This window comes from Acinetobacter sp. CY81 (assembly GCF_059515925.1).
Genome location: NZ_JCAKNC010000007.1, coordinates 57,672 through 115,342, shown reverse-complemented (window position 1 = coordinate 115,342; position 57,671 = coordinate 57,672). Strand labels below are relative to the sequence as shown.

56 protein-coding genes, 1 tRNA gene and 1 pseudogene (1 of these 58 only partly in view) are annotated in these 57,671 nt (G+C 37.3%); 33 read left to right on the top strand and 25 right to left on the bottom strand.

The genetic code is table 11. The features are described 5' to 3' along the window. The 7 genes and pseudogenes from AC5YDM_RS09965 to AC5YDM_RS09935 all read left to right on the top strand — a co-directional run. Positions 1-321: the 3' end of an AAA family ATPase gene (locus tag AC5YDM_RS09965; RefSeq protein WP_496151954.1), read on the top strand. The gene continues 531 nt to the left of window position 1, outside the view; only the last 321 of its 852 coding nucleotides appear in the window; its start codon lies off the left edge, out of view; the stop codon is at positions 319-321. 13 nt (positions 322-334) lie between these two features. Beyond that, a complete protein-coding gene (locus AC5YDM_RS09960) occupies positions 335-1,522 on the top strand; it encodes a vWA domain-containing protein (protein ID WP_496151953.1) in 1,188 nt (395 codons plus the stop codon). A gap of 115 nt (positions 1,523-1,637) precedes the next feature. Further along, positions 1,638-2,846 carry a tryptophan synthase subunit beta gene (trpB, locus tag AC5YDM_RS09955; RefSeq protein WP_496151952.1) on the top strand — a complete coding sequence of 403 codons (1,209 nt, stop codon included), beginning with the start codon at positions 1,638-1,640 and terminating at the stop codon, positions 2,844-2,846. Positions 2,847-3,208: 362 nt separating this feature from the next. Continuing rightward, a pseudogene (locus tag AC5YDM_RS09950) lies at positions 3,209-3,367 on the top strand (NucA/NucB deoxyribonuclease domain-containing protein); the annotation flags it as partial. A gap of 66 nt (positions 3,368-3,433) precedes the next feature. Then, entirely contained in the window at positions 3,434-4,228 is a 795-nt protein-coding gene (locus tag AC5YDM_RS09945) for a molybdopterin-binding domain-containing protein (RefSeq protein WP_496151951.1), read from the top strand. A 279-nt stretch (positions 4,229-4,507) separates the two neighbouring features. After that, a complete protein-coding gene (locus tag AC5YDM_RS09940) occupies positions 4,508-4,852 on the top strand; it encodes a hypothetical protein (RefSeq protein ID WP_496151950.1) in 345 nt (114 codons plus the stop codon). Between the two features lie 213 nt (positions 4,853-5,065). Then, entirely contained in the window at positions 5,066-6,535 is a 1,470-nt protein-coding gene (locus AC5YDM_RS09935) for a molybdopterin-binding domain-containing protein (protein WP_496151949.1), read from the top strand. A 53-nt stretch (positions 6,536-6,588) separates the two neighbouring features. Here AC5YDM_RS09935 and AC5YDM_RS09930 read toward each other — a convergent pair whose 3' ends face one another. The 3 genes from AC5YDM_RS09930 to AC5YDM_RS09920 all read right to left on the bottom strand — a co-directional run bounded on the left by AC5YDM_RS09930 (position 6,589) and on the right by AC5YDM_RS09920 (position 7,999). Then, positions 6,589-7,020, bottom strand: a complete 432-nt coding sequence (locus AC5YDM_RS09930; protein WP_496151948.1) for a CBS domain-containing protein — start codon at positions 7,018-7,020, stop codon at positions 6,589-6,591. 167 nt (positions 7,021-7,187) lie between these two features. Beyond that, on the bottom strand, positions 7,188-7,574 hold the full coding sequence (locus AC5YDM_RS09925) for a DUF2750 domain-containing protein (RefSeq protein ID WP_496151947.1): 387 nt from the start codon (positions 7,572-7,574) through the stop codon (positions 7,188-7,190). A gap of 191 nt (positions 7,575-7,765) precedes the next feature. Next, positions 7,766-7,999, bottom strand: a complete 234-nt coding sequence (locus AC5YDM_RS09920) for a hypothetical protein (RefSeq protein WP_496151946.1) — start codon at positions 7,997-7,999, stop codon at positions 7,766-7,768. A gap of 418 nt (positions 8,000-8,417) precedes the next feature. Here AC5YDM_RS09920 and AC5YDM_RS09915 point away from each other — a divergent pair, with 418 nt between their 5' ends. Both AC5YDM_RS09915 and AC5YDM_RS09910 read left to right on the top strand, forming a co-directional pair. Further along, on the top strand, positions 8,418-8,777 hold the full coding sequence (locus tag AC5YDM_RS09915) for a hypothetical protein (protein WP_496151945.1): 360 nt from the start codon (positions 8,418-8,420) through the stop codon (positions 8,775-8,777). Positions 8,778-9,022: 245 nt separating this feature from the next. Next, entirely contained in the window at positions 9,023-9,346 is a 324-nt protein-coding gene (locus AC5YDM_RS09910; protein ID WP_496151944.1) for a hypothetical protein, read from the top strand. Between the two features lie 95 nt (positions 9,347-9,441). Here the strand turns inward: AC5YDM_RS09910 and AC5YDM_RS09905 are convergent, their stop codons facing one another. Then, complete coding sequence (locus AC5YDM_RS09905) at positions 9,442-10,944, bottom strand: M16 family metallopeptidase (RefSeq protein WP_496151943.1); 1,503 nt, start codon at positions 10,942-10,944, stop codon at positions 9,442-9,444. A 163-nt stretch (positions 10,945-11,107) separates the two neighbouring features. Next, positions 11,108-12,430: a M16 family metallopeptidase gene (locus AC5YDM_RS09900; protein ID WP_496151973.1), complete on the bottom strand. Its 1,323-nt coding sequence runs from the start codon at positions 12,428-12,430 to the stop codon at positions 11,108-11,110. Between the two features lie 257 nt (positions 12,431-12,687). Here AC5YDM_RS09900 and ftsY point away from each other — a divergent pair, with 257 nt between their 5' ends. The 5 genes from ftsY to AC5YDM_RS09875 all read left to right on the top strand — a co-directional run bounded on the left by ftsY (position 12,688) and on the right by AC5YDM_RS09875 (position 17,094). Beyond that, a complete protein-coding gene (gene ftsY / locus AC5YDM_RS09895; RefSeq protein WP_496151972.1) occupies positions 12,688-13,827 on the top strand; it encodes a signal recognition particle-docking protein FtsY in 1,140 nt (379 codons plus the stop codon). 221 nt (positions 13,828-14,048) lie between these two features. After that, positions 14,049-14,738 carry a nitroreductase family protein gene (locus AC5YDM_RS09890; RefSeq protein ID WP_496151942.1) on the top strand — a complete coding sequence of 230 codons (690 nt, stop codon included), beginning with the start codon at positions 14,049-14,051 and terminating at the stop codon, positions 14,736-14,738. 228 nt (positions 14,739-14,966) lie between these two features. After that, positions 14,967-15,560, top strand: a complete 594-nt coding sequence (locus AC5YDM_RS09885) for a nitroreductase family protein (protein WP_496151941.1) — start codon at positions 14,967-14,969, stop codon at positions 15,558-15,560. A 174-nt stretch (positions 15,561-15,734) separates the two neighbouring features. Continuing rightward, on the top strand, positions 15,735-16,451 hold the full coding sequence (locus AC5YDM_RS09880; RefSeq protein ID WP_496151940.1) for a DUF2057 family protein: 717 nt from the start codon (positions 15,735-15,737) through the stop codon (positions 16,449-16,451). A 97-nt stretch (positions 16,452-16,548) separates the two neighbouring features. Further along, on the top strand, positions 16,549-17,094 hold the full coding sequence (locus AC5YDM_RS09875) for a GNAT family N-acetyltransferase (RefSeq protein ID WP_496151939.1): 546 nt from the start codon (positions 16,549-16,551) through the stop codon (positions 17,092-17,094). A gap of 108 nt (positions 17,095-17,202) precedes the next feature. Here AC5YDM_RS09875 and AC5YDM_RS09870 read toward each other — a convergent pair whose 3' ends face one another. The 8 genes from AC5YDM_RS09870 to AC5YDM_RS09835 all read right to left on the bottom strand — a co-directional run bounded on the left by AC5YDM_RS09870 (position 17,203) and on the right by AC5YDM_RS09835 (position 23,172). Then, positions 17,203-17,499 carry a cyd operon YbgE family protein gene (locus AC5YDM_RS09870; protein WP_496151938.1) on the bottom strand — a complete coding sequence of 99 codons (297 nt, stop codon included), beginning with the start codon at positions 17,497-17,499 and terminating at the stop codon, positions 17,203-17,205. A 3-nt stretch (positions 17,500-17,502) separates the two neighbouring features. Next, positions 17,503-17,604 (bottom strand): cytochrome bd-I oxidase subunit CydX, encoded by a 102-nt coding sequence (cydX, locus tag AC5YDM_RS09865; RefSeq protein WP_496126733.1) that lies wholly within the window; start codon positions 17,602-17,604, stop codon positions 17,503-17,505. An 18-nt stretch (positions 17,605-17,622) separates the two neighbouring features. Continuing rightward, positions 17,623-18,768, bottom strand: a complete 1,146-nt coding sequence (cydB, locus tag AC5YDM_RS09860) for a cytochrome d ubiquinol oxidase subunit II (protein WP_496151937.1) — start codon at positions 18,766-18,768, stop codon at positions 17,623-17,625. Beyond that, positions 18,765-20,351 (bottom strand): cytochrome ubiquinol oxidase subunit I, encoded by a 1,587-nt coding sequence (locus AC5YDM_RS09855; RefSeq protein WP_496151936.1) that lies wholly within the window; start codon positions 20,349-20,351, stop codon positions 18,765-18,767. The genes cydB and AC5YDM_RS09855 overlap by 4 nt, the downstream gene beginning before the upstream one ends. Further along, positions 20,351-20,542: a cytochrome oxidase putative small subunit CydP gene (gene cydP / locus AC5YDM_RS09850; RefSeq protein ID WP_496151935.1), complete on the bottom strand. Its 192-nt coding sequence runs from the start codon at positions 20,540-20,542 to the stop codon at positions 20,351-20,353. The genes AC5YDM_RS09855 and cydP overlap by 1 nt, the downstream gene beginning before the upstream one ends. 673 nt (positions 20,543-21,215) lie before the next feature. Next, the gene (locus tag AC5YDM_RS09845; protein ID WP_496151934.1) at positions 21,216-21,830 is read right to left on the bottom strand and encodes an OB-fold-containig protein; all 615 of its coding nucleotides are present in this window, start codon (positions 21,828-21,830) and stop codon (positions 21,216-21,218) included. Between the two features lie 14 nt (positions 21,831-21,844). Next, complete coding sequence (locus AC5YDM_RS09840; protein ID WP_496151971.1) at positions 21,845-22,153, bottom strand: Rieske (2Fe-2S) protein; 309 nt, start codon at positions 22,151-22,153, stop codon at positions 21,845-21,847. Positions 22,154-22,167: 14 nt separating this feature from the next. Then, on the bottom strand, positions 22,168-23,172 hold the full coding sequence (locus AC5YDM_RS09835) for an adenosine kinase (protein WP_496151933.1): 1,005 nt from the start codon (positions 23,170-23,172) through the stop codon (positions 22,168-22,170). A 135-nt stretch (positions 23,173-23,307) separates the two neighbouring features. On the opposite strand from AC5YDM_RS09835, the gene AC5YDM_RS09830 reads away from it, so the two are divergent. The 6 genes from AC5YDM_RS09830 (at position 23,308) to AC5YDM_RS09805 (ending at position 30,333) form a co-directional block, all read left to right on the top strand. Further along, positions 23,308-23,757, top strand: coding sequence for a GNAT family N-acetyltransferase (locus AC5YDM_RS09830; RefSeq protein WP_496151932.1), 450 nt, complete (start codon positions 23,308-23,310; stop codon positions 23,755-23,757). Positions 23,758-23,858: 101 nt separating this feature from the next. Next, positions 23,859-24,653, top strand: a complete 795-nt coding sequence (locus tag AC5YDM_RS09825) for a COG4705 family protein (protein WP_496151931.1) — start codon at positions 23,859-23,861, stop codon at positions 24,651-24,653. 270 nt (positions 24,654-24,923) lie between these two features. Continuing rightward, on the top strand, positions 24,924-27,863 hold the full coding sequence (locus tag AC5YDM_RS09820; protein ID WP_496151930.1) for an insulinase family protein: 2,940 nt from the start codon (positions 24,924-24,926) through the stop codon (positions 27,861-27,863). Between the two features lie 80 nt (positions 27,864-27,943). Continuing rightward, on the top strand, positions 27,944-29,089 hold the full coding sequence (locus AC5YDM_RS09815) for a phospholipase A (RefSeq protein WP_496151929.1): 1,146 nt from the start codon (positions 27,944-27,946) through the stop codon (positions 29,087-29,089). Positions 29,090-29,319: 230 nt separating this feature from the next. After that, on the top strand, positions 29,320-29,580 hold the full coding sequence (locus AC5YDM_RS09810) for a hypothetical protein (protein ID WP_496151928.1): 261 nt from the start codon (positions 29,320-29,322) through the stop codon (positions 29,578-29,580). A 3-nt stretch (positions 29,581-29,583) separates the two neighbouring features. Beyond that, positions 29,584-30,333: an ATPase gene (locus AC5YDM_RS09805; protein WP_496151927.1), complete on the top strand. Its 750-nt coding sequence runs from the start codon at positions 29,584-29,586 to the stop codon at positions 30,331-30,333. Positions 30,334-30,422: 89 nt separating this feature from the next. Here AC5YDM_RS09805 and dsbD read toward each other — a convergent pair whose 3' ends face one another. Further along, positions 30,423-32,288: a protein-disulfide reductase DsbD gene (gene dsbD / locus AC5YDM_RS09800; protein WP_496151926.1), complete on the bottom strand. Its 1,866-nt coding sequence runs from the start codon at positions 32,286-32,288 to the stop codon at positions 30,423-30,425. Between the two features lie 321 nt (positions 32,289-32,609). Between dsbD and AC5YDM_RS09795 the strand changes: the two genes are divergently transcribed. Together AC5YDM_RS09795 and AC5YDM_RS09790 are read left to right on the top strand one after the other, a co-directional pair. Then, positions 32,610-32,686 (top strand) — tRNA-Met (locus AC5YDM_RS09795). Positions 32,687-32,965: 279 nt separating this feature from the next. Next, the gene (locus AC5YDM_RS09790) at positions 32,966-33,193 is read left to right on the top strand and encodes a hypothetical protein (protein WP_496151925.1); all 228 of its coding nucleotides are present in this window, start codon (positions 32,966-32,968) and stop codon (positions 33,191-33,193) included. 86 nt (positions 33,194-33,279) lie between these two features. On the opposite strand, the gene AC5YDM_RS09785 is transcribed toward AC5YDM_RS09790, so the two are convergent. The 8 genes from AC5YDM_RS09785 to AC5YDM_RS09750 form a co-directional block, all read right to left on the bottom strand. Further along, the gene (locus AC5YDM_RS09785; RefSeq protein ID WP_496151924.1) at positions 33,280-34,695 is read right to left on the bottom strand and encodes a short-chain fatty acid transporter; all 1,416 of its coding nucleotides are present in this window, start codon (positions 34,693-34,695) and stop codon (positions 33,280-33,282) included. Positions 34,696-34,894: 199 nt separating this feature from the next. Further along, positions 34,895-35,527, bottom strand: a complete 633-nt coding sequence (locus tag AC5YDM_RS09780) for a CoA transferase subunit B (protein WP_496151923.1) — start codon at positions 35,525-35,527, stop codon at positions 34,895-34,897. 3 nt (positions 35,528-35,530) lie between these two features. Continuing rightward, a complete protein-coding gene (locus tag AC5YDM_RS09775) occupies positions 35,531-36,235 on the bottom strand; it encodes a CoA transferase subunit A (RefSeq protein ID WP_496151922.1) in 705 nt (234 codons plus the stop codon). A gap of 154 nt (positions 36,236-36,389) precedes the next feature. Then, entirely contained in the window at positions 36,390-37,325 is a 936-nt protein-coding gene (locus AC5YDM_RS09770) for a hydroxymethylglutaryl-CoA lyase (RefSeq protein ID WP_496151921.1), read from the bottom strand. Beyond that, positions 37,322-39,328: an acetyl/propionyl/methylcrotonyl-CoA carboxylase subunit alpha gene (locus AC5YDM_RS09765; RefSeq protein WP_496151920.1), complete on the bottom strand. Its 2,007-nt coding sequence runs from the start codon at positions 39,326-39,328 to the stop codon at positions 37,322-37,324. The genes AC5YDM_RS09770 and AC5YDM_RS09765 overlap by 4 nt, the downstream gene beginning before the upstream one ends. 29 nt (positions 39,329-39,357) lie before the next feature. Next, positions 39,358-40,152, bottom strand: a complete 795-nt coding sequence (locus tag AC5YDM_RS09760; protein WP_496151919.1) for an enoyl-CoA hydratase/isomerase family protein — start codon at positions 40,150-40,152, stop codon at positions 39,358-39,360. Positions 40,153-40,188: 36 nt separating this feature from the next. Then, positions 40,189-41,790: a carboxyl transferase domain-containing protein gene (locus AC5YDM_RS09755; protein ID WP_496151918.1), complete on the bottom strand. Its 1,602-nt coding sequence runs from the start codon at positions 41,788-41,790 to the stop codon at positions 40,189-40,191. Positions 41,791-41,876: 86 nt separating this feature from the next. Next, positions 41,877-43,049 (bottom strand): isovaleryl-CoA dehydrogenase, encoded by a 1,173-nt coding sequence (locus AC5YDM_RS09750; protein ID WP_496151917.1) that lies wholly within the window; start codon positions 43,047-43,049, stop codon positions 41,877-41,879. A gap of 146 nt (positions 43,050-43,195) precedes the next feature. On the opposite strand from AC5YDM_RS09750, the gene AC5YDM_RS09745 reads away from it, so the two are divergent. The 10 genes from AC5YDM_RS09745 (at position 43,196) to AC5YDM_RS09700 (ending at position 52,508) form a co-directional block, all read left to right on the top strand. Next, on the top strand, positions 43,196-43,822 hold the full coding sequence (locus tag AC5YDM_RS09745) for a TetR/AcrR family transcriptional regulator (protein WP_496151916.1): 627 nt from the start codon (positions 43,196-43,198) through the stop codon (positions 43,820-43,822). 124 nt (positions 43,823-43,946) lie between these two features. Next, the gene (locus AC5YDM_RS09740) at positions 43,947-45,638 is read left to right on the top strand and encodes an AMP-binding protein (RefSeq protein ID WP_496151915.1); all 1,692 of its coding nucleotides are present in this window, start codon (positions 43,947-43,949) and stop codon (positions 45,636-45,638) included. A 172-nt stretch (positions 45,639-45,810) separates the two neighbouring features. Continuing rightward, positions 45,811-46,389: a hypothetical protein gene (locus tag AC5YDM_RS09735; RefSeq protein ID WP_496151914.1), complete on the top strand. Its 579-nt coding sequence runs from the start codon at positions 45,811-45,813 to the stop codon at positions 46,387-46,389. 74 nt (positions 46,390-46,463) lie between these two features. Further along, entirely contained in the window at positions 46,464-46,805 is a 342-nt protein-coding gene (locus tag AC5YDM_RS09730) for a hypothetical protein (RefSeq protein ID WP_496151913.1), read from the top strand. A 47-nt stretch (positions 46,806-46,852) separates the two neighbouring features. Next, on the top strand, positions 46,853-47,533 hold the full coding sequence (locus tag AC5YDM_RS09725; protein WP_496151912.1) for a class I SAM-dependent methyltransferase: 681 nt from the start codon (positions 46,853-46,855) through the stop codon (positions 47,531-47,533). 164 nt (positions 47,534-47,697) lie between these two features. Beyond that, on the top strand, positions 47,698-48,696 hold the full coding sequence (gene cysK, locus AC5YDM_RS09720; RefSeq protein ID WP_496151911.1) for a cysteine synthase A: 999 nt from the start codon (positions 47,698-47,700) through the stop codon (positions 48,694-48,696). Positions 48,697-48,949: 253 nt separating this feature from the next. Then, a complete protein-coding gene (locus AC5YDM_RS09715) occupies positions 48,950-49,393 on the top strand; it encodes a winged helix-turn-helix transcriptional regulator (RefSeq protein WP_496151910.1) in 444 nt (147 codons plus the stop codon). Positions 49,394-49,506: 113 nt separating this feature from the next. Continuing rightward, entirely contained in the window at positions 49,507-51,063 is a 1,557-nt protein-coding gene (locus AC5YDM_RS09710) for a DUF2306 domain-containing protein (protein ID WP_496151909.1), read from the top strand. Between the two features lie 23 nt (positions 51,064-51,086). Then, positions 51,087-51,980, top strand: coding sequence for an alpha/beta fold hydrolase (locus AC5YDM_RS09705; protein WP_496151908.1), 894 nt, complete (start codon positions 51,087-51,089; stop codon positions 51,978-51,980). Between the two features lie 87 nt (positions 51,981-52,067). Next, entirely contained in the window at positions 52,068-52,508 is a 441-nt protein-coding gene (locus tag AC5YDM_RS09700) for a hotdog fold domain-containing protein (protein ID WP_496151907.1), read from the top strand. A gap of 111 nt (positions 52,509-52,619) precedes the next feature. Here AC5YDM_RS09700 and AC5YDM_RS09695 read toward each other — a convergent pair whose 3' ends face one another. Beyond that, positions 52,620-54,242, bottom strand: coding sequence for a long-chain-fatty-acid--CoA ligase (locus AC5YDM_RS09695; protein ID WP_496151906.1), 1,623 nt, complete (start codon positions 54,240-54,242; stop codon positions 52,620-52,622). A gap of 141 nt (positions 54,243-54,383) precedes the next feature. Continuing rightward, a complete protein-coding gene (locus AC5YDM_RS09690) occupies positions 54,384-55,739 on the bottom strand; it encodes a flavin-containing monooxygenase (RefSeq protein ID WP_496151905.1) in 1,356 nt (451 codons plus the stop codon). A 100-nt stretch (positions 55,740-55,839) separates the two neighbouring features. Here AC5YDM_RS09690 and AC5YDM_RS09685 point away from each other — a divergent pair, with 100 nt between their 5' ends. Then, entirely contained in the window at positions 55,840-56,457 is a 618-nt protein-coding gene (locus AC5YDM_RS09685) for a TetR/AcrR family transcriptional regulator (RefSeq protein ID WP_496151904.1), read from the top strand. A 22-nt stretch (positions 56,458-56,479) separates the two neighbouring features. Here AC5YDM_RS09685 and AC5YDM_RS09680 read toward each other — a convergent pair whose 3' ends face one another. Next, the gene (locus AC5YDM_RS09680) at positions 56,480-57,346 is read right to left on the bottom strand and encodes an alpha/beta hydrolase (protein WP_496151903.1); all 867 of its coding nucleotides are present in this window, start codon (positions 57,344-57,346) and stop codon (positions 56,480-56,482) included. Positions 57,347-57,671 lie beyond the last annotated feature (325 nt).

Below are 57,671 nucleotides of genomic sequence, written 5' to 3'. Positions count from 1 at the left end.
TTCTTCCATTATATTGAATTCCCTGATGAAGCGACTATGCGCGACATCATTGCAGTACATTTTCCACGTATTTCAACTTCTTTAGTGAATGAAGCACTGCAAGTCTTCTTTAAATTACGTCAAGTACCGGGTTTAAAGAAACCACCTTCGACTTCAGAGTTGATAGATTGGCTGAGTCTACTTATGGCTGATGATATGCCCGAAGATGTACTGCGTAATCACGACAAATCGAAATCAATACCACCGCTGTATGGCGCATTGATCAAAAATGAACAAGATGTACAGTTGCTTGAACGCCTTGCATTTATGGCACGACGTTAAAAGGTGACGACCCATGTTCGTAAGATTATTTTATACCTTGCGAAAATACGGAATACCCGTAACGACGCGTGAACTTATTGATTTAAATGAAGCAGTAAGCCAAGGTCTAGTCTTTGCAGATCAAGATGAATTTTATCAACTCGTTAAAACCATCATGGTTAAAGATGAGCGATTCTTTGATAAGTTTGATCGCGCAATAAAAGATTATTTTGAAGGTATTCAGACTTTTGATTTGGATGATCTGCTAGGTAAGTTGAACCAGATTCCTAAAGAGTGGTTGGATCTGGAATTACTCGAGAAACATTTAACGCCTGAACAGCGTGAAGCACTTGAAAAAGCGGGTTCGCTTGAAGAGCTCATGAAAATGCTGGAAGAGCGTTTACGCGAACAGCATAAAAAGCATCAAGGTGGTAATCGTATGATTGGCACTGGAGGAACGTCTCCTTTTGGTGCTTTTGGTGATCATCCTGAAGGAGTGCGTATTGGTGGACCGGGTCGTAAAAAATCTGCAGTTAAAGTATGGGAACAGCGTAAGTACCAAAATTTAGATGATGAACAGATTTTAGGCACACGCCAAATGCAAATGGCATTACGTCGTTTACGTAAATTTGCACGTCAAGGCGCTGATGAAGAGTTAGATATTAATCAAACAATTCGTGAAACAGCCAAACAGGGTATTTTAGATGTTCAAATGGTACCTGAACGCCGTAACCGCATTAAAGTATTGATGTTATTTGATGTTGGTGGCTCTATGGATGCGCATATTGCCCAATGTGAAAAGCTATTTAGTGCTGCTAAGACTGAATTCAAAACACTTGAATATTTTTATTTCCATAACTGTCTGTATGATTATGTTTGGAAAGATAATCATCGCCGTTCCTCTACAAAAATGAATACTCAAGATTTGTTCAACACCTATGGTAAAGATTACCGTGTGATTGTTGTAGGCGATGCGAGTATGGCACCGTATGAACTACGTTCAGCTGGTGGCTCAGTTGAGTATATGAACGAAGAAGCGGGAGAGGTTTGGCTACGACGTTTAAGACAGCATTATGAAAAGACGGCTTGGCTGAATCCAGAAGTGGAAAAATATTGGCATTACACGCAAACCATTAGTTGGATTAAGCAAATATTTGAAGATCATATGTATCCGATGAGCCTTAAAGGGATCGAAGATATGACCAAATATTTATCTCGATAGTGATCTTAAGCCATCGTCAATTCAATTTGAGTGAATGAATACTTAGTAAGTAGTACTAAGTTAGTTTTAAAATTAAGCGTTAAATAAGTGACGTAATTCTGTGTAGGGGATTGGAATGCAACATCAAATCAATGGCATCGCTTTACCAAATGAAGAAGGCTTCTTTGGTGAATATGGTGGTCAGTTTATCCCACCACATTTAAAAGCAGCGATGGATGAAATCAATGTCACATACGAGGAAATTCGCCATACAGCAGAGTTTCAAAATGAATTGGCTGATCTGTTTGCGAATTATGTTGGTCGTCCAAGTCCGCTGTATCATGCAAAACGTTTGTCTGAACAGTTGGGTGGGGCGCAAATTTACTTAAAGCGTGAAGATCTTAATCATACGGGTGCACATAAAATTAACCATTGTTTAGGCGAAGCGTTGCTTGCTAAATATATGGGTAAGAAGAAAGTAATTGCTGAAACTGGTGCAGGTCAGCATGGTGTAGCATTAGCAACCGCTTGTGCATTGGTTGGTATTCCATGTGAAATTCACATGGGTCAAGTGGATATTGAGAAAGAGCATCCGAATGTGGTTAAGATGAAAATCTTAGGTGCAAATTTGATTGCTGTGACACGTGGTACAGCAACTTTAAAAGATGCTGTTGATAGTGCATTCGATGAATATTTGAAAGATCCAGATAGTTTTATTTATGCCATTGGTTCTGTGGTTGGTCCGCATCCATTCCCTAAAATGGTTCGTGACTTCCAAGCGATTATTGGTGATGAAATTAAAGTACAAACCAATGAGCGTTTCGGTACAAACCCAGACTACATTGTTGCTTGTGTAGGTGGTGGGTCGAATGCGATGGGTGCTTTCACAGCATTTTTAAATGAGCCGAATGTAAAATTGGTGGGTGTTGAACCTGCTGGTCTTGGCTTAGATACAGATATGCATTCTGCAACATTAACATTGGGCAAACCAAGTCAATTACATGGTATGGCGTGTTATGTACTTGAAGACGAAAATGGTGAGCCGTTACCAGTACATTCCATCGCTTCAGGTCTGGATTACCCAGGTGTAGGTCCACAGCACAGTTTCTTGAAAGATTTAGGTCGTGCTGAATATTCAACTGCTTCAGATCAAGAGTGCTTAGATGCATTTATGACATTATCGCGCGTTGAAGGTATTGTTCCTGCTTTGGAAAGTTCACATGCAGTCGCATGGGCGATTCGTGAAGCACCAAAGATGTCTAAAGATATCAATATTGTTGTGAACTTGTCTGGACGTGGTGATAAAGATTCTGACTATGTTGCTGAAAAATTAGGATTACACTAATTTGATAAAAGCCCAGTATTTACTGGGCTTCATTATATTTAAAAATAAATAATGAAAAAATTTAAACCGAAAATTTTAGATCAAGAGGTAGTGCTTTAAAAACGGCAATTGAGAATTTTAAATATAATTATCAAACACTAAGTAAATTTATTCCAATATTAGCAGGCAGTATATATCCATTGAGAATGATACTGCGATTGCTTTGCATAGTAGAAAGAAACGTAACTACGGGTGTAAGAAATAGATTAGCCACCGTCGATAATCGTAAATAATTAATCTTACGTTAGTTTTGAATGTAGGGCTGCTGAGGGTGATCCTGATGATGCTCTAGTCGCTTGTGACTGTGATGATATCCATTTGCAGCAACTGTTCAAGGGGCAGCCAATGATTTAAATCAGTTTGAGGCATCAGTAAGAAAAATTTTACCTGGTGATAATAGAAGTTCTGGATCAAAATTAGGTACTTTTTATTTGCAAGAAAGAGTTTTAGATCATGAAGAATTCTGTATCGATTTAGATTGAAATGCGCCTTGGTCGGGTAGTTAATTCATCATAACTACCCGATATTTTTAAAAGAGATAAAATCAAGTGGAAATAATAAATCAAAAAGATATAAATTTTTTTGCACATTCAATTAAAGAAAATCTTCGCCAAATGCCTTTACTTCATTTGACAGAAACAATTCCATTAGATCAGAGTCTAGGTCGTAAACTTGCAGAAGATGTATATTCACAAAAAGATTATCCAGAGCTTGAGCAAGCTTCGGTAGATGGTTTGATATTGAATATTCAAGGAAATATTGTATCTATAGAGCAATTTAATGCTTTAGATCGCAAGACGATTGGTCGTTTAGGCTTAGGCGAAAATCCGTATATTCCAAAAAATAATCATGATTTTATTAGCCCAATTACGAGTTACCGAAAAATCGGCTCCATTGCAAATACTGTGATTAGCGAAGAACAGCATGATCAATGGAAACATGCAGTGCTTTGTGAAACAGGTAAAACTGAAAAGGTTCAAGATATTCAAAAAGGTTTGGGTCTCATTCCGATAGGATCACTGTATAAGAAAGGTCAGATTGTGCTGAATAAAAACAGCATTATTTCTCATTCTAAAAAGGCGTTGCTCAAACAGGCTGGAATATCAGAATTGAGCGTATATAAAATGCCTAAGCTGGCAGTGCTTAAGGTGAGTTATGATCTTGAGTATTTCAATAATGATCTCGAGTTTGATTATATAAAAAATTGTATGAGCAGTTGGGGCTTTAATTTTGATGTGTTGAATATTAAGCCATGTGCATTAATGAAACCTCTGAAATTTCGATCAATATCACTGATTTTTCAAAGAAAATTGATGAAATTCTTAAAGAATACGACTACGTAGTGGCATGTGGACTACCATCTCAATTTTATTTTAGACAAATTGGTCTAAATCGACTCTCTGGTCAAGGTCTTGTACCAATAAAGTATGGTATACCTTCCGATCATAAAGATTATATCGTTGGGAGCGGATATACCTTATTTAAAAGTAGAATAAAAAAGAGTCCAACTGTTCGAGAATATAATGATGATGGATGGTATATAGGTAATAGGGAAATCGTGTACGAAGATTACCCAATGATCAGTTTTTTTACCAGGGCATATCCTTGATGTCATCATCAATATGCATGTTTATACTAAACCCCATCTTTATCATCGTGTCTATGCGGAAGCTGTATTACCAGAATGGAAGTTAGGGATATTGACTGAAGATTTTACAATGAAAGCGAGTCGTGCAGTCGCTTATTTATGGGCGCAAAGTTTTGTGGTGAGCTATGAAGATCCACGTTGGCCAAAAGTTCATAGCATTCCTCAGCTAAAAATTTTAAATATTAAAGATCGCCACCATCCTGAACAATTAAATATTTTTAACGAAAGTAACTGTATTATCCCTGTGATGAAAAATATGGAAGATGTTGAAGAAATAAATTTTAAAGCAGGGGACTATTTTTATTTTATTGAGATTTGATATAGCTTCTTAATAATTAGACCTCTTTCATAACGGTGTTTTAATTAAACGTTAAAATTCATAAGCATTTATAGTGCTTGTCTTCTGCTTTAAGTTTTATGGCGCTTATTTGATTAAAAAGGAAGTTTAAACTTAAAAGCTGGTGATTATGTTTATTATTTAGAGATTTAAGTCTTAGGTTATAAAAAATATCAATAAAGTAGAACTAGAAATATGAATATTATTAATAGTGGAGAGATTACGTATTTCTCTGAAAATTCTCATAATATCAATCGTGCTTATCCTAAGTTCAATGAGGCAGAAATTATTAGTTTAAATGATAGTGTGGGCCGAAAACTTGCTGAGGATGTATACTCAAAGTTAGATTATCCTGAAACAGAACAAGCCGCATGTGATGGATATATGATGAATATTCATGCTGATATTACATCGCTTGATCAATTTCGGCAGATTGATCTAGAGGGGATGGAAACTGTTGGGCGCCTTATTTCTGGGGAAGACCCTTATGTATTGAAATCAGAAAAAGAATATGCATACCCTATCAGTGCATTTAGAAAAGTAGGTTCGATAGCAAATACAGTTATTCCTACTGATGAGTATTTACAATGGTCTTTAGCCCCAACTTTAAGAAAAATCAAACCTCAAGGTGCCCACAATATTAAACAAGGTAGTGGTTTAATTCAAATTGGTGCACATTACAAGAAAGGTCAGTTGCTTTTAAAAAAATATGACATTATTAGCAAATCAAAAAAAGCTTTGCTGAAACAGGCCGGTATAACTCAAGTTGTCGTTTATAAAAATATTAAAATAGTCATTTTATATTTAGGATATGAACTCGAATATTTAAATTTTAATTTAGAATTCGATTATATAAAAGATTGTTTGGATAGTTGGGGGTATGAATATGAAGTTATTAAGCTTAAACCATACCATAGTGCAAAAGCAGAGAATTCCTCAAGTATTTCAACTGATTTTATTGAATTTCAAAAGGAAAAAGATCGTATTATTAAAGAGTATGATTATATTGTTGCTTGTGGTTTAACAATGCAAAGTGATTTTGCAAATTGTGGCTTTAATAAAATTTTAGGCTCTTTTCGAAAGTTTAACGAGTCTTTAGGGAGTCTATTATCTCGAGATGGCTACGTCAGTCCTCCATCATATTATCATTTAGCCAGTAGGCATGGACCATCAAAGGTCGAATCAGTTAAGGTATTTGATGATAATGGGAGACAAATAGGAATCAAATCATTACAGCATGACAAAGAAACGATTATTAGCTATGTACTGGGTTATATTCTCGAAGTGATCATAAATATGAATCTCTATGTTAAATCGAGTATTAGTCGACGTTTATATGGACAGCCTAGTTTACCTGAATGGAAAATAGGTCAATTGACTAAGGATTTTGATTTATTACAAGATACTAAAGTACTTTGGGGGCAGTATCATTTTTTTAATGATGATCAATTAACATCAAAGGCAAGTGGTTTTGATCAAAATTTACCGACTAAAGCCAAGCTTTATAATATGCCTCAAATTAGTATTTTAAATATAAAAGATCCTAATCCAGATCAAATTAGTTTTATGCAGGATTGTAATTGTTTCATTCCGATTTGGCGAACTTCGAAAAAAGAAAGTTTAAATTTAAAAGCTGGTGATTATATTTATTACTTAGAAATATAGTTTGCAGGAATGTATCAGTAAAGCCCTAGTTGGGGCTTTACTGTGTATTAAAATCAACCAGAAATATATTGTTGTAACTGATCAATTAACTTTCGTTGATCTTCCATGGTCGCTTTAACCAAATCACCAATAGAAACAATGCCCACTAAGCTGTCGTTTTCAATGACAGGTAAATGGCGTATATGCTTGTCAGTCATTAAAGCCAAGCACTCATCTACTGTATGAGTTCGCGTCACAGAAAGTACTTGAGAAGTCATAATTTCAGCTACAGTGGTGTGATCTGAAGTTCGTTGCATCAATGCAATTTTACGTGTGTAGTCACGTTCAGACAAAATACCCACAACCTTGTCAGCGTTTGTCACGATGACTGCTCCAATCCCTTTATTTCCCATAAGAGTAATCGCTTCGAGTACCGTCGCTGTAGGTGAAATGGTTGAAGTTTCTATGCTGACTTTTTCTTGAAGAACTTGGGCTACTGTTGTCATGATTCCCTCACTTGTCTTTATGTTCTACTTATCTTTTTAATAAACTGAATATCGCTGAAATGCAATAAATAATATTTGACGTTATTCATAGGCAAAACTAGATCAGCTGTCGGCAGATACTCGGTGACTCAATGTCATCATTGAATATACAAGCAAATTAACATGAATTAAATCGCATTTATTTGAACGGAGTGGTCAAAAAAGAAAAATCGCATATGTTCAGTGGTGAGTTTAAAACGCTTGGATTTTTGACTAAATAAGGTTGGAGACACCTTAAAGCGCGTTAATGTTGGCAATAGCGAATCTTCGAAGTCAGTAGGTGTGATTTTCTTGGGCACATAATGAGGCCAGTGCTTTTTTGCATATTGATAAGCATGTAAAGAGCTGAGCCAAAAAGGAAAAATATATTCTTTCTGATCTTGTTTAATCGCCCAACCTTGGACTTGTGGATTGTAAAGTCCCCATAATACGCCACAGTACATCATGGTCTTGAGTATCGAAATTTTCAAAATATAATCTTTAGCTACAGGGTTAAGCTTTATATATTTTTTCATGTTCTTAAATTAGATCGATTAAAGTGGTCATGATTATCTTAATGCCTATTTCTTAAAGTTTAGTTGCAATAGCATATTTAATCGTAAGTAATTATTATTCGAAAAAAGCAATTAAGCTGATAAGGGGATATTTGGAACAATTAATAACAATAAAAGAGGGTATAAAAAAACGCCACCTAGGTGACGTTTCATTATGCTTGCATGGTGGCCATTTGTTGCCAATATTGTGCTTTCAGTGAATCACGTTCTACACGGAAACCTTGGATGTATAGTTCTGCAAGGAACATAGCTGCTTTACCATGACCTGCACGTGCAGCATGCTCTAATTCATCAATAGCATTTGAAAAGTTCATTTCAAATTGGATTGTATTTACAGCATTCGCATATAGATGCTCTAGATCTTGCTGAGAGAATTGTTTAATCATATTAAACTCCTATTTTCTAATTATGATATGTCTTACTACTTAGTTTGAACGCTTGCCTACATTTTAAAACGTTCGATTCTTACAACTTTGCTTGATTTACCAGTTTATTACTTTACGAATAGTCTTCAATTTACGCCAACACTCACTTTACTCATTACAACAATCGTTATAACTTTAATTGCTTATATCTCCGCCTACCTACACATCTAAACATCGTTCACTTGAACCATGTTTTACCGCTTTTGACCTGTTGGTCTAAAAATCAATATAAAGAAGTATTGTTAAACTAATATTACAAATCAGTTCACTTGTCAACTAATTGAAAATAATATTTGTATACATATTTAATAAGATGTATAAATTTTAAACATGATCATGAAGGTTTATGATGTAGTAACAGGGAAAAGGAGCGTATGAAATGACACATACAATAGATGGATTTAATTTGGATGTTCCACCAGTACAATCTCAAGTGATTGCATTGGCTCAATTTCACCGAAAACAACTGGATGATGCGATTTTTCATCAAGAAATTCACTTGGGAAAATACTGCCTTTCACAGCGTAAGCGTATTTTAGATTTCGCCAGAGAGCTTCCGCCTGAACAGAAAGCCACCTTTTATCAATATTATGATGGTGAACTGAAACGGATCGCTGATGATGACGAGTTACATCCGCCACATTCTGAAGGTGGTTTAAGTGTATTTACGATTTTCTTAGCGTTAGGCATCATTGCATTAATTTTATACTTTGCTGTGATTCGTTCTATGGTGAATTAGATTAAAATCAGATATAGAGAATGAGATAAGCTCTTTATCTCATTCTGTTTTTTGCATTTTTTTAAAAGCTTATCTTTCATTCATTATCAAATAAACTGAATTGAATCACGAGATGAATTTCAGCATGAAGATTGATAATAATTTGAAATAAAGCCAAATACTTTACTCATAACGACATTCGTTTACGGTTAAAGCTTTTTTTTTTCGGTTAGCATGATTAAACTACTTTGAATTAGAGGTAGTACATGCTCCATATCAAAGATTATTTTCAACGTTTAAAATTAAAAGTTCAGCCTGAACATGCATTAAATGCGGTCATTTTTAGCATTATTTTAGTGGTTATCGCCATTTCTTTTTTTGCTGCGCGTTATCCTGTTAGCTCTGAACAATATTTTAAAATTCAAAAGCTTGCAATTCAGCAGTCATTTCCTGAAACTCAAAATATGGCACATCAGATGCTAATGCAAGATAAAATCTGCGTGGTTGATTTTTATCGTCTAATGCATGCACAGCACTATGAGTCTTCACGAATTCAAACATATCCTGCTGAAGCTCAGGATGATGAATAATTCACTTTGCTATTCAGATATGCTGTTATCAAATACGTGAATTGTATTTAAATTAACCATATAGATGAATCAATTTAGTTATACATGAAAATATATTATTGTGTCGTATTTGGATTTAGGTTTTGATTGAGCGTCTTCTTCAACTCATCTTGATCTAAGGTGTTTGCCACGATCACAATGGTTAATTTATCTGCATGTAGATGTTTTTTAATCGCAGATTGAAGTTGATTCAAGCTTAAGCTATTTATTTTCTTTTGGTAAATATTTAGATAATCCGTAGGTAGTCCATAAAAAGCAATTGCAGCGATTTGTGCGTTGATATTGGCATTACTGCTAAATGTCATAGGATAGGCATAGAGCATACCTTCTTTAGTTTCATTGAGCTGTTGCTGTGTGATGGGTTGAGTTATAAAGTTTGCAAGACTTTGATGGGCAACTTGGATACTTTCCATCAATTTATCTTGTTGTGTCGAATAGCTTAAACTAAAAACACCTGCAACCTGTGTCGTGGTGAGCATGCTAGAGGCACTATAGGTTAAACCACGTTTTACGCGTAATTCTTTAGATAGAATTGAGTTGAAACTACTGCCACCAAAAATACGATTTGCGACCTCAAGTGCTACACGATCTGGATGGTTTCTAGAAATCCCTAAATGTCCCATGGTGATATAGGCTTGGCTAGATTGGTGGGGAATAAATGAAATATTAAAATCGTTTGACTCGATCGGTTCTGCAATGGCTTGAGCAGCACGACCTTGGGGGAGTGCTTGAGCGATGAGATTTGAAATTTTTGTGGCTTGAGATGCACTTAGATCGCCAGTGATTGCAATATTTGAGTTTTGAGCGACAAGCAGTTGATTGCGGAACTGCTGTAATAATTCAGGACTAATCTTACGAATACTTGCGTGTGTTCCGACACTAGGTTCCGCATAGGGGTGTTGACCATAGAGAGCTCGATAAAATCGAATATTCATCAATCGGCTTGGATTTTCTTGAACTTGTTTTTGACCGAGTTTAGTGTTGCTAATGACTAAATTGAGTCCTGAATGATTAAAGTTCGATTTTTGAATTACGTGCAAAAGTAAACTGAGTGCAGCATTTAGTTTTTCAGGTTCAGACAATACGCGTAATCTGACAATAAACATATCTCGATGTGCACTGACATTGACCTTTGCACCAAGGCTTTCAAAGGTATTGTTAATTTGTTTGGCAGTATATTGATCAGTGCCTTCAAGCATGAGTTTAGCCGCCATGTTGGCTGTGCCAAATAAACCTTGACCCAAAGTCTCATCTTGCGCTGAACCTGCGTTGAACGTGAGTTGTATATCAACGATTGGAAGATCATGCGTTTCTACAAATAAAGTTCTGACTTTGAGTGCATTATTCAGTTCTTGTACGAATGGAGTTTGAGTTTCTTGTCGCGCTTTTAAGTTTTTTAAACTTTGTAAATTTTTAAGTGAGCGAATAGGGCTAAAATCAGGGGTTAATGATTCCTCACTGATCTGTTCAATATCTGCATGACTCATGTGACTAAATGTACTCAAAATCAAAGTACTCAGACTGATTCGTAAGATAAGAGAGAGCTTTTGAGTGTTCATTGAATATCCTGATGAGTCATAATTTATGGCTTATAAGCCGTGTTTAAAAGCGATTTGTTCAACATTATTCTTCGCTTTGTTATTTCAATTTTCTAATTTAAGCATGGTATTGATTTAAGCCTCATTCATCAGCTTGAATCTACATTTATATTTACATTCACATTTATTGGGCTGATTCAGGCATCAGATGAAGCACGCTTAAGTTTTCACGAACAAAATAAATATTAGCAATTCGTTTTAAGTCTTCTGAAGTTACGGTTTGGTAATGTTTAGGTAATTGATCGAGTAGTCGATAATCAATGCCATTCACAGCCAATTGACCGATCATTTTGGCTTGACCTGCGATGTCGTCTTGGCTGTAAACCAAATTAGATACGAAATTGGATTTTACACCATCAAGTTCAGCGACATTGACCAGTTCAGTTTTAAAGAGATCCATTTCAGCTTGAACATTTTTTTGTGCGGTTTCTAAACTGACATTTTCAGCAGGGATCGCAGAAATAATAAATAAGCTATCTCCACGATTATAAGGGTCATAGCTGACATTAATCGAAGTCAATACTTTACGATCACGAACCAAACGGTCTTGCAGTCTGGAAGAAATTCCACCATCCAATAAAGATTGGATGATAGTCAGTGCATACGCATCTTGAGGATTTTTGGATGTATTTAAAGATTTAACGTTCCATGCCATATATAAATTAGGGATTTGAACAGGCATATTCATTTCTAATTGGCGATAACCGAGTCGATCAAATTCAAGTACGTCATTCCGTTGTGGTAAATCTCGTTTAGGAAGCGCACCAAAGTATTTTTCGACTTGTTTTAACGTGGCTTCAGGATTGACGTCACCGACAATCACTAAAGTCGCGTTATTTGGCGTGTACCAACGTTGATACCAGTCTTTGAGGTCTTGAAGTTGAATATTGTTTAAATTTTTCATTAACCCAATCACAGGTTGGCGGTAATGACTGGTGGGATAAGCAATCCATTTAAATCGCTCAAAAGCAAGATTCCGTGGATTATCATCTGTGCGTTGACGCCGTTCTTCCATGACGACTTTGATTTCAGGTTCAAAATCCTGCTGTCGTAGCATTAAATTATGCATACGATCTGCTTCAAGTTCTAATGCAAGTGGAAAATATTGCTTTGGATAGAGCTGATAATAATTGGTGTAATTGGTTGAAGTGAATGCGTTGATACTTCCACCAAAATTTCGACTGAGTCGAGTGAATTCATCGTTGGGTACTTTTTGTGTGCCTTTAAACATCATGTGTTCTAGGACGTGTGATATTCCAAGAACATTGCCTGATTCATCGGCACTGCCAACCGCATACCAAATTTGACTGAGTACGATTGGAGCGCGATGGTCTTCACGAATAATGACACGTAGACCATTAGAAAGCGTCGATTCAACTGTGCTACGCGAGACATTTGATTGACTCTGTGCTGTGGTGTGGGTTGATATGATTAGGGCACTAGAGATTAAGCAGAGCTTGAGTAATAAACTTGTACAGTGTGTGGCGTATTCTGAATAAAAAAATGTTTTTTGAGATTTTAAAATACCCACAAATTCTCCAAAACGCATTAATTTTAGACTATTTTTAAAAAATATGAGCACTATTGCAAGTGGGTCTTGTTGCATTTTGGTTTGCACGTTTAAAAGTGTCATTACAGCAAGAAATCAATGTATTTTATGCTAAACTTCATTCTTTTAATCGCTATGCTTTTCAAGGAATCGGCATGCAAGAACAGCAAAATAAATTCTTGATTGATGCGGATATCGGTGATGATGATGTCACTTTACCGAGTTTGCCCGCCGTTAATGTGCCTATTATTGAAAATAATAAAGTAGCTTCAGCTACACAGACTTCTGCACAGAGCACTTCAATTGAACAAAGTGGTTCAATTTCACAAAGCAATGACACTCAAAACATTCAAGATGATGAACCTAAAAAAGGTGGTTTCTTCAGTCGAATGAAAGAGGGTTTAAGTAAATCTCGTAAAAACTTAGCGGATGGAATGGTGAACATTCTGATCGGCGGGAAAGAGATTGACGATGAACTTTTGGAAGAAGTTGAAGAACAGCTTTTGGTTGCAGATATTGGTGTAGAAGCGACTAAAACGATTATTACCAACTTAACTGAACGTACAGCACGTGGCGATTTGATTTATTCACATTCACTTTATAAAGCTTTACAGGAAGAGTTGGTTGCTTTACTTGCACCTCGAGTTAAGCCACTGCATATTGATCCAGCGAAAAGTCCTTACGTGATTTTAGTGGTGGGTGTAAACGGTGTAGGTAAAACGACAACCATTGGTAAACTTGCGAAACGTTTACAAGGCGAAGGTAAGAAGGTGATGCTTGCTGCGGGCGATACATTCCGTGCAGCAGCGACTGAACAACTTCAAATTTGGGGTGAGCGTAATAACATTGCTGTCGTTGCTCAGGGTCATGGTGCGGACAGTGCTTCGGTTATTTTTGATGCATTTGAAAGTGCCCGTGCCAAAGGCGTTGATGTGTTGATTGCTGATACAGCTGGTCGTTTGCATAACAAAGGTCATTTGATGCAAGAGTTGACCAAAGTTAAACGTGTAATGCAAAAAATTGATGCGACTGCGCCTCATGAAGTGATGCTCGTGGTTGATGCAGGCACAGGGCAAAATGCGATCAACCAAGTTGAAATGTTCGATGAAGCAGTGGGTCTGACAGGTTTAACGATTACTAAATTGGATGGTACGGCAAAAGGTGGAGTATTGTTTAATATTGCCAGTCGTACGCATGTGCCAATTCGATTTATTGGTGTGGGTGAGAAGATTGATGACTTACGTCCATTCTCAGCAAAATCATTTGTAGCAGCATTATTTGAAACTGATAAATAACATTTATTCTCACGATATTCTTTAAATAGAAAGAGTGTGTAAAAGTTGATTTAGAGTCCAAAATCTCAAAAACCTTACTAAATGTAAGGTTTTTTTGTTTTTAGTGGTTTAATCGTTTTAATAACAACCAAATTTCCGCCTTGAAACCTGATAAATAAAGGGATTCAGATTAAAATGAGACCAATTATTAGTGTCTTATTTTTTTGTTTTGGGGAAGTGATATGGCAATATTGACACGTCTAGGTAAAGTATTAACCACCGATATCATGGGTGAATCACGCCAGAAAAAAAATGAGAGTGCGATTCATGATAAAGACTTACTTCACTTCATGAAACAACGCCGTACTTTTAATCGTTTAGGTAAAAAAGTGATTTTTAGCCGAACGTATTTAAACAACTTAATTAAAGAAGCAGTTCGTTGCTGTCCTTCGGCTTTAAACTCTCAAAGTGTACGTGTGGTTATTTTGACAGATGATGCGCATTTCAAATTTTGGCATATGGTGAAAGAGGTACAAAAACAGATTTTGCCTGCGCATATTGCGGAAAGTGCCATTCTCAAAATTGAAAGCTGTACCGATGCATTTGGAACAGTATTGTTTTTTGAAGACCAAGATGTGATTAGTGCATTGCAAAAGAAAAAACCGCTACAGGCGCATGATTTTGTATTGTGGTCAGAGCAAACTTCAGGCATGGCACAATTCGCAGTGTGGACGGCAATCTCAAGTGTAGGATTAGGTGCGTCTTTACATCATTATAATCCAGCCATTAATGAACAAACCATAAAAATGCTGAGCTTACCTGAATCGTGGGAATTTAAAGCGCAGTTGACGTTTGGATCAACTCACGAAAGTCCAAAAGATAAAGAGCAAGAAGAAGATGAAACCATGTTTAAGGTTTTTAATACGCTGTAATACGTTATCTTCAGTGGTTTAAAACTTTAAATGATAGATAAGCATAGACATTGAAATGATGGCTAGAAATCATTGAAATAGATCCAAAACCGAGGCATAAGCTTCGGTTTTTACGTTCATGTTCTAAATTTAGAACACATTGTTATAAAGAATGTGCTGACGTTTTATTTAAATCTCAATATGATGTGTTTATTGAATTGACCAATTATCAAAAATAAGGAAACACCCATGTCATTTTTAGATCAAATCAAACAACGTCGTACCATCTATGCCATTGGTAAAAATGTAACTTTAGAAAATTCAAAAATTGAATCAGTGATTCAAGAAGCTGTTAAACAAAGCCCATCTTCATTTAACTCACAAACTTCTCGTGTTGTGACTTTATTTGGTCAATCACATGATCAATTTTGGGATATCGTATTAGAAACTTTACGTAAAATTGTGCCGGCTGCTGCGTTTGAGGGGACAAGCGGTAAAATTGCAAGCTTTAAAGCGGGTCATGCAACTGTTTTGTTCTATGAAGATCAAGATGTTGTTAAATCTCTTCAAGAACAATTTGCTTTATATGCAGATAACTTCCCAGTGTGGTCAGAGCATTCAACAGCAATTGCTCAGTTTGCGGTGTGGACTGCTTTAGCAGAACATAATATTGGTGCGTCATTACAGCATTACAATCCAATCGTAGATGAAGAAGTTGCTTCAACATTTGATATTCCTGCAAACTGGAAATTACGTGCACAACTTGTTTTAGGTTCAATTGAAGCTGGAGCGGGCGAAAAAACATATATTGATGATGCTGTTCGTTTTAAAACGTTTAACTAATCATCATATTGATCAGTTTCGAAAAATAAGAAAGGATGCATATGCATCCTTTTTTTTGACTCATTTTTTTGCTGTTTTGACACAGGGTAAAAGAAACAGCTTTTTAAATCGTCATGAAAGTGTCATCAATTCGTAGCATAGTGCTAACAAATTGAATTGTTTAATAGAACAGATATGAACTCAGCAAAAAAAACAGTAAAAAGTTTAGTGAAAGTCAATGCTTTAGCTTTGGTTGCTTCACTGAGCCAAAATTTATATGCAGCAAGTACGATTACTGCACCTGACGAGATTGTGATTGTTGGTATTAACGATCAAGCGATAAAATCTAGTTTATTAAAAAAATCAAAAGAATATAAAGTTAATCCAGGTAGATTGAGTTTGAGTGTGCGCTACCAAGCCTATTTTGAAGATAATCTCAATCGTCATGATATTGTGAAATCAGATGTTTTGCGTTTAGATGTTCCTCAAATTCAAGATAATCAACGTTATGTATTGAAATTGATTAATGCGCCAAAAGATCATGACGATGCAAAAAAATATGCAGAACAACCGATGATTGCATTATTTGATCAAAATAATCAGCAAGTTGTTCAAGAGTTGAAAATGTCCAATCAGCCAAGAAATTCGATACTTGGTGGGCTATTTAGTGATTCTGTAGATTTAACTCAAGCTCAGGCTACACCGACTAATGATTCATCCGTAGTCACTCGTCAAACTGTAAAAACTCAATCATCAACAGGGGCTCAACCTGTAACTGCTCAAATAGCAGTTAAACAAACGTCAACTCAACTAGCTAATGTACAATCTGTCGATCAACATATGATTCAGCTGTGGCAGAATGCATCAAAAGCTGAAAGACAGAAATTTATGACATGGTTGGCGGAGCAATAACATCTACACTGAGAGTCTCAAATAGAGAACTCAAAAGTATTCTTGATGATTTGATTCAGTTATATTGAAATTTGTATAAATCACAATCAAAAATAATATGTTAAAGCCTAAGTTTAGATTGGCAGAACGGCATGATATTGCTGAATTAATCAAAATGATTAATTCAGCTTATCGAGATCAGCACCAAAATAGTTGGACCAACGAGTCGGAACTTGTCGATGGTGATCGAATTGATCATGCTCAATTAGAGTCACTTATTCAGCAACATAATCAAAAGTCATTTCATAGCATTTTTTTAGTCGTCGAGATTCACCATCAAATGAAGGATGTAATCATCGGATGTATTGTAATTGAATCGCAACAACAAGATGTGGAAATAGGGACGTTCTGTATTGCACCAGACTGGCAAAATCTAGGTTATGGCGCACAGGTTTTAAATGCAGCAGAAACTTATGCTGTAAAGATGAAACCTGATTTAAAGCAATTAGTGATGTGGGTGTTGGATGCTCGTTCAGAGTTAATCGAATTCTACACGCGTCATGGTTATGCCAAAACTGATGTTGTTGCTGACTATCCTACAGACTTGAATGTGGGAACGCCGTTGATCGAATTAAAGCTATTAAAATTGACTAAAATAGCCTAAGCAATTCATTTTTATATTTTTAGCAATTAATCTACGAATATATTTAAAATCTAGATATAAAAAGCCCTCTTTCAAGAGGGCTTTAGTTTGATCAAGGAAATAAATTGGCTATTTGACAAACCAAGTGTAATAACCAAGGATCATCAATGGCCATGCCACAAATGGGCTAAATAACCATTTCCATAACCAAAATCTTGGAATAAAACCTACGCCATGAATGAAACCACCTGAAATACCGATCATGATGTACATCATTGCACGGTGACTGTAGTTTCCTTCAGCATCGAGCATCATGGCAGGGTGGAGAAGTAAAACTGCAGTAAGTGGCAATGCCAACAGAAATGAAATGGTCATTGCTATTGTATTTGGCTTTTTAAAATCTTTTGACACCGCTACTTCTGACATTTTTTATTCCTCATCTAAATCTTGATGTTGTTCCATGTAAATTGCAGCAATGACACCTGCAAAGCACGCCATCAGAACACCGAGAATCCAAGCGAAATACCACATAAAATTTCTCCTTATTGCTTAATACAGGCTATGTGTATTTTCTTGTACGTGTTTATTGGTGATCACACCCCACATCTTGTAGTAGCACCAAGTGGTGTAGATGAGAATCAATGGAACGAAAATACATGCTGCAACTGTCATGACAGTTAAGGTATTTTTACTTGAAACAGCATCCCACATGGTCAAGCTTACTGTTGGATTTAAGCTTGATGGCATTAAGAATGGGAATAAGGCAAAACCTGCTGTTAAGATTGCACCTGTTACTGCTAAAGACGAACCTGTAAAGGTAATGCCTGCTTTAGATTTAGATGCACCCAATATAATGATCAAACCGCCAAGCGTTGCCATAATTGGCGCAATCATGGTAATTGGATAATCAGAGTAGTTGTTCATCCAACCTGGGTTAGCATTGGTCAAAACTTCTTTAGCTAGAGGGTTCGCTACACCATTGGTATCAAATGGTTGAACTAATGTATAACCTTGAATATTGCCGAAGTATAACCATGCACCTGCGCCTAAGAAGCACACTAAGAACACGATACCCATGATTTTGGTTGCTTGAGCAGAACGTGCACGTAAATCACCATCGGTACGTAGCATGAGCCAAGCACCACCATGTGCACAGAGCATAGATAAACTCACGATGCCGCAGATCAATGCAAATGGATTGAGCAGAGCAAAGAAACTACCTGTATAGGTTGAGCGTACAGTCTCATCTAAGGTGAAAGGAACGCCAAGGAACATGTTACCGAATGCCACACCAAAGACCAATGCAGGTACTGCACCACCAATCGCTAAACCCCAATCCCATGACGTACGCCATTGGGTATTTTCAAGTTTAGAGCGGTAGTCGAATCCGACAGGTCTGAGAAATAAAGCAAACAGGACTAAAAGCAGTGCCCAATACATCCCTGAGAAGGCTGTCGCGTAGACCATTGGCCAAGCTGCAAATAATGCACCACCTGCGGTAATAAACCAAACTTGGTTACCATCCCAGTGTGGGGCAATCGTATTGATTGCCGCACGACGTTCATCATCTGTTTTTCCTACGAATGGCATGATTGCCATTGAGCCCATGTCAAAGCCATCGGTCAGTGCGAAACCAATCAGTAATACACCAACGAGAACCCACCAGATGATTTTTAATAATTCATATTCGATCATGCTTGAGACTCCTCATTCGCTTTTTTAGCAGCTTCAAGTTTTTCAAAATGGTATTTACCAGTATGTAAAGAACTTGGGCCTAGGCGAGAGAATTTGATCATTAAGTACATTTCAATGATGAGCAGTACCGTGTAGAAAGATGCTAACGCAATGATAGAACCCCATACGTCTGCAGAGCTGATGGTCGAAGCAGATAAATATGTAGGTAAAACTTCACCAATGGTCCAAGGTTGACGACCAACTTCAGCAACATACCAACCTGTTTGCGCAGCAACCCAAGGCAATGGTAGTGAAATCAGAGCAAACTTGAGTAACCATGGTTTACTTTCTAAATTACGTTTAAATACGGCAAATGTAGCAAGGGCAAACAACACTAACATTAAGAAACCAGAACCAACCATTGCACGGAATGCCCAGAAAAGACTTGGTACATGTGGAATGGTGTCAGCGGCAGCAGATTTAATTTGCTCTTCTGTTGCATCAACGACATTTGGTGTGTATTTCTTCAACAGTAAGCCATAGCCTAAATCTTTTTGAGAAGCTTCAAATGCAGCCAATAGTTCAGGTGACTTGTCGCCACCACGAAGTTGCTCTAACTGTGCATAAGAGACCATACCATTACGAATGCGTTGTTCATGCTGTGTAATCAGGTCTTTAATGCCTGTGACTTCTTCAGTGGTTGACCGTGTAGCAATCAGACCCATGGCGTATGGAATTTTGACAGCGTAGTCCGTCGTCTGAGTTTCTTCATTTGGAATACCAAACAACGTAAATGCAGCCGGTGCAGGGTGTGTATCCCATTCTGCTTCGATTGCAGCCAGTTTAGTTTTTTGTACATCACCTAATTCATAGCCAGACTCATCGCCCAGTAAAATTACAGATAATGTTGACGCTAAACCAAAAATGGCAGCAATAGCAAATGAACGACGTGCAAACGGTAAATCTTGTTTTTTCAGTAAGTAATAACTTGAAATAGCCAAGACAAAGATTGCACCAGTGACATAACCTGCCGAAACGGTGTGTACGAACTTAACCTGTGCCACAGGGTTAAAAATCAATGCGCCAAAGTCAACCATTTCCATACGCATGGTTTCATAGTTAAACGCAGCGCCGACAGGGTTTTGCATCCAGCCATTGGCAACCAAAATCCATAATGCGGACATATTGGAACCAATCGCAACTAACCATGTTACAGCCAAATGTTGGAACTTAGACAGGCGATCCCAGCCAAAGAAGAACAGACCAATGAAAGTCGATTCTAGGAAAAATGCCATCAATCCTTCGATTGCAAGTGGTGCTCCGAAAATATCACCAACGTAGTGTGAGTAGTACGCCCAGTTCGTCCCGAACTGAAATTCCATGGTTAAACCCGTGGTCACACCTAAAGCGAAGTTAATACCGAACAATTTACCCCAAAATTTGGTCATGTCACGGTAGATTTCCTTACCTGTAACCACGTAAGTGGTTTCCATAATGGCAAGAAGAAAGGCAAGCCCTAGCGTAAGTGGTACAAATATAAAGTGATACATCGCGGTCATTGCAAATTGGAACCGCGAAAGATCGACCACGCTTTCAGAAATCATCAACGTGTCTCCTTGGTTGGGGAAGGACTGCCAGCGATACGCTCAGCAATTTGATTATCAAAATCTTTGGGAATGGTAGGGGCATCAAACCAAATATTTTTAATCACCATTAAAATAATCACTTTAATAATTAGAATTAATGTGATTTCTCTAACGAGATTTTTGTTTGAATTTTTGGTATTTAAGCTCATAAATAAAGCCGTGTTTTATTGATACCTTTATATTATTAAACAAAAGTAAACATAAAATAAATAGCTTAAAAATTATAAATAATAATTAATTTTATAATTAATATATATCAATAACTTAAAGTAAAAATAAATCAAAAAATATTCAAAATGTTTTCATTATAATACCCGACTAAAATGGTTAGAATTAATAATTTAAATATGACAAAAACAGTCGGATTTAATTTAAATTAATACCAACTAATTCACTCAGAATATATTTTTTAATCTTGGTTTTTATTTTTTTATTAGACAAATTAAATGGACTAAAACACTTGGGATAAATATTCTGAATTATAATATATTTATTATCAATTTAATTGATATGTGAGTTGCCACTTCAAAGAGTAAAAATGATTTACTTATTCTTTCGAAAATGTAGTGCTATTTGCCGATTTGGATGTAACATTTTTAACGAACGGCTTTTGTATGGAGATGTAGTTTATCAAGGAGTTTGAGAACTAATGATTTCATATCACTCAAATAAGCTTAACCAACGATTAAAGTCTGTCTGCTAAAGCAAAATTTGATCTGAGCTTGCTGTGTTATAGACGCATATGGTTTGATACAGATAAAACAATCTATAAGGGGAGCTATCATTTACAGGGATATAGCGTAGTCAGGAAAATCAGAGAGATTAGAGTTGATCTACGTTGAATAATTGATTGGATGGTGCGATTTTTTTCGCAATGTAATGAGATTTTTTATATCGAATCAAAAGTATTTGGGATTGAATTTCAATTTCACCAAATTCAGGTTCAACTTGAACATAGTGTAATTGACCGAATTCATCTCGAACACGTGCTTGGGCTGAAAACCCTGGGCGTGCATTTCCACTCGATACCGTTGCTAAACGTCCAAGCAGAATCGTTTTAGTTTGTTGAAAGTTAGGGCGTATGACTTGATCCAAGCAATGAATCATAAAAACAGTAAAGAATATCGCGATGATCAAAGCCGGAATGATGGCGTAGAACCAAGGCATTAACGTTTTTTGATATGCAAAACTAGTCAGTTGCAACATGTAGCCTGCAAAACTGAAATTGATGAGCAAGAATACAAAAATAAGAACTTTAGAAAATTTAACTTGCACGAGAGGCGAGTTTGATAGCCATTGTGGTGCTATTTTTTTGAGAAAGGTACTGGGTCTTAAACCGATATAATAGCCTAAAGTTTCAGCCATACTGAGCAGAATAAGCATCACAACACTTAAATGAAAAGGGATTAAGTCATATGCAAAAAACAGTTCAAGCATGGCTGATTCTCGAATTAATCTTCTAGGTAGATTCCACCGTCAGAGTGAACTTTGATATTCACTTTTTCAAGGGTATCGCCTTGGCATGGACCAGAAATACACAGACCTGTTTCCACTTCAAATAATGCACCATGTGTAGAGCATTGAATGAACTCTTGATCTTGGTCGAGGAATTGGTTTTCCAAGAATTCAAGTTCTACTTGAAGGTGAGGACAGACATTCTGATAAGCGTAAAAAGATCCATCACGCTGTGTGATGAAAATGGTATCGCCATCTTCAGTGTCAAAAGCACGTGCTTCACGTTCAGGAACTTCTTCCATCATGCAAATTTTATTCATTATGCGATTTCCGTTTGGAACTCATTTAATAATTTAGCGTAATCTTTAACGTCAAGGCGTGGACCAAATTGAGAGACCACTTGACTCGAAATTAAGATAGCCAATTCAGTAGCCGTTTGTAAATCTTTACCTGCATTTAATGCATATAAAAAAGCACCTGAGAATGCATCGCCAGCACCATTCGTATCTACAGCAACGACTTTACGACCATTAACGCGAATCAAGTCATCTTTGGTTGAAACCAATGCACCATTTGCACCTAATGTAATCACAATTTGATCACTTAACGTTTTTAGTTTTTCTAATGCAGCATCAATTGTCTCGGTTTGCGTATACATTAAAGCTTCTTGTTCATTACAGAACAATAAGTCTACGCCATCGGCAATTAAATCATCTAAGCCTGCACGAGCATATTGAACCATAGCTGGATCTGACAACGTCAGTGCGATTTTTACACCATGATCACGTGCAATTTGACGTGCTTGTTTAACTGCTTCACGTGCAGTGTCACTGGTAGATAAATATCCTTCGATATATAACCATTTCGCTGTTTTTAATGGCTCAAGTTCAATCTGTTGATCTGATAATTCAGCAGTAATACCCAAATAAGTATGCATTGTACGTTCTGAGTCATCACTCACAAGAACCATACATGTACCAGTTACACCTTCACTGATTGATTTACGAGAAGTTTGGATACCTGCATCGTTCAAGCCTGCTAAATAAATTTGACCTAAGTCATCATTACCCACACGGCAACCGTAAAAAGCTTGACCACCTAGAGCGCTAAAAGCAACCGTGGTATTGGCAGCAGAACCGCCAGCAGCTTGCCCTTTATAGGCTTGCGTTTGTTGAAGATTTTCAAAAAGTTGCGCTTGAGTTTCGCCATCTGTGAGTTGCATGGTACCTTTTTGCAAATTTTGTTGAATTAAAAAGTCATCTGAAACTTTAAATTCTTGGTCAATGAGTGCGTTACCAATTGCAAAAAGATCAACAGTAGCCATGTTATCAATCACATAAAATTAAAAAGGGAAAGTTTACACGAATACTCAGATTAACTATAGTTTAGTGCATAAAATTCAAGTTTTATGACGCATATTGGTATATAAATAACGGAAAGGATTTTGCGATAAAGATTTATGAAGATTGAAATTAAACAAGTAGAAGTATTACCAAAAGCAATTTCTGAGTTGGCAAAGCAGTCAGACAAAGAAGGGTTTAGTTTTGTACATCGTTTAATTGAAGAATTTGAAAATGGTGTCAATCGCTTCGATCAGGCTGGTGAGTTCTTTTTATTGGCATATGATGGCGAAAAACTCATTGCTTGTGGCGGACTGAATCAACAGCGTAGCGAAGATGAAAACCAAAGTAAAATCGGACGTGTTCGACGTTTCTATGTGTTGCCTAAATACAGACAGCACGGTGTTGGTAAGATGCTGTTGCAGTATTTAGAGAAAAAAGCGATTCAAAACTTTTCTGCACTGTGTCTTCAAACAGATACCAAGTCTGCATCGAATTTTTATCAAAAAATGAATTATGTTTATGTACAAAATCATTCAAATTATAACTATTTTAAATATTTGATTTAGTCGTTCTCTAAACAAAGGATTAAAGCTCAAATTTTTGGGCTTTAATCATGTTTTAAGTTTTACAGCATAATTTAAGGAACAGACCTTCTGGAGTCTGTTCAATGAAAGTATTAGAACAACATCAACATACCAAACATCAAATTTCAGATTTAGTGCTGTCTAAAGTACCTGAAGTCACCTTAATTTTCTGGACCACTAAAATATTAGCAACTACTTTTGGTGAAACAGCAGGTGATGCCTTATCCATGTCGATGAATTTAGGCTACTTGCTGAGTACTTTTATTTTTGCAGCCATTTTTATGGTTTTACTGTATTTCCAGATTTCTGCTAAATCCTATAAACCTTACCTGTATTGGTTCACCATTATTGCAAGTACAACCGTTGGTACGACTTTGGCTGATTTTGTTGATCGATCACTTGGACTTGGCTATATCGGTGGAACAACCATTCTACTCAGTTTGGTATTGGCTTCGTTATTCACTTGGTACAAAGTTGAGGGGAGTATTTCTCCGCATATCGTCAATTTCCCTAGAGCAGAACTTTTCTATTGGATCACGATTACTTTTTCTCAAACACTCGGCACTGCCTTAGGGGATTGGTCTGCAGACACTGCGGGACTGGGCTATACGGGTGGAATTATCTTATTTTCAGGTCTTATTTTATTCATTGTTGGTTTATATTTTTGGACGAATATCTCTAAGACATTGTTGTTTTGGAGTGCTTTTGTCTTAACGAGACCTTTAGGGGCAGTCGTTGGTGATTTTTTAGATAAGCCAATTGCATCGGGTGGGCTAGATTTAAGCCGCTATACAGCATCTATCGTTTTATTGGTGGCTATATTTATTTGTATTTATATTGCTCATCGCAAAAACCCTAAACTCAATAACGCTTATTAATTTAATGCCTAAAATCCTCAGTAAAGACATTAACGAAATGAAAAAGCTCAATATATTTGGGCTTTTTTATTACTTATCCATTCATTTAGAGCTTAAAATAGCCTAAGCAAAATTAAAAAATGTTTTTAAAAAAATAAAAATCATCTAAAAAAATTTAACCAACTAAAATAGTATGATTAAATTTGTATAAGCCTACGATTAACAGATGAATTGTACCTCAGAGTCGGTATAATGCTTTTTATGTCACAAAACTTACATTTAGGAGCTCACATGACAGTAGATGTCACTGAAACCATTTCTCAAACTATTCATCCTGCGTTTCAGTTGGTACGTCAACACCATGTAGCCGCACTCGATATTCTGGTTACCGAATATCGTCATAAAGTCACCAATGCTGTTCATTTCCACCTTGCATCAGAGCATGATGAAAATGTTTTCTTGGTTGCATTCCGCACACAACCAATGGACTCAAAAGGTGAGGCGCATATTTTAGAACACACTGCGTTATGTGGTTCTGAAAAGTTCCCAGTACGTGATCCGTTTTTCTTGATGATTCGCCGTTCATTAAATACGTTTATGAACGCTTTTACTGCCGCAGATTGGACGGCGTATCCATTTGCGACTCAGAATAAAAAAGACTTTCAAAACTTACTTTCTGTTTATTTAGATGCGGCTTTCGCTGCCAATTTGAACCCACTTGATTTTGCTCAAGAGGGTATTCGTATTGAGTTGGAAAATGGTGAGCCTGTTTATAAAGGCGTGGTATTCAACGAAATGAAAGGTGCAATGAGTTCACCTTCAGATCAGCTCTACCATCAGCTTGCGCATCATTTATTCCCTAAAACAACCTACCACTACAATTCAGGTGGTGATCCAAAAGATATTCCTGATCTAACTTACCAAGAGTTAGTAGATTTCTATAAATCACATTACCACCCAAGTAATGCGATTTTCATGACTTTTGGTAATCAATCTGCTTATGAGCTTCAAGAGCAATTCGAAACCTTAGCGCTCTCTAAGTTTGAAAAAGGTCAAACCATTCATTCGATTCATGAACAGCGTTTAGCAGCACCGATTGCAGTGACTGAAACTTATGCGGTAGATGCTGAAGATCTTAAAGATAAAACGTATCACATTTTGTCATGGTTATTGCCTGAATCGAGTGACACAAAACTTCGTTTAGGTTTACGTTTAGCTGAAGGGATTCTACTCGAAGACTCTGCATCACCACTTCGTCATTACTTAGAGACCTGCGGTTATGCACAGTCTACTGGGCCAATCATGGGCTTAGATGACTCTAACTTCGAAATGACGTTCTACTGTGGTATCCAAGGATCAAATGCCGAACATGCTGAAACTTTTAAAAACGGCGTAATGGGTATCCTTGAAGAGGTTGCTTCAAAACCTGTTGATCCTGCAATGATCGATGCGATTCTTCATCAAATTGAATTGCATCAACGAGAGATCGGTGGTGATGGAACGCCTTATGGTCTGAGCTTGATCTTAAATGGTTTGGGTAGTGCGATTCACCACAACGACCCAATCGAAGTTTGGGATGTGGATGCGACCATTGAAAAAGTCAAAGAAGAATTGAAAGATCCAATGTGGATTTCAAATTTAATCAAAACACATTTGATTGATAATCCACATCGTGTACAAATGACCTTGATCCCTGATGCGACCAAATCTGCAAAAGAAGCTGAGGCTGAAAAAGCACGTTTAGCTGCAATTGGCGCTCAACTGACTGAAGCAGATAAAGCTGAAATCATTCGTCAAACTGAAGCTTTAAATGAACGTCAAGCTACACCTGATAATTTAGATCTATTGCCTAAAGTAGGGTTGGAAGATATTCCTGCTGAATTGGCGATTGTACAAGGTCAGTTGCGTGAAATTATTAGCAATAACCTTGATACGCCTTTGAATTTGTACCATGCAGGTACCAATGGTATTTATTACCAACAAGTACTGATCAAAATTCCTGAAGATGTACTTCATTCACCGTATTTCAACTTACTGTCTATTTTGATGGGTGAAGTTGGTGCTGGTGAATATGGCTACTTAGAATTGCAACAACTCCAAACTGCTGTCAGCGGCGGTTTAGGTATGGGCGCATCTTTACGTAGTAAAGTGGATAATAAAGGTAAAATTAGCGGTTGGTTAACCCTAACTACGAAATCTTTGACGGATAAACTCGATACAATTCAATTGTTAAAATTAGCATTTGAAAAATTACGTTTTGACGAAAAAGATCGCATTATCGAGTTGTTGCAACAACGTAAAACGCGTTGGGCTTCACGCTTGTCTGGTTCAGGACATAGTTATGCAATGCAAATCGCATCTCGTAATATGAGTGCCTTAGCTGAACGAGACTACAATATTACAGGTCTAGGTGCACTGAATTGGTTAACGGATTTAGTCTCTCAGATTGAAAAAGATGAAAATGCCTATAACGACTTAATTAATCAATTAAAAGCGATTCATCAGACTTTATTATTAGCGCCTAAGCAGTTCTTATTGGTTTGTGAAGAACATCATTCCGATCGTCTGATTGAAGAGATTCAAAATGTTTGGGACAAATTGGCAATCGACCTTACGCCGATCGAATTAGCAAAACCCAACTTTGAAAATACTCAAAATGATGAAGCTTGGATCATTCAAGCCAATGTACAATTCTGTGCATCTGCATACCAAGCCGTTGATGTATCGCATCCTGATGCTGCACCATTGATGGCTTTAGCAGGATATTTACGTAATGGCTTCTTACACAGTGCAATCCGTGAAAAAGGCGGAGCGTATGGTGGTGGAGCATCTTATGACGGCAATGCTTGTTCTTTCCGTTTCTATAGCTACCGTGATCCACGTCTTGCTGAAACATTCAAAGATTTCGAAGCAAGTATTGATTGGTTATTGAATACTGAGCAACAGCCACATCAACTTGAAGAAGCAATCCTTGGTTTAGTTTCAGGAATGGATAAACCCGGTTCTCCAGCAGGCGAAGCAATTACAGCGTGTTATGCATTGTTGCATGGTCGTACACCTACATTTAGAAAAATGCTACGCGAACGTTTACTGAATGTAACGCTGGATGATCTTAAACGTGTTGCTCAGACTTATTTGGTGGAACAAAAACCTGTTAAAGCGGTTGTTGCTCCGATTACCAAGAAAGAAACACTTGAGCAATTAGGGTTCGAAATAAAACAAGTCAATTAATAAACTAACTCAATAAACCATACATGGACGTTGAATGGTTTATTTCAACAATTATATAAAAACCTTTTGGGGAGTTTTCTATGTTGTTCAAAACACTTGAACGCACTCCTTTGAACCTGAGCATCTCTATGATGCTTGGGTTTGGAGGCGTATCTTCCGCTCATGCACAAGATCCATCTGCACAGATTAATCCAGCAAGTTCTCAGGCTTGTACGGCGCTAGAGTCTAATGCAGATCGTTTGGCTTGCTATGATGCCTTGTTTAAAGTACCTCAGCAAAGTCCTGTACTTGTTTCTGAACAACGTGCAGCGGCAGAACTTGAAGTAAAGCCTGAGCCTGAAACTCTAAAAGCTAAAATCGAAGATAAAGTCGAAAATCTATTTAGCGTTGAAGGGGATCAAGTTGATCCAAAAACCTCTCTGCTCGATAAACGTTGGGAACTTTCAGCAGATAGTAAGTTAGGGACTTGGAATATACGTGCGCATCAGCCCGTTTATTTACTTCCAGCTTTCTGGACAACAGATAAAAATGAATTTCCAAAGAGTCCAAATCCTCAAAACACCGTTCAAGATGACCAAAATTTAAAATCAATGGAAGCTAAATTCCAGATTTCACTCAAAACCAAAGCTGTTGAAAACTTAATTGGCGATAATGGTGATATTTGGTTGGGCTATACGCAATCATCTCGTTGGCAAGTCTACAATTCTGAAGAGTCACGTCCGTTTCGTGAAACTAACTATGAACCTGAAGCCAGTTTGATTTTTCACACCAATTACAATCTATTGGGTTTGAATGGTCGATTGTTGGGTCTTACGTTTAATCACCAATCCAATGGGCGTTCTGATCCACTTTCAAGAAGTTGGAACCGCGTGATGTTAAATCTTGGTTTTGAAAAAGACAACTTCGCTATGATGATTCGTCCTTGGTATCGTCTTGAAGAAGATTTTAAAGATGATAACAACCCCGATATTAAGAACTATATTGGGCGTGGTGATCTAACAACGTTCTATCGTTGGAATGATCATGACTTTACACTCATGCTTCGTCATTCACTCAAAGGTGGGGATGATGCACGAGGCGCAGCACAATTTGATTGGGCATTTCCAATCAGTGGAAAACTCCGTGGACATTTCCAACTTTTTGATGGTTATGGCGAAAGTTTGATTGATTATAACCACCGTGCAACCTATGTAGGTTTAGGTGTGTCTCTGATGAATGCATTTTAAGTAAATGTATTTAGAAATATCCCTATAAATCTTAAAGCCACTTTTTAAAGTGGCTTTTTTTATTCTAGTTAAACCTTATTTAGTTAAAGGTGCGAAGTACAGATGCTGTCATTATTTTGTAAGGTATTGCTGTATTATTAGACAAATATAGCTGATGTGATAATATGAAATCAGTCTCTACAAGAGATGATCATGTGTTTTATAAATAACCATGAATTTTGAGGTGGATTATGTCGACATTTACAACAATGCATACAACAGTAGGTGAGGAAGCATTAATTCCGAAGCTGGCAATTCATGCATTTCATCAAGCTTTTGAATCTGCGCATTCAACGGCTGAAGCTGTTGTGTATGTTGAAAATCAAAAATTACTTCAAAAGCAAGAAAATGGAGACATTGTGGTATTAAAAGATTTGGCAATGGCATACCTTGCACCAAAGTCAAAACACACTGTGCTTAAACGCAAAAGAAAAATGGCAGCTTTAGGCTAAGTCTTGTCGCAACCACGTATACGAATGTTTGCTGGTCCTAATGGATCAGGTAAAAGTACCATTATTCAATATTTATTGCCCCATCAAATAGGGGCATATTTAAATGCTGATGATTTAGAAAAACAACTCAAGCAAACTCAAATACTCGATTTATCTCATTATCATGACTGTTTAGATGCATCTAAACTCATTGATTTTTTAACATCTAAAAATAAAAAACTTGGAGATTTGATTTCTCCACTATTGTCACAAAATCCAGTGGTTCAACAAAAAATCATTCAATTTTCATCATTTGATATTGATTCATATCTTGCAGCAAGAATTATTGATTTTATTCGTTTTGAATTTCTCACATTGAAGATCAGTTTTACATTCGAAACTGTCATGTCTCATGAAAGCAAAGTTGATTTTTTAAAACAAGCGCAGCAAAAAGGCTTTAAAACGTATTTATATTATGTCGCGACAGTCGATCCAGAAATCAATATTGGTCGCGTACATTATCGTGTTCAAACTGGTGGTCATATTGTTCCTGAACATAAAATTCGTGAGCGATATTATCGAAGTTTAGATTTGTTAATGTCTGCTGTGGAACACAGTGATCGCTGTTTCTTATTTGATAATTCTAGTAATGGTCAAAAAGCATCTTTTTTGGCGGAAATACAATCTGCTGAACAGCTCAAACTGAATCCCGAATTAAAACAGTATCCAGCATGGTTTGTAGATAAAGTTTTAAGTGAATTCACAGATGAATGACAGGTTTAATTAAACATTATTCACTAGCGAGATTCATCACGTGTAAATTATCTCGCGTGATCATTTTCGAATAAAATAATCAAAAATCTTTAATTGGACACAGGTTTAGATAACATGTGTAAATGCTTAATCAGTGTTTCTGCTTTAAAGGTACCTGTTAGACGAATTTTTCTGATTTCTTGACCGTTTTGATCAAAGAATAAAAGTGTAGGTGGACCCAAAATTTCATGTTGTTTCAAAATCAGATCTTGTGATTCATTTTGTATAGATAGATCTAATTTAATCAGATAAAAATCATTTAGGGATTGTTGTACATCCATACGAGGGAACACTTCATTTTCAATAGGTTGGCAAGCAACGCACCAATCTGCGTAGACATCGACAACGGCGATTTTATTTAAGCTTTTTGCCTCAGAGAGTGCATTATTCAATGCTTGTAATGTGGTTACACTTTTCCATGAATGTAAACTAGATTCGACTCGTTCAATTTTAGCAACCGCTAAGCCTTGTATAATATTGTTATAAGAAAAATATAAAGTCGTAAGACCAATAAGGGCAATACAAATACGTTGCACAGGATTTTGACTTTTTAAAATGATACTGAAGGCATATAAAACAGCAATAAGTGAAATAAGCGCTAAGGCGTAATAGTAAAGGTCAGTACTTAGCATCGGGCGAATGAAATACACAGCAAGCCCAAGCATTAAAAATCCAAATAGAATTTTTAGGTTATTCATCCATTCGCCTGGTTTAGGCAGCAACTTTGAGCCAAAAACACATGCGATAAATAAAGGGAAACCAATGCCTAAGCCAAGAATAAATAAATATACGCCACCCATAGATGCATCATGGTTTTGAGAGACAAATAACAATGCGCCTGCAAGTGGAGCACTCATGCATGGACCAACGATAAGTGCTGAAAGTGCACCCATTGCCATAGTACCAATCAGCGTTCCTGATTTCTGCTGATCCTGAAACCGATTTAAACGATCTAACCAAGATTGAGGTATACTTAACTGAAACAAACCAAATAAGTTCAATGCAAATAAAACAAATAAGCCCGCAAAAAACGAAATAACCCAAGGACTTTGAAACCAACGCTGGAAGCTATAACCAATTTCAGCGACAAAAATCCCCATCAATCCATATACAGCAGCCATGCTTATAATAAAAGCGGATGCAATAGTAGCAGCTCGAAATCCAGATCTACGTTGAATAATAAGAGAAGAAATAATCGGAATGAGTGGTAATGAGCAAGGCAAGAAAGCCAACAATATCCCTAAGCCAAAAAAGATAAACAGATTGAGCCAAACTGAATCTTCTGAAAGTAAACTAAAAAAGGATCGATCATCATTCCATTGTAATGACGTTGTATCACTTAATTCATTTTCAAATTGCGGATTTTGATCGGCTTCTTGTATATCTTGAATTACATTTGTATTTTCTAACCTATTTGTGGCTTGATTAGTGTCTCCGCTATTGATGACATTATCTTGCAGGCTTGAAGTGCCTTGATAAATTAAATTGTCATTATTATTTTTTTGTGAAAATACATCGCTCTTAATGCTTTGTTGTGGAATTAAGCCATCTTTATCGGTACTAATACTTTTTGACTGTAAGGGATAACACAAACCATCTTGGGAACAGCCTTGCCAAGTGATTTTATAATTAGAATTGGGCTTAACCTTGATTTGAGTCGAAACTTGATTGTAATGAACCTCAGTGATGCCAAAAGTTGGATCATCTTTCTTTTCACCTTTTGGCAGTTTAAATTCAACACTTAGTCCTGATGTGCTGATTTTAAATTGATCATGATACAAATAATAATGAGGTAGAATTTTCCAGTTCAATTGAACTTGATCTGTAGAGGTGGATTCTGCGGAAAACTGAAAGGCTTGATCCGCAGCTAAAAACTCAGAGTTTGCGAATGTAAGCGGGCTAGTACTTAGCAACATTGCTAAACCTAGTGAATAAATTGTTCGCAAATCCAATACCCTACAACTTGATTAATTTGATTATTATTGACTATTCACCTGATGATGTGAAGTCATTCCACGTTCTAAAAGGTATTGATCTTTAATGGTGTTCATATTTGTTCTGTAAATCTTATTCTTTTAATACATATAAGCGATTAAAAAATAACCAAACAAGGGTGATTTAAATGGATAAAAATGCTTTAAAGTATGACTTCATGGATGTTTAAGGATATATCTATTCCTTTAATATAGATAATTCTTGACTCATTAATCGTTTTTCTGTATAAATGTACTTGTTGATGCGGGATGGAGCAGTCTGGTAGCTCGTCGGGCTCATAACCCGAAGGTCGTTGGTTCAAATCCAGCTCCCGCTACCAATCATTTAAAACAGCATTTCTGTAAAATGATTGGATATGTCGAAGTAAAGTAAATGATCAGTATAGTTTGTTTAAAGCGTTAAATTGATGTGAAAGTGGCTTACAAGTGGTAAGTCATTCTAATGAAAATTATAGTTGCAGTGTTGTTAAGCTAAGTCGTTAAACAAAAAGACAAATTTTAAATATCCTCTCTAAATATTGATCGTAAATCTTCAATTCATTGTTTGTTATAAATTCTAATTTTGGAATTTGTATTGTCGTATATTATTGGTGTAAATGTTGAATAAATTTGAAAATGTAATTGCAAAATCTGTAAATGGTCGTGAAATTTTAGTATCGTTGGTTCCATCAAAAAAAATGCAAAGTACCCGTGAAGGGTTTGAGTGGGTTGAAGTCGGTAAAAAAGTATTACTTCAATCTGGTATCGAAATTGATTTGAACTTAGATGGCCGTAGTTTTTATACTGGCGTTCACGAAATGTTCCGTTTAGAGTCTAGAGTGTGTTAATCGCACGTAGTTTAATATTCTTAAAAATTTAAAAACCGCCAAATTTGGCGGTTTTTTGTATTTGAAAATTTATGAATTTATGTTTCTTAAAACACTGGCGGTGTATAGGTTAAAGTACGTCCGAGTATCCAGAGTAAGAATAAAACTAATGGGATATGGAAAACTAGTTGAGTCACAGTAAAGCCGATCACATCTTTAGCTTTGAGTTTAAGAATCCCTAACATTGGCAACATAAAGAAAGGGTTAATTAAATTGGGAAGGGCTTCAGCAGCATTGTAAATCTGCACAGACCATCCAAGATGTACTTTCAGATCATTGGCTGCTTGCATGACATAAGGTGCTTCAATAATCCACTTTCCACCACCTGATGGAATAAAGAAGCCTAAAATGGCAGAATAAATTCCCATCACAATCGCAAAGGTTTCTTTAGACGCGATTGATACAAAAAATTCAGCAATATAATGCGACAGTGAAAGATCAGCACTGTTCATGGCATTGGTCATGATGAAAGCAATACTACCGTAAAGTGGAAATTGAATTAAAACACCTGAAACGGCTGGAACGGCTTTAGACACGGCATTCAAGAAATTGCGCGGTGTGCCGTGTAGAGCGATACCTAACATCAAGAAAATAAAGTTATACGTATTTAAACTTGAAATCGCAATGATTGGATTACTTTTTCCGAATTCATTAAACATCCATAACAAACCTAATACAACGATAAGTATGCTTAGAAGTGGTGAATTCTCTAACCATTCACCCGGTCTTTTTTTAGTTTCGGTGTTCGTAATTGGTTTATCTTCATCCAGCTCAATGTCAAACTGATCCATGGTTTTAATACTGTTACCTTTAGGTGCAGACCAATAACAGATTGCAATAGAGGCAACGATCAAAACAGCGGTCATGATCATAGATTGAGGCAGAAAAATGGTCTCAGTGAATGGAATCACACCGGTTAAGTTGTAAATCGGCTCAGGCAAGCTGGCTTTATTGGCTTGCAGTTGTGCTGCAGAAGAGCTAATCCCCAAAGCCCAAGTCGCGCCCATCCCAATAATCGCGGCTGCGGCGGCAGCGCGATAGTCCATATTTAGTTCTTTACGTTTTGCCAAGGCAATAACGAGTAATGCTGTTAGCACGGTACTCATCGCCCAGTTAATCAGAGAAATGAGCAGACTGACCGTCGCTACCAAGACAATTGCATTTCGCCCAGAGTTGGGAATTCGTGCCATTTTTTGAATGAGAATTTCAACTGGTTTTGAAACAGATACCACATATCCCACGATAATCAACATACACATTTGCATGGTAAATGGGATCAAGCTCCAAAAGCCATTACCAAAGGAGTTTGCGACATCTTGAACAGGTGCACCAATTCCAATGGCTGCAATTGCAACGATAACGACACCAAGTAGTGCGAAGATATAAGAATCTGGAAACCATTTTTCAGCCCAGTTACTGACACTTAATGCAAATCTTTGCAATATATTTTGAGAATTATCCATAATTCTGTCCTTATTTTAGAGTTGGCTTTTACTTAATGAGTTGTTTCCTTACTTCATTTTTAAAATAGATTTTTAAAACGGCTTTAGTGAATTAATTTTTTGATTAAAGTGAGCCTGAAATATTGTATGGAAAGAATCCAAAATTCAAAAAATCAGGCTAAAAATACTACGAGCTATGTCATATTAATCTGTCAACACATTAAGCTTGGATTAAAGGCACACCAGTGACTTTTTGAATTTCATCAAAAGTGACATCTTTAGCAAGTTCAACCAATTTGACACCTTCAGGAGTAATATCAACCACACCTAAATCGGTAATCACACGGTGAACCACGCCTTTACCTGTCAGTGGTAGGGCGCATTTGTCTACAATTTTAGGCGTACCATCTTTAGCTGAATGTTCCATCAGAACAACGACTTTTTGTACACCTGCAACCAAATCCATTGCACCGCCCATACCTTTAACCTTTTTACCTGGAATCATCCAGTTCGCAAGATCACCTGATTGAGAGACTTCCATTGCCCCTAAAATTGCAATATTCACATGACCACCACGGATCATGGCAAATGAGTCTGCACTGGAAAAAAATGAAGCTCCTTTACGTGCGGTCACCGTTTGTTTGCCTGCATTAATTAAATCTGCATCGACTGTATCAGCCGTTGGAAATTCACCAATGCCCAATAAGCCATTTTCAGACTGAAGCCAAACATTGATATGTTCAGGAATATAGTTCGCAACCAGTGTGGGCAGTCCAATCCCTAAATTGACATAAAACCCATCTTCAAGCTCTAAAGCTGCGCGTTGCGCCATTTCATTGCGTGTCCAAGCCATGGTTTAAGCCTCCGCCTTTAAAGTCATTTGTTCGATACGTTTTTCAGGGGCTGTATTTAATACAATACGGTTGATATAAATACCTGGTAAATGAATTGAATCTGGGTCTAATTCACCAATTTCAACAATTTCTTCCACTTCAGCAATGCTAATTTTTCCTGCCATGGCACAGACAGGATTGAAGTTTTGTGCCGTTTTACGGAAAATCAAATTACCCGCTTTATCTGCTTTGTAAGCTTTTACTAATGCAATATCTGCGGTGAGTGATTCTTCTAAAATGTATTCTTTGCCATGATATTCACGGACTTCTTTACCTTCAGCAATCAGCGTTCCAACGCCTGTTTGTGTATAGAAAGCAGGGATACCTGCGCCACCTGCACGTAGTTTTTCTGCCAATGTCCCTTGGGGGGTTAATTCGACTTCAAGTTCACCATTTAAAAACTGACGTTCAAACTCTTTGTTTTCGCCGACATAAGAGGCGATCATTTTTTTGATTTGTTTAGTTTCAAGCAATAAACCTAGTCCAAAACCATCTACGCCTGCATTATTTGAAATACAGGTTAAATCTTTTGCGCCAGTTTCTTTTAAGGCTGTAATTAAGGCTTCAGGAATACCGCATAAACCGAAGCCACCAACAGCAAGGGTATGTCCGTCCTGAACAATGCCTTTGAGTGCTGCTTCAGCAGATTCATATACTTTATTGGTCATTAAACACCTCATTCTCAATCATTGAGTACGTTTTGAGTTTTAGCCAAATACCTTTTCAGCATTCGGTGTTGATTTAGATTTTTAAAATTCTCTTACTGACCTTTTATTAATTTTGAAAATAGAATAAAGGTCAGTTTTTTATTTACTTATTAAGCTAAGCACAACGTGTTTGCCAATATGCATTGGCGTAGTTTGATGGATTCTGACGCTGTAATATTTGGCTAATGTTTTGAGAAGCTTGCATCAGTGCATTTAGATCAATGCCAGTTTCATACCCCATTTTTGAGAGTAAATAGAATAGATCTTCAGTGGATACATTGCCGGAAGCACCTTTTGCATAAGGACAACCGCCCAGGCCTGCAATCGATGAATCAAAAATTCGAATGCCTTGTTGGAGTGACTGATAAATATTTGCAATCGCCATGCCGTAGGTATTGTGAAAATGTCCAGCTAGAAATTGTGGTTCAACATGTTGTAGACATGCATCCCATACTTTCTCGACTCGATCTGGGGTTGCAGTCCCAATGGTTTCACCCAATGATACTTCGTAACACCCTAAATCAATCAGTTTGGAAGTTACTTCAGCGACCTTTTGTGGGTCTATCGCACCTTCATAAGGACAATCAACAATACACGACACATAGCCTCGCACTTTAATGTCATGCTGTTTTGCCTGCTGTAGTACATCTGCAAACTTTTCAAAGCTTTCTTCTATCGAACAGTTGATATTCTTTTGAGTAAAGCTTTCAGAAGCCGCTGTAAAGACCGCAACTTCATTACAACCCACAGCCAAAGCTGATTCAAAACCTTTTAAATTTGGTGTCAGTAAACTGAATTGAATCTCAGGATCTTGAGGCAATTGGCTATAGAGCACATCGCTATCTGCCATTTGTGGTACCCACTTGGCAGAAACACAAGAACCCACTTCAATATTTTTTAGACCTGTTTTCATCAAGTCTAAAATCAGATTTCTACGATCATCCAGAGTTAATGGTGTCTTTTCATTTTGCAGTCCATCACGTGGACCGACTTCAACGATTTTGACAAAATTGGAATTGCTTTGAACTTGATTATTAGAGAAGGTACTCATGCAACCTCCTCAAGCGCTTGAAACTCGACCAGTTCATCACCAGCTTTGACTTGATCACCTTTTTGGAAATAAGAGGCAATCACTACACCATCAAACGGCGCTCGAATGGCATATTCCATTTTCATGGCTTCAAGGGTGAGTAACACCTCATCTTTTTTCACGCTTTGATTGGCGGTCACAAAGACTTGGGTAATGGCACCAGGCATCGGCGCTTTCAGGTTGCCTTCAGAACCCGCTGAATCTTCAGCACTATAATTATTTTTGATGTAGTGAAATGCATAAGTTTTACCATTTTTGAAAATGGTTAAAGCATCTTTAGACTGACTAAATGCCAATTTATCCTTTTTACCTTGTAACTCAACCGCAACTAAATTTTTATTGAGTATTTCACCACTTAATTCAATCTTTTCACCATTTATATCCGCGGTAAAACAGGGCTGACCTAAAGTTCCATTATTTGAAGTTAATCGAATGCAAATATCTTGATCTACCAATTTAAACTTGATTGGATAACTACTTTTTACATTGCTACGCCAAAGCGGATCTGCTTGCCATACTGGATTCTTCGCTACTTTATTTTGGCTGGAACGGAGTAATAATTCAGTCAGCGCTGCGGATGCGATCAATTCATTAGACGTCTGCTGTAGTGTATTAAATAAATAATTTTCTTCACGTTGAATCAGATTGGTATCCAAATTTGCATGAGTGAAGGATTCACTTGCCACCAAACGATCTAAAAATGCGATGTTATTGCCTAAACCTTCCACATGGAATTGGCTCAGAGCATTATGCATTTGCACCAATGCGGCTTTACGGTTTTCACCCCAAACGATCAATTTTGCAATCATCGGATCATAGAAAGTGGTGATTTCATCACCCTCTACAATTCCGCTATCAACACGGACAAAATCATTCTGGGCTGGGTAGTGGAGATAGTTGATTTTACCAATAGCAGGCATAAAACCTTTTTCAGGCTCCTCTGCGTATACACGCGCTTCAAGGGCATGACCATGAATCTGAAGCTCGTGCTGTTGCTTCGGTAATGGCTCACCAAAAGCGACACGAAGTTGCCATTCGACTAAATCTTGTCCTGTGATCATTTCAGTCACGGGATGTTCAACTTGAAGACGCGTATTCATTTCCATGAAGTAAGCCGTACCGTCTTGCTCAACAATGAATTCAACTGTTCCAGCGCCGACATAATCGACCGCACGTGCAGCATTGATGGCTGCTTCACGCATCGCTTCAAGTTTTGCTTCCTGCATTTTTGGCGCAGGTGCTTCTTCTAAAACCTTTTGATGACGGCGTTGAACTGAACAATCACGCTCAAATAAATGTACATAATTGCCGTGCTTGTCGCCAAAAACTTGCACTTCAATATGACGTGGATTCATCACATAGCGTTCAATCAGTACATCATCATTGCCAAAGCTAGATTTTGCTTCACTTTTGCATGATGCTAATGCACTTAAGAAATCTTCACTACGTTCAACCAAACGCATCCCTTTACCACCGCCACCCGCAGAGGCTTTAATTAAAACAGGGTAGCCAATATCATCGGCTTGCTGTTTTAAAAAATCTGCATCTTGATTGGTGCCGTGATAACCCGGTGTTAAAGGCACACCTGCTTTTTCCATCAGTGCTTTAGACGTCGCTTTTAAACCCATCGCTAAAATCGCAGCGACAGGAGGCCCGATAAAGGTGATGTTGTTCTTTTCACAGGCCTCAGCAAATTTGTCATTTTCAGATAAAAAACCATAACCTGGATGAATCGCTTCAGCACCTGTATCTAAAGCGGCTTGAATAATACGATCCGCTTGCAAATAACTTTGTGAAGCAGGAGATTCACCAATATAAATCGCTTCATCAGCGAGTTTGACGTGCTGCGAGTTTGTATCAGCATCTGAATACACGGCAACAGTCGCTATTCCAAGTTTTTTTGCACTGCGAATGACACGACAAGCAATTTCACCACGATTCGCAATTAAAATTTTATTAAACATAATCAATATCCTTATTCTTTTTGATGCTTTTAATCCGCGGTTTTAATCCAATCTGGACTTTGCTTATTTAAAAATGCAGTCAATCCATTTTTAGCCTCAGCACCTTGGCGTACATGGGCAATATGTTTTGCCGTTTCAAGTAATAATGCTTCGGTGAGTTCTTGTCGATCAACCAATTGAATAAGTTGTTTAGAGGACGCTTGAGCTTCAGGACCACCGAGTAAAAGGGCTTGAACAATCGCATCAACTTTTGCATCTAAATCTTCAGCAGAACTAACTTCATGTACTAAGCCAATATTTTGAGCTTGTTCTGCATTAATACGTTCAGCAGTTAAGAAATAGCGTGAAGCCTGACGTGCGCCAATCGCACGAATCACATAAGGACTAATCGTAGACGGGGCTAAACCCAAACGAACTTCTGAGGTTGCAAATTTAGCATCAACACTTGCCACACAAATATCACAGGCTGAAGCTAATCCCATACCACCACCAAAAGCGATGCCATGCACACGGGCAATCGTGGGTTGTTTTAACGTCGCTAAACTTTGCATCATTTTTGCCAGTTTAAGCGCATCAGCTTCATTGTCTTGCTTAGATGCTTGACCTGCTTGTTTCATCCAATTCAGGTCTGCACCCGCAGAGAAACTTTTACCACGTCCCGCCAAAATCACCACACGAACATCATCTCGTGTATTGAGTGTGGTGAAACAATTATTAAGCTCTTCAATCACTTGCGTATTAAAAGCATTATGTAGTTCTGCACGGTTTAGCCAAACCGTTGCGACTTGGTTATTTTGTTCGAGTTCTAAATATTGATAGTTCATCTTTTTCTCCAATTCCCAATGTCTAATGTTCAGTGCTTACATGCGGAACACGCCGAACTTGGTCGGTTGAATTGGCGCATTCATCGCGGCAGCTAAACTTAAGCCCAAGACATGTCGAGATTGAGCAGGATCAATTACACCATCATCCCAAAGGCGAGAAGAGGCATAATACGGATGACCTTGTTTCTCAAATTGATCTCTAAAAGGCTGTTTGAATTGATCTTCGTCGTCGTTTGACCAAGCTTCACCACGCCCTTCGATTTGATCGCGTTTTAAAGTCGATAAAACACTTGCCGCTTGCTCCCCACCCATCACTGAAATTCGTGAATTCGGCCAAGTCCATAGGAAACGTGGAGAGTAAGCTCGACCACACATGCCGTAGTTACCTGCACCGAAAGAACCACCGACCACTAATGTCAGCTTAGGTACATTAGCCGTTGCTACAGCCATCACCAATTTCGCACCATTTTTGGCGATGCCTTCATTTTCATACTGACGACCAACCATAAATCCGGTGATATTTTGGATGAAAATTAACGGAATATTTCGTTGCGTACACAGCTCAATAAAATGAGCACCTTTTTGAGCAGATTCTGAAAATAAAATTCCGTTGTTGGCAATAATGCCGACTGGCATACCATATAACGTGGCAAAACCTGTGATGAGTGTCGTACCAAAACGTGCTTTAAACTCGTCTAAACGTGAGCCATCTACAATGCGAGCAATCACTTCTCGAATATCAAAAGGTTTACGTGAATCGCTTGGAATCACACCATATAGTTCTTTAGCATCGTAGAGTGGTTCTTCAATGGCTTGTAATGGTGGATTGGGTTTGATATTCAGGTTCTTTACGATGTTACGAGCGATTGCAATCGCATGTTCATCATTTTCAGCCAAATGATCGGCCACACCTGAAAGGCGGGTATGTACATCGCCACCACCTAAATCTTCAGAACTAACCACTTCTCCTGTAGCCGCTTTCACTAGTGGTGGGCCACCCAAAAAGATTGTGCCTTGGTTACGCACAATGATGGTTTCATCTGACATGGCAGGAACATATGCTCCACCTGCGGTACAGCTTCCCATCACGACGGCAATTTGAGCAATACCCATACTCGACATACGTGCTTGGTTATAGAAAATACGTCCAAAATGGTCCCGATCTGGGAATACTTCATCTTGCATCGGCAAGAAAGCACCGCCTGAATCCACCATATAGATACACGGTAAATGATTTTGTTCAGCAATTTCTTGAGCACGCAAATGCTTCTTAACGGTAAGAGGGTAGTATGTTCCACCTTTCACCGTTGCATCATTGGCGACAATCATGCAGGTGACACCATGCACTTGACCAATACCTGCAACTACACCTGCCGCTGGTACATCATCCGGATACACTTGATAAGCTGCCAATTGACCAATCTCTAGAAATGCGGTCCCTGCATCAATGAGTTGATCAATACGTTCACGTGGTAATAATTTTCCACGATCAAGATGTTTTTGGCGTGCTTTTTCACCACCACCCAAAGCGATGGTTTGTGCTTTCTGTGTGAGGTCATCAACCAAGCTAAGCATTGCTGCCTGATTGATTTTAAAGTCTTCCGATCGAACATTTATTTTGCTTTGGATTTCGTTCATCTAGTACATCCTTGTATTACTATCTTCTAAGCTATCCATGCATGTTTAGTCATACATGCTGATCAATGCTTGGTTATTTTTCTTTCTTATTTGGTTTCATTAAACAATTCACGACCAATCAGCATGCGGCGAATTTCTGATGTGCCTGCGCCAATCTCGTAGAGTTTTGCATCACGCCATAAACGACCTGTGTCATAGTCATTGATATAACCATTACCACCTAAGGTTTGAATGGCTTCGCCTGCCATCCATGTTGCTTTTTCAGCAGAGTAGAGGATGGCACTGGCTGCATCTTTACGTAAACCACGGTCATGATCTGCTTTGTCGCAAGCTGCACCAATAGCATAAACCAGCGCTTTACTTGCCAACCAAGTGGAATACATATCTGCAATTTTGCCTTGCATTAGTTGGAATTCACCTAAGCATTGACCAAACTGTTTACGCTCATGAATGTAAGGAATCACTGCATCTAAGCAAGCATCCATAATGCCAAGCGGACCACCACTTAGTACCGCACGTTCATAATCCAAACCACTCATGAGAACTTTAGTACCGTTGCCAACACCACCCATTACGTTTTCTTTTGGCACTTTGACATTGTCAAAAAACAACGGATAAGTGTTCGAACCTCGCATACCGAGTTTGTCTAAATGACTACCATGGCTAAAGCCTTCCATGTCTTTTTCGATCAGGAATGCAGTCATGCCTTTAGCCCCTGCATTTAAATCTGTTTTTGCATAAACCACGAGGACATCTGCATCACCACCGTTGGTGATCCACATTTTTGAACCATTTAAAACAAAATGATCACCTTGATCTTCAGCTTTGAGTTTCATACTCACGACATCAGAGCCTGCATTCGGCTCAGACATTGCAAGTGCGCCAACGTATTCACCTGAAATGAGTTTAGGCAAGTATTTCTGTTTTTGTTCTTCAGAGCCATTGCGATTAATTTGATTGATACAAAGGTTAGAGTGCGCACCATAAGACAGACCAATAGAAGCAGAAGCACGCGAAATTTCTTGCATCACAATAATATGCGCTAAGTAACCTAAGTTTAGACCACCGTATTCTTCACTGACGGTTAAGCCCATGAGTCCCATATCACCAAACTTTTTCCATAAATGTGCAGGGAATAAATTATCTTTATCTACTTGAGCTGCAATCGGCGCGATTTCTTTTGCACAAAAAGCAGCAACTGAATCGCGTAGTGCAATTAAAGTTTCATCCAGTCCAAAGTCGATGCTATGTAAATTCATTTTTTTCATCCTAAAAATTCTATTTTTTATTCCATCAAAAGCAATTTCACTCTGCTTTAAACATACCATACATATATTTTATAAAAAAGTGAATTAAAATTCACAAAATGATTTATAATTCATTTTAGTTGATTAGGTACACGATTATGAGCTATAAAAGATCATCTTTAATGCAAGAAAGAATGATGCAGAATAGGCAATCAATATTGCATTCTGCACGTGATCTGATTGCGATTGGTGGTTTCAAAGAAGCGCAAGTTCAGGCTATAGCTGAGAAATCAGGGGTTTCAAGTGGTTTGGTCTATCGTTATTTTGAAAATAAAAATCAGATTTTGATTGAAGTATTGTCCAATGCAATTACGCATGAGATTGATATTTTAAACACCATTGCAAAAAGTGAACTGGAAAGTGTCGAAAAATTGCATAAAGCGGTGAAGACATTTGTAAAGCGTGCTTTAAATAGCCCGCAGTTGTCTTATTCACTGATGTTTGAACCGATAGATGCGGTACTAGAACATGAGCGTTTCCGTAGTAAACAATTGATCAAGGAATCGATCAAAGAGATTCTCGCTGAAGGAAAAACAAATGGCGATTTTGTGTTTGAAGATTTGAATACAGCAGCATTATGTGTCGTTGGTGCAATGACTTTTGTTGTGATTGAACCTTTAAATCCATCGCGCAATGTTATTTTTGATGAGAATTATAAAGGTTATTTCGTAAAGCAAATTGCTGATTTTTGTGTAAATGCAGTTCAAATGAAGGAGGGAGCCTAAGCTGAGTAATCTTGCACAAAAGGAAGTGCTTTAAAAGAATAATTGCTATTCGCTTTAGTATAAATAGTTCAATGAATTGGATGTAGAACGATAGAATTAAAAAAGAATCAAGGAGTGTGATTCAATGACGCAGGTACGATTAAGTTATGCCTATGGCACCAGCCAGCAACCCTTACTGGGCATGACCATAGGCGATAAATTTGATCAAGCATGTTTACAATATGCAGATCAAGATGCAGTAATCAGTGTGCATCAAAATGTACGACTCAGTTATAAGCAGTTACAAGTTAAGGTGAATGCATTTGCCTGTAGCTTGATTCAGCTGGGTTTAAATAAAGGTGATCGCTTAGGGATATGGTCGCCGAACTGTGTGGAATGGACGATTAGTCAATTCGCTGCATTCAAAGCAGGGATTATTTTAGTCAATTTAAATCCTTCTTATAAAAGCAGTGAACTTGAATTTGTGCTGAATAAAGTTTCATGTAAGGCATTGATCATTGCATCTAGTTTTAAGACCACGGATTATCAAGAAATTTTGACTAAAATTGCGCCTGAAATTCAAAATGCGCATGATAAAGTTTTAAGTGCTCAAAATTTACCGCATTTAAAATCTGTCATTAAAATTGATGATCAAGAGCAAGTTGGTTTTCATCGTTTTTCAGATCTCATGCCTGAACCCAATGCTGAACAATTAGCGCAACTCGAAGCGATTGCAGCAGATTTACAATTTGATGAAACCATTAATATTCAGTTCACTTCAGGTACCACAGGCAACCCTAAAGGTACGATGCTGACACATAACAACATCCTAAATAATGGATATTTTGTGGGCGAAGCAATTCATCTAACACCGCAAGATCGCGTGTGTATTTCTGTGCCATTATTCCATTGCTTTGGTATGGTGATGGGAAATCTAGCCTGTATCACCCATGGTTCGACTATGGTTTATCCGGCGGGTGTGTTTAATCCTTTAGAAAGCCTGAAAACCATTGAAGCTGAAAAATGCACAGCTGCATACGGCGTACCGACCATGTTTATTGCAATGCTTGAACATGAGCAATTTGATCAATTTGATTTAAGTAGCCTTAGAACAGGAATCATGGCAGGCAGTCCATGTCCACGCGAAATTATGCAAAGGGTCATCGATCGTATGCATATGCGCGATATTACGATTTGCTACGGTATGACCGAAACTTCTCCAGTAAGTGCACAGAGTTCTACAGCAGATTCTTTAGAACAGCGAGTCAGTACTGTCGGGCGTGTTCATCCTCATATTGAAATCAAAATTGTAGATGAGCAAGGTAAAGTTGTACCACGTGGTAAATTGGGTGAGCTGTGTGTTCGTGGCTATTCGGTCATGCTTGGCTATTGGGAAGAAGAAGAAAAAACCCGCGAAGTGGTTGATGTTGCAAAATGGATGCATACAGGTGATATTGCTGAAATGGATGAACATGGATTTATTAAGATCAAAGGTCGTATTAAAGACGTGGTTATTCGTGGTGGTGAAAATCTATTCCCGAAAGAAATTGAAGACTTCCTCTATAAGCATCCAGATGTCATGGATGTACAAGTGATAGGCTTGCCTGATCGCCGTTATGGTGAAGAATTATGTGCATGTATTATTTTACAAGAAGGTCATACTGTCACTGACGAATGCATTCGAAACTACTGTAAAGAACATATTTCACATAATAAAGTACCAAAATATGTGCGATTCTTTACTGAGTTCCCAATGACGGCATCGGGTAAGGCGCAAAAGTTTAAGCTACAAGAATTCATGCGCGAAGAGTTGAATCTTCAAGATGAAATGGCATAAATCTTTAACTTAAATTCTGTAATCAATGCCAAATTCAATTGAGTTTGGCATTTTCATTTGGGGACTGAATACTTTTGAAATCATAGATGTTTTAGAAATTTAAATATTACTTCGTTAGCGTTTTTTGTATGATCAAAGCATCCTCAACGATTGTAAGTACGATGAGACTTAAATGAATATTAAAGAGCCGAACTATTGGTATGGTTATGATAATTTTAAAAAAAATATTCCAATAGAACTAGAGGATATTGAAGTTCCTTTAACGTTAGAAGACAAATATGAGTTAAATCATAATTGGTCCTTCTTAAGGATGAATGCTGATTATATTGAGTTGATTGATCAATATTATGCAAGATTAGGAAAAGGCTTTAGTCTATTCGTGATGTGTAGTCCTATGTTGGTTGTAATGATTATTTTGTTAATTCATACAATATTGAATCCATTTTCTGATACAGGGAGAGGTTTTCACATTTTTTTTGTAATAATGGTTTCTTGTGGATTAATGCTTCCTTTATTTGGTTTTTTAAGACCATTATTTAAATATGATAAAGGAAAACCGATTTGCCGACCTATTATTTTTAATCGCAATACCCAAAAAGTTTATTTTTATATCAACGAACAAGAATATGTAGAAAAACATTGGTTGGATGTGACCTATGCTTTAGGCACATCACAAGGTTTAGGTGGTATGCCTATATATGAACTTAGAGCGCATATTATTGAAGATGGTATTTTAAAAGATACTTTTTAATTGGATTTCCCAAGATTGGCAATGGTGCTTCATTGGGATTATGGAGCTTTATTTGTCACTATATGCAACATGGGATGGATGAACTTAAGCCAAAACCACATCCAATGTATGGGACGATTGATCCACTCAAACAACTCACTTTTTGCCAACGTTTAGAAGGGTCTAAAGAAAGCATAAAAGATACTTGGATGTCCTTTCGATGTGTGTATTTTAACAACCCATTGCCAAGTTATTTTTCCTTTCCATTTGATGTGTGCTGTTTAATTGCGAGAAGAATTCAGCTTCGATTCAAATCATTACCCCAATGGCATGCAGAAGTTGTACAAGCCAATGAAATGAACAAAATAAGACCTGAAGAAATTAGCTATAAAGATAATTATGAGTTCAAAGAGTTTGAGATTAAGGATAAAAAATAAGTAAAATATTTTGGAAATTTAACAGTTTAGTTACAAGGAGTAAGGTGATGGCTAAGGACTTTAATCATCCAAAAGTCGTGGAAAAATACGATGAACATATTCGATGTCTCATCCCGGGTTATGAATTGGTACATCTACAAATACAATCGATTTTAAAAGTAAAGCTTTCACCTCATGCAAAAATTTTGATTGCTGGGTGTGGTACAGGCTATGAACTTCAATATTTATTAAAGACATTTCCCGAAGCTAACTTTGTCGCATTTGATCCTTCTGAGGAAATGATTCATAAAGCCAAGGCACGTATAAAAAACAATGATTTAGAGAGGGTTGAATTTATTATTGGTGATTCAAGTGTTTTGCAAAGCCATTCACAGCAATATGATGTGGCTTTAGCAATTTTGGTGTCGCATTTTTTAGATGCATCGCAAAAGAAAAAATATTTCAAAGATATTCAGCAATCCTTGAATTTCCACGGTTTTCTGATGAGTTTTGATCTGATGCAATTTAAAGATCAACAGCAAATTTTACAATTGAAATATCTCACTGAAAGTTTAGGTCTAAGTGAAAAGCAAAGCCAAATGATGGTTGAACGCTTGGAAGATGATTTTGAATTAATTAGCATTCAAGACATGCAACAGTTGTTACGAAATTGTGGATTTAATTCAACCGAATGTTTTACTCAAATTTCAAATTTCTATGGTGTTATGGTATATGGTAAAGGTATTTAATAATTTTTAAGTATTTAAAATCAAATTGCTTAAATCTTTCTATTTCATTATTTTATATAAAGAATGCTCATAATTTTATATTGTTTTTTTACAAATGTTTATATATCTAAAATGAAAAAAGATTATGATAAAACCATAGATTTATGAATATAAAAGGGAAGATCATGTCTACAGATCCACAATTTCCAAGTACAGAAAATTTAGGTATTGCTGTTTATTCAAATAATGCAGAAGCAATTGGTAATACGCCTTTAGTACGTATTAATCGACTCATCACCGGTGGCGCAACAGTCCTTGCCAAAATCGAAAGTCGTAATCCTGCATTCTCAGTGAAAGACCGTATAGGCGCAGCGTTGATTGCAGATGCTGAGAAAAGTGGAAAACTTAAAAAAGGCATGCACATTGTAGAACCTACTAGCGGTAATACAGGGATTGCATTGGCCTTTGTTGCTGCGGCCAAAGGTTATGACATTACTTTAACTATGCCTGCGAGTATGAGTATTGAGCGCCGTAAAGTGCTAAAAGCTTTAGGTGCAAATTTAGTATTGACTGAACCTGCGAAAGGAATGAAAGGTGCTGTGGAAGAAGCAGTACGTTTAGCCACTGAAAATCCAGAGCTTTATTATTTACCACAACAGTTTGAAAACCCAGCCAACCCGAAAATTCACGAAGAAACCACTGGGCCTGAAATCTTTGCTGCGACAGGCGGTAAAGTCGATATTTTAGTGGCTGGCGTAGGTACAGGCGGTACGATTTCAGGTATTTCACGCTATTTTGAAAAAGTTAAAAATCAGCCGATTTACTCTGTAGCGGTCGAACCTGCTGATTCGCCAATCATTGGACAAACTAAACGTGGTGAAACATTAACGCCTGGTCCGCATAAAATTCAGGGGATTGGTGCGAACTTCATTCCAGCTAATCTTGATTTAGATTTAGTCGATGAAGTAATTGCGATTGAGAACCAAGAAGCAATTGATACTGCGCGTTTATCTGCGACTCAAGAAGGCATTTTTGTGGGTATTTCAAGCGGTGCAGCACTGGCAGCTGCGAAGAAGCTCGCTGAACGACCTGAAAATGCAGGTAAAACCATTGTGGTCATCTTGCCTGACGCTGGGGAGCGTTACTTATCATCTGTGCTGTTTGAAGATATTTCAGCAGACTAAAAGTTGAATTATTTAGAAACCGACTCAATAGAGTCGGTTTTTTTGTTTAAATATTCTGCTAGATTACGATCCTAATGAATTCGATAGTCATTAGCATTTTGAGATATTTTATTTTCTGATCATAATTTTGATTGATAGAATCATTGATTTTAGATAACTTAACTCATACCACTGTATAGCGGTTTTGAAATTAGGTTTGTTTGGTCTTATATTTGATAAATAGATATTCTGTGTCCTTTAAAGAGAGAAACATATGAAATGGAGTGATTTATCAGAGGTAAATTGCCCAATAGCTCGTAGTTTGTCAATTTTTGGCGATCGTTGGACATTACTGATCATTCGAAATGCTTTTATGCATACATCACGTTTTGATGAGTTTCAAAATCAACTGGGGATGACTCGACATTTACTCGCAGAACGCCTAAACCGTTTAGTTGAGCATAATATTATCGAAAAAAAACCTTATCAGGTTTCTCCCACTCGATATGAATATAAGCTGACTGAACGTGGTCTAGCTTTATATCCAATACTGTTATCCTTTACAAAATGGGGCAATGATTGGATGAATGAGGAACAAACACATCCTCATGTTCAATATATTCATAAAAGTTGCGGCAAGGTCGCAGATTTAATCATGACATGTCAATGTTGTGGTGAGCCACTCACACGTAAAAATACTTCTCCTGATTTAGGTTAAAAAATTAAAGTGAATGGGTAGTCATCTTTTTTTACTATATAAGTTCTAAAAAGGAACTTAAGATGCTCAACGAAATATTCAATTATGTTCAATATTAGAATTAGGTGATTTAAATGGACACCAATAAAAATAAGTCTTCAGTTCATTTCTTAGGTAAAGCAACCAGCTTGATTTTTATGTTAATTATCACGATTACCATGACCATCGCAGGTATCGTTGCTTTAAGTGAAGGCACAGGGCGCTTCATGTTGCCGTTTACCACGGACAACGCAACTGAACAAATACAAAATATTTTAGTCACTGTGCAACAAGACCCAACAGTTGAAAATATGAAACCTTTCGGAATGGAGCTGTGGGGATTGTCAAAAATGACCGAAGCTTCCCGATTTACGGAATCTAAATTGCTTCAGCATGGGGTGTATTACACCACAATGTCGACTTACAACCAGATCTTAATGTTGATCCATATTTTATTGGGTAGCTTTTGTATGTTGTTGGGTTCACTACAGTTTTGGCCCTCTTTTCGTAAAAATTATATGAAAGTGCATCGAACGATTGGAGCCATTTACCTGATCACTGTTCCCATCGCGGTCATTACCTCGTTACTTTATCTTGCAAATACTGCACCGCATCATATCTATGATCACTTGGTTGCCTGGATTGCTCTCTGGGTATTTGGTGTTTTCTCTTTAGTGTCCATTGGCATGGCTGTTTTGGCGCTGAAGAAAAAAAGAATATTTGAGCATCAAGCGTGGATGGCAGCATCCTTTGCCTGTTTGATGGTTGCACCGATGCTGCGATGGGATTGGGCATTGCTGGGGAAAATATTTCCGAACATTGATCAAGAAACTGTGAATTTAGTTACCATGGGAATCATGTTGCCTGAAACGATATTGATCGGTTATGGACTGATTTTGATCAATAGACAATATTTACGTCCAATGAAACAACGTAAACCACATCCATTTGCCGAAAAAGCACGTATTCAATTTCAAACCCTCCAGCCTATTTTATATATTCTGGTTTTGCTCAGTATTGTCGCCAATCTTTATTATTTTGTGTTTAGTAGCGGTTTATCAGGATTGAGCTTTACTGAGAAATTATTACCTTCAGCTTTGATCCAACGTGAACAGATGATTTTAGATTCATCTTCTGTGTTAACTGTATTTTTCGTTTTATTTTCGGGTATTGCGTTGTTCGTCAGCGTATATATTTTCAATCAGTTGCTGAAAATATCAGACATCAATCTATTTACTCAAAAAAATATTTATTTAAGCCGAATTTTGGCAGTTTTAGCTGGAATCTCAGGGGCTATTTCTGTGTATTGGGGCTGGAATATCGGTCTTGAGCCTCAGAATCTGATTTTTTCAGGAGGCACTATGTATAGCGTGTATGGTGCTTTGATCGCCATTTTTGCAATTGCATTTCTAATTGCGACTCAGCTTAAGAACTTGGCGTATATGAAAGAAATATTGGTTTTTTTAATGAGTTTATTGCCTTTCTCATTCTTATTTTTAGTCACCTTATTTGTACTCAGCTTTTTACCGATCCCAGCGGAATATTTGAGCGTAGGTCAAGGGTATGTAATTCCTGTTGGTTTTAGTACAGCCTTACTTTTTCTAGCTTTTATCTATGTGATATTTGGTCAAGCGACACGAGAACACAACTGAATAAAATGAATGGAGTATCACACATGTCTCAACCTGAATTATTTGCATATTCTGATGATGTAAAACTTGCCATTTATACATGGGGAGAAAAGCCGACGTTGGATAAACCCAAAGAAGTACTGGTATTTGCACATGGTTTTCCAGATCGCGCTATCTTTTGGGAAAAAGTTGCATTAGCACTGAAAGATGATTTTTATGTGGTGGCTTTTGATATGCGTGGTTGTGGAGAGTCCAGCCATATTCAAGGGTGTAAACACTACAAATTCACATCACTCATCAAAGATTTAATAATCGTCATCGATGTTGTTAGCCCAAACCAAAAAGTTCATCTGATCGGGCATGATTGGGGCGGAATTTATGGCTGGAATGCTATTCGAGATGCAGAAGGAGCCAAAAGAATTGCTTCATTTACCACCATGGCACCCAGTTTGGAACAAGTCGGTGTCTATCTAAAGACACGTTTATTTAAGCCCACACCTAAAAATATATGGCAGTTGGTGAATCAATTGGCTCGTAACAGCTTAATGACATTTTTCGCGATGCCGATATTACCTGAAATTATGTGGCGTAGCGGCTTAGGTGCATGGTTGATGAAAACCTTGGTGACTCAAGGAGAAAAAAATGTCATCTACCAAAAAAATGATGGATTAGAAGGAGATGCGATTCGCTATTTGGGTATTTACCGGGCCAATCTTTTACAAAAAGTTTTAACTGCCAAACTTACATCTACAGATGTTCCTGTACATGCATTGATAGCCAAAAGAGATCCTTTTTTACCGCCTCGTTTATTTGCAGATACATCGCAGTGGGCCACCCATTACTCAGAATCTTTTGTCGATGCTTCGCATTGGGCACCTTTAAGTTGTCCAGATGAAATGGCAGAGATTATTCGTCGTTTTACAGATGGTTTGAAGTGAAATCGTTGATGAGTATTTTGCTAAAAAATGATTTAAAAATTACCACGCAGGTCAATTGACCTATAACAATCAAAAAGGAAGAAGAAAATGAATCAATATTTAACGATGTTTCAACAACTAGGTCCTGAAAAATTTACCCAAGCGGTTTGTCAGATGGCGCCATACTTCAGTACAGTCAATCCAACAATTACAGCATTGGAAAAAGGGTTTATTTCTGTTGAGCTCCCTTTTAGTAAAGAAGTAACCAATCATTTAGGAACAATGCACGCGATTGCATTATGTAATGCAGCAGAATTGGCAGGCGGCATGATGACCAATGTTTCTATTCCTGAGGGTGCTCGTTGGATTCCAAAAGGAATGGAAGTAAAGTATTTAGCGAAAGTCAAAACAGGTATTGTTGCGATCGCAGATGGAAGAAATATGGATTGGACACAATCTGGAGATATTCAAGTGCCTGTGAGTATCAAAGACGAACAAGGTAATGAAGTGTTTACAGCAAACATTACAATGAATGTTAAACATGATTAGATTCAAATGACCAACATCATATGAGTCATACCAAAGATTTTTATAAATAAAATCAAAATCATCTGACAATGATGATCACTGTCAGATGATTCAATGAAAAAAGAAAATTATTTATAATAAAACAGAGCCAAACTCTTCACGTAACTTACGTTTTAGCATTTTTCCTGTACCACTGAGTGGTATTGCATCGACAAAAATAACTTTATCGGGCGTTTGCCATTTGGCAATTTTGTCACTGTAATATTCAATGAGTTGATCTTCAGTGATTTCACTCTCTGGTGCTTTCACAGCAATCAGAACAGGGCGCTCATCCCACTTCGGATGATCGGCTGCAATTGCTGCTGCCATAGCAACATCTGGATGTCCCATCGCAATATTTTCAAGTTCAACTGAAGAAATCCATTCACCACCAGATTTGATTAAGTCTTTCGCACGGTCACTGATGTGCAGATAACCATCTTCATCCATGCTCGCAATATCACCTGTATCGAACCAGCCATCTGAAGTTAAACTCGATTCTGATTTACCAAAGTAGCGTTCAACCACCCAATGACCTTTAACTTGGAGGTTACCAATGGTTTCGCCATCATGTGGAAGGGTATTGGTGCCATTTTCTGCATCCACCAATCGTATACTCACACCGAAAGGTGGACGTCCTTGTGACAGGCGAAGTTTAGAAATTTCTTCAGCAGATAATTTTTTATGTTTTGCTTTTAACTGATTTGCTGTACCCAATGGACTCATCTCAGTCATGCCCCATGCATGAATGGTTTCACAATCATAAACATCTTTGAATGTATTCATCATAGATGGCGGGCAAGCAGAGCCCCCAATCACGTTGCGTTTAAGACTTGTGAGCGAACTGTTTAATTTTTTCGCAGAGGCCAACAAAGCTTGCCAAATGGTAGGTACACCAAGTGCAATTGTAACTTGATAATCATCAATCAATTTGACCAAGCTATCTCCATCTAAACCTGGCCCAGGTAAAATCATGGTACAACCAACCATTGCTGATGCATATGGCGTGCCCCAAGCATGGACATGGAACATTGGAACAACAGGAAGAATAACTTCACGAGCCGATAAATTTAATGAATCAGGTAAGGTTGCAACAAGTGTGTGTAAAATCGTGGAGCGATGGCTATATAAAGCACCCTTAGGGTTTCCTGTTGTTCCTGATGTATAACACAATGAACTCGCTGTCATTTCGTCAAATTCAGGCCAATCATATTCGGCTGTTTGTGCAGCAATAAGCTCATCATAAAACTTAACTTCAGGAAGGGCTTTGGCTACATCTGCATCATAAGCATCTAAACAAATAAATGACTCAACCAGTGGGATATGCGCCTTAATTCCTGTGATTATAGGTAAAAAGGTTTTATCAAAAAAAATGGCTTTATCTTTAGCATCATTGATGATGAAAATGAGTTGTTCTGGGAATAATCGAGGGTTAATGGTATGACAAATTAACCCACTTCCTGAAATGGAATACCACGTTTCTAAATGACGATGATTATTCCAAGCTAAAGTTGCAACACAGTCGCCATGAGATAATTTTAAATCAGCGAGTACTTTTGCGCCTCGTTTTGCGTTATTAGAAACATTCCCCCAATTGGTTTCAAACATCGTTCCATTGGTATTTTTGGAAATGATAGGGGTGTCTTTATGATAGGTCGCTGCGTGTTCCAATAAGCTACTAATTAAAAGGGGTTGAAACATCATACGTCCATGCATATTAATCTCCATTTATTTTTGTTTCGGCTTATATTTGTTGAATTTTTAAAGTTATAAAATGGCGAATATAAACAAAATATTCTGTCAAATGACCGATTTAATCAATGTAAATCAGTCTATGACCACCACAATTACACTAATTTAAGCACTGAGTAAAGAACCCAATAATTTCTTTATAGAGACAGGCGCTTTACGTTCAGGGATATATACACCTGCAGTTTTGAGGTCTGAAACCAACTCTGCGCGAAAGTCATTATAGTCCACTTCTGCCGCATGCCTTTGACCACCTTCAAAGTTGTAATGAGGGTTGTTTAATTCACTATCGATTGCTTGTTGCATGTTGCTCGGACGTTTGTATTTTCCTAATATTTCTTGGCAGGCTAAATTTGCTTGATGATCTGATGCAGGCCAGATGCATCCCAACGGTTGGAACAATCCAATAAAGTAGAGATTTTCATGTTCTGCATGCATCATTTTTCGATATAAAGGCAGTTTCTCAGAGTGTTGGAAATCTAAGAAATCTTTGTCGAAGAATGGAAATACTGTCCAAAAGCCTGTGCAACAACAAATAATATCGAATTCTTCTTTGCTTCCATCTACAAATTCGACATATTTTCCATCGAGTCGTTTAATGGCAGGTTTGGGGTGAATCTTGCCATGTCGAATATAGTCGATAAAATCAGAGTTCGCTGTAGGATGCTGTGTCAGCATAGGTTTAGTGTTTACAGGTAAGCCAAAATCTGCGTAACTCCCCGTAAAGGCTTTCACCATTTTAGTGAGTAGTTTTTGTCTTGTTTTAGGTGATAATTTTTCGAGTGCTTTCACCAAAATATCAGCGGGGTAGCCGAGCATGAATTTAGGCACAAACCATTGTGGACTACGCATAGAAATATAAATATGTTTCGATACACGTGCAGACTCAACGGCAACATCACAACCTGAATTACCTGCGCCGATCACTAAGATTTTTTTATCACGCCATTCATCAGTGACGCCCTTAAAATCATGTGAGTGCATCCATTTACGTGTGAATGCACCTTCATAATTTGGATATTTAGGCATCCAGTGATGACCATTCGAAACCATGAGGTAATCATAAATTTTAGTATGTTTATTGCCTTGATTATCGGTATATTCGACTTGCCATTTTCCATTTACATCTTTTGTAACATGATCAACCATGTGATGAAATTTAATATTTTCATACACGCCAAAATGCTTTGAATAGTTTTCAAAGTAGGCCTGTAAATGGTCATGCCTCGGATAGTCAGGATAGGTGGTCGGCATCGGATAGTCTTCGTATTCAGACATAGTACGCGAACTGATGATATGTGTATTTTCGTAGACAGAGGAGTGACCCGTCGCAGAGTTGAATACCCAGTTGCCACCAACTTTGTCATTTTTTTCAAAGATATCGTAAGAGATACCATTTTGTTGACAATTTTTTGCTGCAGTGATGCCTGAGGGACCAGCGCCAATGATGCATACAGTGTTCATATTCAGTTCCTTGAATTTTATTTTTATTAAAAACCAACTATAGTTGGTTTTAAGACTGTAATTGATTTATTTTTAATCAGCAAGTAATAAGGAAAATTTGATGCTGTTCAATGAAATTAAGCTTCCTGTACAGAAAAGAAGTAAAGAACGCTTAGAAAAAGTGATAGAAACAACAGTTCAAATATTAGAACAGCAAGGGTTATATGCCTGCACCATTCCAGAAATAGCGTCGAAGGCAAATTTACCTAAAATCAATATTTATCAATATTTTCCGACTGTTAATCATTTGTTTAGCATCATGATGAAGCGTTATTTAGACGAGTTACAGGGCTACATGTCTGTAAAAAGTGATGTATATATTGCATTGACGACTCGGCAAATTACCCACGATCTAATTCTTAAAGTGGCACGGTTTTATAACACCCACAAAGCTGCAAGTCTGCTGATACTCGGTGGGCCTGTACATGTGGATGGATTCAACTTACAAGAATTGGTAATTGAGCAGATTGCGGCTGACTTGAGATATATTTTCTCAGCAAAAAGTCATCCTATAGAATTTTTAAAACAAGATGAACCTATTTATTTGATTGAAATGGTTTTTGCATTGATGAAACATGGTTTTTATAAATTTGGATTCATCACTGATGAAATATTGGCAGAGTGTTTAAATGTAAGTGACCTTTATCTCAGTTCCAAAGGTCACAATTTGGATCAATGAGATTCATTATTTAAGAAATGAATCATTTAAGTGCTACTAAAAATGCTTTATGTGCTTGTAAAATTGTTTCCTGAAAAGGATGATGAAATAAATCAAAATGACCACAATTTATTTCTAAATATTGACCATATTTAAGTTTCTTCTCTAACTTTCGAGTCGCCTTGATTGGAATTAGTGAGTCTTGAGTAGCACCAAGTACCAAGGTAGGTGATTGAATATGATGTGCAGTAGCTGTCGGTCGATATAGTCCAATCGTGGCTACAATCCGAGCAGGCACAGCATTATCCCATTGAACATCATCAGGGATGATTGAATGATAACCTTCATAGCAGTCTTCACCTGCTAAGATCGCAAATCTGTCTTTAGCAACCACAGGCATGGTTTTGACTTTGCCAATTCGTGCTAAAGCTAAATCTTGCATAGCACATAAGGTCGCTCCTAAAAGATATTTTTTAGGATAGAGCGTCAAACTTGCTAAGCCATCTACATGCGGGAAATTCGAAATGATGGCTTTAAAATTTTGTTGGGCAGCTAAAGTTAAAACATGACCACCACTAAATGAATATCCCCATAGAATCATTTGACTTGTAGGGATCTTCAAGTTTTGATTTAGATATTGAATAACAGTTTCCCAGTCTTTGAGTTGACTGTTTTTATCAACCAAATATCTAACTTTTCCTGTGCTTTCTCCAAATCCACGATGATCAAAAACGCAAACGCGATAACCTAGCTCATGATAAAACTTGGCAAAATGGTCAAGTTGACAAGACTTCTCTCCACCTAATCCATGCGCCATGAGGATGAGATCAGCATCTTGGGAAATTTGATCATATAAATCAGCTTGAATGTTATAAGAATCAATGGGGAGGGTAATTTTTCGAACATTCATTTTACAGTCCCTTGTAATGTTAGATTTTTATAATTGATTAATTTTTAACTTTAGCGGTAAATAAAATAATTGTCTATAACTGATGGAAAATGATAATCACATCAATTATTTTAAAAAATATAAACCCTAATTATCATTTTCATTATATTTTAAATCTATGGATTATTTTTTAAATGTTAAGTTTAATTAATCTAATTTAGATATTGTATGTTTTGCTTTGCAGTTTTGTTTAGATTCCCTAATTGATTCTATTAAATAATTTTTTAAGATATAAGAAAAATATATATTTAAATAAAATTAGATTATTTTTGTCTTAAAAATAGGC

Coding starts and splice junctions, on each gene's coding strand:
- AC5YDM_RS09960 (WP_496151953.1), top strand. CDS start 335: ATGTTCGTAAGATTATTTTATACCTTGCGAAAATACGGAATACCCGTA.
- trpB (WP_496151952.1), top strand. CDS start 1,638: ATGCAACATCAAATCAATGGCATCGCTTTACCAAATGAAGAAGGCTTC.
- AC5YDM_RS09940 (WP_496151950.1), top strand. CDS start 4,508: ATGCATGTTTATACTAAACCCCATCTTTATCATCGTGTCTATGCGGAA.
- AC5YDM_RS09935 (WP_496151949.1), top strand. CDS start 5,066: ATGAATATTATTAATAGTGGAGAGATTACGTATTTCTCTGAAAATTCT.
- AC5YDM_RS09930 (WP_496151948.1), bottom strand. CDS start 7,020: ATGACAACAGTAGCCCAAGTTCTTCAAGAAAAAGTCAGCATAGAAACT.
- AC5YDM_RS09925 (WP_496151947.1), bottom strand. CDS start 7,574: ATGAAAAAATATATAAAGCTTAACCCTGTAGCTAAAGATTATATTTTG.
- AC5YDM_RS09920 (WP_496151946.1), bottom strand. CDS start 7,999: ATGATTAAACAATTCTCTCAGCAAGATCTAGAGCATCTATATGCGAAT.
- AC5YDM_RS09915 (WP_496151945.1), top strand. CDS start 8,418: ATGACACATACAATAGATGGATTTAATTTGGATGTTCCACCAGTACAA.
- AC5YDM_RS09910 (WP_496151944.1), top strand. CDS start 9,023: ATGCTCCATATCAAAGATTATTTTCAACGTTTAAAATTAAAAGTTCAG.
- AC5YDM_RS09905 (WP_496151943.1), bottom strand. CDS start 10,944: ATGAACACTCAAAAGCTCTCTCTTATCTTACGAATCAGTCTGAGTACT.
- ftsY (WP_496151972.1), top strand. CDS start 12,688: ATGCAAGAACAGCAAAATAAATTCTTGATTGATGCGGATATCGGTGAT.
- AC5YDM_RS09890 (WP_496151942.1), top strand. CDS start 14,049: ATGGCAATATTGACACGTCTAGGTAAAGTATTAACCACCGATATCATG.
- AC5YDM_RS09885 (WP_496151941.1), top strand. CDS start 14,967: ATGTCATTTTTAGATCAAATCAAACAACGTCGTACCATCTATGCCATT.
- AC5YDM_RS09880 (WP_496151940.1), top strand. CDS start 15,735: ATGAACTCAGCAAAAAAAACAGTAAAAAGTTTAGTGAAAGTCAATGCT.
- AC5YDM_RS09875 (WP_496151939.1), top strand. CDS start 16,549: ATGTTAAAGCCTAAGTTTAGATTGGCAGAACGGCATGATATTGCTGAA.
- AC5YDM_RS09870 (WP_496151938.1), bottom strand. CDS start 17,499: ATGTCAGAAGTAGCGGTGTCAAAAGATTTTAAAAAGCCAAATACAATA.
- cydX (WP_496126733.1), bottom strand. CDS start 17,604: ATGTGGTATTTCGCTTGGATTCTCGGTGTTCTGATGGCGTGCTTTGCA.
- cydB (WP_496151937.1), bottom strand. CDS start 18,768: ATGATCGAATATGAATTATTAAAAATCATCTGGTGGGTTCTCGTTGGT.
- AC5YDM_RS09855 (WP_496151936.1), bottom strand. CDS start 20,351: ATGATTTCTGAAAGCGTGGTCGATCTTTCGCGGTTCCAATTTGCAATG.
- cydP (WP_496151935.1), bottom strand. CDS start 20,542: ATGAGCTTAAATACCAAAAATTCAAACAAAAATCTCGTTAGAGAAATC.
- AC5YDM_RS09845 (WP_496151934.1), bottom strand. CDS start 21,830: ATGCTTGAACTGTTTTTTGCATATGACTTAATCCCTTTTCATTTAAGT.
- AC5YDM_RS09840 (WP_496151971.1), bottom strand. CDS start 22,153: ATGATGGAAGAAGTTCCTGAACGTGAAGCACGTGCTTTTGACACTGAA.
- AC5YDM_RS09835 (WP_496151933.1), bottom strand. CDS start 23,172: ATGGCTACTGTTGATCTTTTTGCAATTGGTAACGCACTCATTGACCAA.
- AC5YDM_RS09830 (WP_496151932.1), top strand. CDS start 23,308: ATGAAGATTGAAATTAAACAAGTAGAAGTATTACCAAAAGCAATTTCT.
- AC5YDM_RS09825 (WP_496151931.1), top strand. CDS start 23,859: ATGAAAGTATTAGAACAACATCAACATACCAAACATCAAATTTCAGAT.
- AC5YDM_RS09820 (WP_496151930.1), top strand. CDS start 24,924: ATGACAGTAGATGTCACTGAAACCATTTCTCAAACTATTCATCCTGCG.
- AC5YDM_RS09815 (WP_496151929.1), top strand. CDS start 27,944: ATGTTGTTCAAAACACTTGAACGCACTCCTTTGAACCTGAGCATCTCT.
- AC5YDM_RS09810 (WP_496151928.1), top strand. CDS start 29,320: ATGTCGACATTTACAACAATGCATACAACAGTAGGTGAGGAAGCATTA.
- dsbD (WP_496151926.1), bottom strand. CDS start 32,288: ATGTTGCTAAGTACTAGCCCGCTTACATTCGCAAACTCTGAGTTTTTA.
- AC5YDM_RS09785 (WP_496151924.1), bottom strand. CDS start 34,695: ATGGATAATTCTCAAAATATATTGCAAAGATTTGCATTAAGTGTCAGT.
- AC5YDM_RS09780 (WP_496151923.1), bottom strand. CDS start 35,527: ATGGCTTGGACACGCAATGAAATGGCGCAACGCGCAGCTTTAGAGCTT.
- AC5YDM_RS09775 (WP_496151922.1), bottom strand. CDS start 36,235: ATGACCAATAAAGTATATGAATCTGCTGAAGCAGCACTCAAAGGCATT.
- AC5YDM_RS09770 (WP_496151921.1), bottom strand. CDS start 37,325: ATGAGTACCTTCTCTAATAATCAAGTTCAAAGCAATTCCAATTTTGTC.
- AC5YDM_RS09765 (WP_496151920.1), bottom strand. CDS start 39,328: ATGTTTAATAAAATTTTAATTGCGAATCGTGGTGAAATTGCTTGTCGT.
- AC5YDM_RS09760 (WP_496151919.1), bottom strand. CDS start 40,152: ATGAACTATCAATATTTAGAACTCGAACAAAATAACCAAGTCGCAACG.
- AC5YDM_RS09755 (WP_496151918.1), bottom strand. CDS start 41,790: ATGAACGAAATCCAAAGCAAAATAAATGTTCGATCGGAAGACTTTAAA.
- AC5YDM_RS09750 (WP_496151917.1), bottom strand. CDS start 43,049: ATGAATTTACATAGCATCGACTTTGGACTGGATGAAACTTTAATTGCA.
- AC5YDM_RS09745 (WP_496151916.1), top strand. CDS start 43,196: ATGAGCTATAAAAGATCATCTTTAATGCAAGAAAGAATGATGCAGAAT.
- AC5YDM_RS09740 (WP_496151915.1), top strand. CDS start 43,947: ATGACGCAGGTACGATTAAGTTATGCCTATGGCACCAGCCAGCAACCC.
- AC5YDM_RS09735 (WP_496151914.1), top strand. CDS start 45,811: ATGAATATTAAAGAGCCGAACTATTGGTATGGTTATGATAATTTTAAA.
- AC5YDM_RS09730 (WP_496151913.1), top strand. CDS start 46,464: ATGGATGAACTTAAGCCAAAACCACATCCAATGTATGGGACGATTGAT.
- AC5YDM_RS09725 (WP_496151912.1), top strand. CDS start 46,853: ATGGCTAAGGACTTTAATCATCCAAAAGTCGTGGAAAAATACGATGAA.
- cysK (WP_496151911.1), top strand. CDS start 47,698: ATGTCTACAGATCCACAATTTCCAAGTACAGAAAATTTAGGTATTGCT.
- AC5YDM_RS09715 (WP_496151910.1), top strand. CDS start 48,950: ATGAAATGGAGTGATTTATCAGAGGTAAATTGCCCAATAGCTCGTAGT.
- AC5YDM_RS09710 (WP_496151909.1), top strand. CDS start 49,507: ATGGACACCAATAAAAATAAGTCTTCAGTTCATTTCTTAGGTAAAGCA.
- AC5YDM_RS09705 (WP_496151908.1), top strand. CDS start 51,087: ATGTCTCAACCTGAATTATTTGCATATTCTGATGATGTAAAACTTGCC.
- AC5YDM_RS09700 (WP_496151907.1), top strand. CDS start 52,068: ATGAATCAATATTTAACGATGTTTCAACAACTAGGTCCTGAAAAATTT.
- AC5YDM_RS09695 (WP_496151906.1), bottom strand. CDS start 54,242: ATGCATGGACGTATGATGTTTCAACCCCTTTTAATTAGTAGCTTATTG.
- AC5YDM_RS09690 (WP_496151905.1), bottom strand. CDS start 55,739: ATGAACACTGTATGCATCATTGGCGCTGGTCCCTCAGGCATCACTGCA.
- AC5YDM_RS09685 (WP_496151904.1), top strand. CDS start 55,840: ATGCTGTTCAATGAAATTAAGCTTCCTGTACAGAAAAGAAGTAAAGAA.
- AC5YDM_RS09680 (WP_496151903.1), bottom strand. CDS start 57,346: ATGAATGTTCGAAAAATTACCCTCCCCATTGATTCTTATAACATTCAA.